Annotated in this window: 58 protein-coding genes and 4 tRNA genes (2 of these 62 running past the window's edge); 36 read left to right on the top strand and 26 right to left on the bottom strand. The window is 49.0% G+C overall.

Features of this window, described 5'->3' with window-relative positions:
* A protein-coding gene (gene uvrA, locus ACTJJJ_RS17830) for an excinuclease ABC subunit UvrA (protein WP_440702555.1) crosses the window boundary here: on the bottom strand, positions 1-165 show its 5' end (the start). 2391 nt of this gene lie to the left of the window's left edge; the window shows 165 of its 2556 coding nt (coding positions 1-165); the start codon lies at positions 163-165; its stop codon lies off the left edge, out of view.
* 685 nt (positions 166-850) lie between these two features.
* Here uvrA and ACTJJJ_RS17825 point away from each other — a divergent pair.
* The 3 genes from ACTJJJ_RS17825 to ACTJJJ_RS17815 all read left to right on the top strand — a co-directional run bounded on the left by ACTJJJ_RS17825 (position 851) and on the right by ACTJJJ_RS17815 (position 3366).
* Positions 851-1441, top strand: a complete 591-nt coding sequence (locus ACTJJJ_RS17825) for a TetR/AcrR family transcriptional regulator (RefSeq protein WP_426293549.1) — start codon at positions 851-853, stop codon at positions 1439-1441.
* A 99-nt stretch (positions 1442-1540) separates the two neighbouring features.
* Positions 1541-2308, top strand: coding sequence for an SDR family oxidoreductase (locus tag ACTJJJ_RS17820; protein WP_188932769.1), 768 nt, complete (start codon positions 1541-1543; stop codon positions 2306-2308).
* 56 nt (positions 2309-2364) lie between these two features.
* Positions 2365-3366, top strand: a complete 1002-nt coding sequence (locus tag ACTJJJ_RS17815; protein WP_440702554.1) for an NADP-dependent oxidoreductase — start codon at positions 2365-2367, stop codon at positions 3364-3366.
* A gap of 89 nt (positions 3367-3455) precedes the next feature.
* On the opposite strand, the gene ACTJJJ_RS17810 is transcribed toward ACTJJJ_RS17815, so the two are convergent.
* The 3 genes from ACTJJJ_RS17810 to ACTJJJ_RS17800 all read right to left on the bottom strand — a co-directional run bounded on the left by ACTJJJ_RS17810 (position 3456) and on the right by ACTJJJ_RS17800 (position 4954).
* Positions 3456-3683 (bottom strand): hypothetical protein, encoded by a 228-nt coding sequence (locus ACTJJJ_RS17810; protein WP_188932773.1) that lies wholly within the window; start codon positions 3681-3683, stop codon positions 3456-3458.
* Between the two features lie 206 nt (positions 3684-3889).
* The gene (locus ACTJJJ_RS17805; protein ID WP_440702553.1) at positions 3890-4258 is read right to left on the bottom strand and encodes a glycosyltransferase family 9 protein; all 369 of its coding nucleotides are present in this window, start codon (positions 4256-4258) and stop codon (positions 3890-3892) included.
* 87 nt (positions 4259-4345) lie between these two features.
* A complete protein-coding gene (locus tag ACTJJJ_RS17800; protein WP_440702552.1) occupies positions 4346-4954 on the bottom strand; it encodes a hypothetical protein in 609 nt (202 codons plus the stop codon).
* Positions 4955-5218: 264 nt separating this feature from the next.
* On the opposite strand from ACTJJJ_RS17800, the gene ACTJJJ_RS17795 reads away from it, so the two are divergent.
* Positions 5219-5656, top strand: a complete 438-nt coding sequence (locus tag ACTJJJ_RS17795) for a hypothetical protein (RefSeq protein WP_188932777.1) — start codon at positions 5219-5221, stop codon at positions 5654-5656.
* 186 nt (positions 5657-5842) lie between these two features.
* Here ACTJJJ_RS17795 and ACTJJJ_RS17790 read toward each other — a convergent pair whose 3' ends face one another.
* Complete coding sequence (locus tag ACTJJJ_RS17790; RefSeq protein ID WP_440702551.1) at positions 5843-6217, bottom strand: hypothetical protein; 375 nt, start codon at positions 6215-6217, stop codon at positions 5843-5845.
* A gap of 114 nt (positions 6218-6331) precedes the next feature.
* On the opposite strand from ACTJJJ_RS17790, the gene ACTJJJ_RS17785 reads away from it, so the two are divergent.
* Both ACTJJJ_RS17785 and ACTJJJ_RS17780 read left to right on the top strand, forming a co-directional pair.
* Positions 6332-6796 (top strand): response regulator, encoded by a 465-nt coding sequence (locus ACTJJJ_RS17785; RefSeq protein WP_440702550.1) that lies wholly within the window; start codon positions 6332-6334, stop codon positions 6794-6796.
* 82 nt (positions 6797-6878) lie between these two features.
* Entirely contained in the window at positions 6879-7349 is a 471-nt protein-coding gene (locus ACTJJJ_RS17780) for a response regulator (protein WP_188932787.1), read from the top strand.
* A gap of 98 nt (positions 7350-7447) precedes the next feature.
* On the opposite strand, the gene ACTJJJ_RS17775 is transcribed toward ACTJJJ_RS17780, so the two are convergent.
* Positions 7448-7885 carry a hypothetical protein gene (locus tag ACTJJJ_RS17775; protein ID WP_440702549.1) on the bottom strand — a complete coding sequence of 146 codons (438 nt, stop codon included), beginning with the start codon at positions 7883-7885 and terminating at the stop codon, positions 7448-7450.
* Between the two features lie 135 nt (positions 7886-8020).
* Between ACTJJJ_RS17775 and ACTJJJ_RS17770 the strand changes: the two genes are divergently transcribed.
* Both ACTJJJ_RS17770 and ACTJJJ_RS17765 read left to right on the top strand, forming a co-directional pair.
* On the top strand, positions 8021-8572 hold the full coding sequence (locus ACTJJJ_RS17770) for a YciE/YciF ferroxidase family protein (RefSeq protein ID WP_188932791.1): 552 nt from the start codon (positions 8021-8023) through the stop codon (positions 8570-8572).
* Positions 8573-8589: 17 nt separating this feature from the next.
* On the top strand, positions 8590-10782 hold the full coding sequence (locus tag ACTJJJ_RS17765; protein ID WP_440702548.1) for a catalase: 2193 nt from the start codon (positions 8590-8592) through the stop codon (positions 10780-10782).
* A 52-nt stretch (positions 10783-10834) separates the two neighbouring features.
* Here ACTJJJ_RS17765 and ACTJJJ_RS17760 read toward each other — a convergent pair whose 3' ends face one another.
* From ACTJJJ_RS17760 to ACTJJJ_RS17745, 4 genes are all read right to left on the bottom strand, one after another.
* The gene (locus ACTJJJ_RS17760) at positions 10835-11305 is read right to left on the bottom strand and encodes an ankyrin repeat domain-containing protein (protein WP_188932795.1); all 471 of its coding nucleotides are present in this window, start codon (positions 11303-11305) and stop codon (positions 10835-10837) included.
* Positions 11306-11489: 184 nt separating this feature from the next.
* Positions 11490-11819 carry a DMT family transporter gene (locus ACTJJJ_RS17755; protein WP_188932797.1) on the bottom strand — a complete coding sequence of 110 codons (330 nt, stop codon included), beginning with the start codon at positions 11817-11819 and terminating at the stop codon, positions 11490-11492.
* A 73-nt stretch (positions 11820-11892) separates the two neighbouring features.
* Entirely contained in the window at positions 11893-12456 is a 564-nt protein-coding gene (locus ACTJJJ_RS17750; protein ID WP_440702547.1) for a Crp/Fnr family transcriptional regulator, read from the bottom strand.
* A 6-nt stretch (positions 12457-12462) separates the two neighbouring features.
* Positions 12463-12822 carry a DUF4180 domain-containing protein gene (locus ACTJJJ_RS17745; protein WP_188932801.1) on the bottom strand — a complete coding sequence of 120 codons (360 nt, stop codon included), beginning with the start codon at positions 12820-12822 and terminating at the stop codon, positions 12463-12465.
* A gap of 443 nt (positions 12823-13265) precedes the next feature.
* Between ACTJJJ_RS17745 and ACTJJJ_RS17740 the strand changes: the two genes are divergently transcribed.
* The 3 genes from ACTJJJ_RS17740 to ACTJJJ_RS17730 all read left to right on the top strand — a co-directional run bounded on the left by ACTJJJ_RS17740 (position 13266) and on the right by ACTJJJ_RS17730 (position 16034).
* A complete protein-coding gene (locus ACTJJJ_RS17740; protein WP_440702546.1) occupies positions 13266-14477 on the top strand; it encodes a sensor histidine kinase in 1212 nt (403 codons plus the stop codon).
* Positions 14470-14883: a response regulator gene (locus tag ACTJJJ_RS17735; protein ID WP_188932805.1), complete on the top strand. Its 414-nt coding sequence runs from the start codon at positions 14470-14472 to the stop codon at positions 14881-14883. Before ACTJJJ_RS17740 ends, ACTJJJ_RS17735 begins: the two co-directional genes overlap by 8 nt.
* Positions 14884-15062: 179 nt before the next feature.
* Positions 15063-16034 (top strand): glycosyltransferase, encoded by a 972-nt coding sequence (locus ACTJJJ_RS17730; protein WP_440702545.1) that lies wholly within the window; start codon positions 15063-15065, stop codon positions 16032-16034.
* A gap of 15 nt (positions 16035-16049) precedes the next feature.
* Here the strand turns inward: ACTJJJ_RS17730 and ACTJJJ_RS17725 are convergent, their stop codons facing one another.
* On the bottom strand, positions 16050-16946 hold the full coding sequence (locus ACTJJJ_RS17725; protein ID WP_440702544.1) for a DMT family transporter: 897 nt from the start codon (positions 16944-16946) through the stop codon (positions 16050-16052).
* 376 nt (positions 16947-17322) lie between these two features.
* On the opposite strand from ACTJJJ_RS17725, the gene ACTJJJ_RS17720 reads away from it, so the two are divergent.
* The gene (locus ACTJJJ_RS17720) at positions 17323-18438 is read left to right on the top strand and encodes a hypothetical protein (protein WP_440702543.1); all 1116 of its coding nucleotides are present in this window, start codon (positions 17323-17325) and stop codon (positions 18436-18438) included.
* A gap of 81 nt (positions 18439-18519) precedes the next feature.
* Here the strand turns inward: ACTJJJ_RS17720 and ACTJJJ_RS17715 are convergent, their stop codons facing one another.
* The 3 genes from ACTJJJ_RS17715 to ACTJJJ_RS17705 form a co-directional block, all read right to left on the bottom strand.
* Positions 18520-19101 carry a DJ-1/PfpI family protein gene (locus tag ACTJJJ_RS17715; RefSeq protein ID WP_440702542.1) on the bottom strand — a complete coding sequence of 194 codons (582 nt, stop codon included), beginning with the start codon at positions 19099-19101 and terminating at the stop codon, positions 18520-18522.
* Positions 19102-19182: 81 nt separating this feature from the next.
* Entirely contained in the window at positions 19183-19818 is a 636-nt protein-coding gene (locus tag ACTJJJ_RS17710) for an SCO family protein (RefSeq protein WP_440702541.1), read from the bottom strand.
* Between the two features lie 123 nt (positions 19819-19941).
* Positions 19942-20334: a hypothetical protein gene (locus ACTJJJ_RS17705; RefSeq protein ID WP_440702540.1), complete on the bottom strand. Its 393-nt coding sequence runs from the start codon at positions 20332-20334 to the stop codon at positions 19942-19944.
* A gap of 204 nt (positions 20335-20538) precedes the next feature.
* On the opposite strand from ACTJJJ_RS17705, the gene ACTJJJ_RS17700 reads away from it, so the two are divergent.
* From ACTJJJ_RS17700 to ACTJJJ_RS17675, 6 genes are all read left to right on the top strand, one after another.
* Positions 20539-21123: a TetR/AcrR family transcriptional regulator gene (locus ACTJJJ_RS17700; RefSeq protein WP_440702539.1), complete on the top strand. Its 585-nt coding sequence runs from the start codon at positions 20539-20541 to the stop codon at positions 21121-21123.
* A 70-nt stretch (positions 21124-21193) separates the two neighbouring features.
* A complete protein-coding gene (locus tag ACTJJJ_RS17695) occupies positions 21194-21604 on the top strand; it encodes an OsmC family protein (RefSeq protein ID WP_426293533.1) in 411 nt (136 codons plus the stop codon).
* 123 nt (positions 21605-21727) lie between these two features.
* The gene (locus ACTJJJ_RS17690; protein WP_440702538.1) at positions 21728-22231 is read left to right on the top strand and encodes a methylated-DNA--[protein]-cysteine S-methyltransferase; all 504 of its coding nucleotides are present in this window, start codon (positions 21728-21730) and stop codon (positions 22229-22231) included.
* A gap of 176 nt (positions 22232-22407) precedes the next feature.
* Complete coding sequence (locus tag ACTJJJ_RS17685; protein WP_440702537.1) at positions 22408-23841, top strand: ATP-binding cassette domain-containing protein; 1434 nt, start codon at positions 22408-22410, stop codon at positions 23839-23841.
* Entirely contained in the window at positions 23838-23996 is a 159-nt protein-coding gene (locus tag ACTJJJ_RS17680; RefSeq protein WP_440702536.1) for a hypothetical protein, read from the top strand. Before ACTJJJ_RS17685 ends, ACTJJJ_RS17680 begins: the two co-directional genes overlap by 4 nt.
* A 31-nt stretch (positions 23997-24027) precedes the next feature.
* Positions 24028-24942: a pirin family protein gene (locus ACTJJJ_RS17675; protein ID WP_440702535.1), complete on the top strand. Its 915-nt coding sequence runs from the start codon at positions 24028-24030 to the stop codon at positions 24940-24942.
* Positions 24943-24947: 5 nt separating this feature from the next.
* On the opposite strand, the gene ACTJJJ_RS17670 is transcribed toward ACTJJJ_RS17675, so the two are convergent.
* From ACTJJJ_RS17670 to ACTJJJ_RS17660, 3 genes are all read right to left on the bottom strand, one after another.
* Complete coding sequence (locus ACTJJJ_RS17670; RefSeq protein WP_440702534.1) at positions 24948-25766, bottom strand: helix-turn-helix domain-containing protein; 819 nt, start codon at positions 25764-25766, stop codon at positions 24948-24950.
* A 15-nt stretch (positions 25767-25781) separates the two neighbouring features.
* Positions 25782-26669: an oxidoreductase gene (locus ACTJJJ_RS17665; protein ID WP_440702533.1), complete on the bottom strand. Its 888-nt coding sequence runs from the start codon at positions 26667-26669 to the stop codon at positions 25782-25784.
* Positions 26670-26758: 89 nt separating this feature from the next.
* Positions 26759-27436 (bottom strand): GNAT family N-acetyltransferase, encoded by a 678-nt coding sequence (locus ACTJJJ_RS17660; protein WP_440702532.1) that lies wholly within the window; start codon positions 27434-27436, stop codon positions 26759-26761.
* A gap of 185 nt (positions 27437-27621) precedes the next feature.
* Here ACTJJJ_RS17660 and ACTJJJ_RS17655 point away from each other — a divergent pair, with 185 nt between their 5' ends.
* Both ACTJJJ_RS17655 and ACTJJJ_RS17650 read left to right on the top strand, forming a co-directional pair.
* Positions 27622-28293 carry a DUF6766 family protein gene (locus tag ACTJJJ_RS17655; protein WP_440702531.1) on the top strand — a complete coding sequence of 224 codons (672 nt, stop codon included), beginning with the start codon at positions 27622-27624 and terminating at the stop codon, positions 28291-28293.
* Between the two features lie 39 nt (positions 28294-28332).
* Positions 28333-29115, top strand: a complete 783-nt coding sequence (locus ACTJJJ_RS17650; RefSeq protein WP_440702530.1) for a DUF72 domain-containing protein — start codon at positions 28333-28335, stop codon at positions 29113-29115.
* On the opposite strand, the gene ACTJJJ_RS17645 is transcribed toward ACTJJJ_RS17650, so the two are convergent.
* The gene (locus tag ACTJJJ_RS17645) at positions 29108-29818 is read right to left on the bottom strand and encodes a hypothetical protein (protein WP_440702529.1); all 711 of its coding nucleotides are present in this window, start codon (positions 29816-29818) and stop codon (positions 29108-29110) included. The two genes, ACTJJJ_RS17650 and ACTJJJ_RS17645, sit on opposite strands and share 8 nt — an antisense overlap.
* A gap of 164 nt (positions 29819-29982) precedes the next feature.
* Here ACTJJJ_RS17645 and ACTJJJ_RS17640 point away from each other — a divergent pair, with 164 nt between their 5' ends.
* Entirely contained in the window at positions 29983-32370 is a 2388-nt protein-coding gene (locus tag ACTJJJ_RS17640) for an ABC transporter permease (RefSeq protein WP_440702528.1), read from the top strand.
* A 192-nt stretch (positions 32371-32562) separates the two neighbouring features.
* Here the strand turns inward: ACTJJJ_RS17640 and ACTJJJ_RS17635 are convergent.
* The 3 genes from ACTJJJ_RS17635 to ACTJJJ_RS17625 all read right to left on the bottom strand — a co-directional run bounded on the left by ACTJJJ_RS17635 (position 32563) and on the right by ACTJJJ_RS17625 (position 32966).
* Positions 32563-32636: transfer RNA gene (locus ACTJJJ_RS17635), tRNA-Arg, on the bottom strand.
* A 113-nt stretch (positions 32637-32749) separates the two neighbouring features.
* Positions 32750-32823, bottom strand: a tRNA-Pro gene (locus ACTJJJ_RS17630).
* Between the two features lie 56 nt (positions 32824-32879).
* Positions 32880-32966 (bottom strand) — tRNA-Ser (locus ACTJJJ_RS17625).
* A gap of 132 nt (positions 32967-33098) precedes the next feature.
* Here ACTJJJ_RS17625 and ACTJJJ_RS17620 point away from each other — a divergent pair.
* The 11 genes from ACTJJJ_RS17620 (at position 33099) to ACTJJJ_RS17570 (ending at position 45933) form a co-directional block, all read left to right on the top strand.
* Positions 33099-34061, top strand: coding sequence for a vWA domain-containing protein (locus tag ACTJJJ_RS17620; protein WP_188932834.1), 963 nt, complete (start codon positions 33099-33101; stop codon positions 34059-34061).
* Positions 34062-34100: 39 nt separating this feature from the next.
* A complete protein-coding gene (locus ACTJJJ_RS17615) occupies positions 34101-34820 on the top strand; it encodes a hypothetical protein (RefSeq protein ID WP_440702527.1) in 720 nt (239 codons plus the stop codon).
* 16 nt (positions 34821-34836) lie between these two features.
* Positions 34837-35772, top strand: coding sequence for a phosphoribosylaminoimidazolesuccinocarboxamide synthase (locus tag ACTJJJ_RS17610; protein WP_440702526.1), 936 nt, complete (start codon positions 34837-34839; stop codon positions 35770-35772).
* Positions 35773-35822: 50 nt separating this feature from the next.
* On the top strand, positions 35823-36245 hold the full coding sequence (locus ACTJJJ_RS17605; RefSeq protein ID WP_188932840.1) for an STAS domain-containing protein: 423 nt from the start codon (positions 35823-35825) through the stop codon (positions 36243-36245).
* A gap of 398 nt (positions 36246-36643) precedes the next feature.
* On the top strand, positions 36644-41224 hold the full coding sequence (gltB, locus tag ACTJJJ_RS17600) for a glutamate synthase large subunit (protein ID WP_426293521.1): 4581 nt from the start codon (positions 36644-36646) through the stop codon (positions 41222-41224).
* Positions 41225-41273: 49 nt separating this feature from the next.
* Positions 41274-42782 carry a glutamate synthase subunit beta gene (locus ACTJJJ_RS17595; protein WP_188932844.1) on the top strand — a complete coding sequence of 503 codons (1509 nt, stop codon included), beginning with the start codon at positions 41274-41276 and terminating at the stop codon, positions 42780-42782.
* A 133-nt stretch (positions 42783-42915) separates the two neighbouring features.
* Entirely contained in the window at positions 42916-43536 is a 621-nt protein-coding gene (locus tag ACTJJJ_RS17590; protein ID WP_440702525.1) for a polysaccharide deacetylase family protein, read from the top strand.
* 1 nt (position 43537) lies between these two features.
* A complete protein-coding gene (locus ACTJJJ_RS17585; protein ID WP_440702524.1) occupies positions 43538-44308 on the top strand; it encodes a TatD family hydrolase in 771 nt (256 codons plus the stop codon).
* Complete coding sequence (locus ACTJJJ_RS17580; protein ID WP_188932850.1) at positions 44305-45378, top strand: asparaginase; 1074 nt, start codon at positions 44305-44307, stop codon at positions 45376-45378. The genes ACTJJJ_RS17585 and ACTJJJ_RS17580 overlap by 4 nt, the downstream gene beginning before the upstream one ends.
* A gap of 62 nt (positions 45379-45440) precedes the next feature.
* Positions 45441-45527, top strand: a tRNA-Ser gene (locus ACTJJJ_RS17575).
* 79 nt (positions 45528-45606) lie between these two features.
* On the top strand, positions 45607-45933 hold the full coding sequence (locus tag ACTJJJ_RS17570; protein WP_188932895.1) for a hypothetical protein: 327 nt from the start codon (positions 45607-45609) through the stop codon (positions 45931-45933).
* Between the two features lie 77 nt (positions 45934-46010).
* Here ACTJJJ_RS17570 and ACTJJJ_RS17565 read toward each other — a convergent pair whose 3' ends face one another.
* Together ACTJJJ_RS17565 and ACTJJJ_RS17560 are read right to left on the bottom strand one after the other, a co-directional pair.
* A complete protein-coding gene (locus ACTJJJ_RS17565) occupies positions 46011-47129 on the bottom strand; it encodes an OmpA family protein (protein WP_440702523.1) in 1119 nt (372 codons plus the stop codon).
* A 453-nt stretch (positions 47130-47582) separates the two neighbouring features.
* The gene (locus ACTJJJ_RS17560) at positions 47583-47759 is read right to left on the bottom strand and encodes a hypothetical protein (RefSeq protein ID WP_440702522.1); all 177 of its coding nucleotides are present in this window, start codon (positions 47757-47759) and stop codon (positions 47583-47585) included.
* 58 nt (positions 47760-47817) lie between these two features.
* Between ACTJJJ_RS17560 and ACTJJJ_RS17555 the strand changes: the two genes are divergently transcribed.
* Positions 47818-48246 carry a hypothetical protein gene (locus tag ACTJJJ_RS17555; protein WP_426293494.1) on the top strand — a complete coding sequence of 143 codons (429 nt, stop codon included), beginning with the start codon at positions 47818-47820 and terminating at the stop codon, positions 48244-48246.
* Positions 48247-48602: 356 nt separating this feature from the next.
* The gene (locus ACTJJJ_RS17550; protein WP_440702521.1) at positions 48603-49298 is read left to right on the top strand and encodes a cytidylyltransferase domain-containing protein; all 696 of its coding nucleotides are present in this window, start codon (positions 48603-48605) and stop codon (positions 49296-49298) included.
* A gap of 210 nt (positions 49299-49508) precedes the next feature.
* On the opposite strand, the gene ACTJJJ_RS17545 is transcribed toward ACTJJJ_RS17550, so the two are convergent.
* Together ACTJJJ_RS17545 and ACTJJJ_RS17540 are read right to left on the bottom strand one after the other, a co-directional pair.
* Positions 49509-52559 carry a sensor histidine kinase gene (locus ACTJJJ_RS17545; RefSeq protein ID WP_440702520.1) on the bottom strand — a complete coding sequence of 1017 codons (3051 nt, stop codon included), beginning with the start codon at positions 52557-52559 and terminating at the stop codon, positions 49509-49511.
* A gap of 47 nt (positions 52560-52606) precedes the next feature.
* Positions 52607-53239 carry a response regulator transcription factor gene (locus tag ACTJJJ_RS17540; protein ID WP_188932908.1) on the bottom strand — a complete coding sequence of 211 codons (633 nt, stop codon included), beginning with the start codon at positions 53237-53239 and terminating at the stop codon, positions 52607-52609.
* 339 nt (positions 53240-53578) lie between these two features.
* Here ACTJJJ_RS17540 and ACTJJJ_RS17535 point away from each other — a divergent pair, with 339 nt between their 5' ends.
* Together ACTJJJ_RS17535 and ACTJJJ_RS17530 are read left to right on the top strand one after the other, a co-directional pair.
* Entirely contained in the window at positions 53579-53968 is a 390-nt protein-coding gene (locus ACTJJJ_RS17535; protein WP_188932910.1) for a response regulator transcription factor, read from the top strand.
* Positions 53969-54052: 84 nt separating this feature from the next.
* Positions 54053-54496: a response regulator gene (locus ACTJJJ_RS17530; RefSeq protein ID WP_440702519.1), complete on the top strand. Its 444-nt coding sequence runs from the start codon at positions 54053-54055 to the stop codon at positions 54494-54496.
* Between the two features lie 263 nt (positions 54497-54759).
* Here the strand turns inward: ACTJJJ_RS17530 and ACTJJJ_RS17525 are convergent, their stop codons facing one another.
* Positions 54760-56347 carry the 3' portion of a beta-galactosidase gene (locus ACTJJJ_RS17525; RefSeq protein ID WP_440702518.1) on the bottom strand. 716 nt of this gene lie beyond the right edge of the window, so only the last 1588 of its 2304 coding nucleotides appear in the window; its start codon lies off the right edge, out of view; it ends in the stop codon at positions 54760-54762.

Here is a 56347-nt window from a genome sequence, read left to right as displayed (position 1 = left end):
CAACGTCCCGAAAGCAAGTGATGATTTACCAGAACCCGAGACACCGGTAAATACTACCAGTGCACCTCTGGGAACTTCCAGATCGACATTCTTAAGATTATTCTCTTTGGCTCCTCGTACTTTAACGAAGTCAGAAGCAGGTAGCGATGGTGATTCTTTTGACATTAGATCTGGGATAAAAATTCACCATAAAAAATAGTCCCAGAGCTTTGGCAATAGTTTTCTGGAAGTTCGTGTTAAGCAAATCTCGTAACTTTATTTGATCCCTCGCAATCAAATCTTAAAGTCGTGAAGGTTGGGCGCAAATTGAAGAATGTGAAAGACCTGAAAAAATTTAGCATAAAGGCGGGAACGAAGTATGGGAATGAGAACCAACTTAAATTGAAAACGGTCATAATGGTTATTGGAATCATACCAATCACCGAGATTGCCCAACGCAATACTTGATAACCGCGAATATCTACCCTACTAATTTCAAATCTCCCGGTACCATTTTCTTCCGCCATATCTTACTTCATGCCAAAATTTTCCGCTCAGGTATTGGGTAATCCTGACCAAACCCCTGGCGTTGCACTCCCCAAGGTAAAGAGAATCCAAGGAATCGGCTCGTTTTGGGATACCTTTTATAAGTCCAAACAACGGAACTTAAATCACTGATAGACAGAAATCAATCACCAAAATTGCCTCCTACCCCTGTTGACATCCTAGGACAATCCGTAAAATATCATAGGCTTGCCAATTCCGACCGGCACCGGTTAGCATTAAAATTTAATGGTGGAAAAAAACAGAAGTTTTGTTAGAAAAATAAACTTTTTGGTATATTTTTGTCAAAATAAATTCTTGCCAAGACATGCTTACCAAAGCGGAAAGGACCAAACAATTCATATTAGAAACAGCAGCACCCCTTTACAATGAAAAAGGCATATCAGGTGTAAATATAGATGACGTGCTGGCAGCGACCCGGTTGACGAAGGGTTGTCTATACGGGCATTTTGAAAACAAGGAAGACCTTTCCGGACAAGTAGTTGATTTGTTATTGAAGAAAATATCTGACAAAATCCACTTGGCAGTAGCGGAAAAGAAAACGTCAAAAGGAAAAATTTTCGCGTTTCTGGACTTCTATAAAGACCCAATTGACACGTATATTTCAGGCGGTTGCCCAATTTTCAATACTGCGGTGGATGCAGACGACAATTACCCGCTTATCAAAAAGAAGATAGCTGGCGTGTTCCGGGCCGGCCAGCAGGATCTTATAAATGTACTTACCGAAGGAATCAGTAACGGAGAATTCTCTTCGAATCTCGATGCCCCGGTGTTTGCTTTTAAATTAATGGCATCCATAGAAGGTGGTATCGTTATGTGCAGAACGATGGATACTGCAAAGCCGATGCAGTCACTAATTAAAAGCCTGAAGGCCGAACTGGAACAATACGAAATCTAATTTTTTTGACACAAAATAGACCAAAAAGTATATTTATACCGAGCGTTAGATGAGAAATTCGTTGGCAGCTCGCACCCACAATCTCAAACTTTTAGTACGATGAATCTGAACAACAAAACAATCCTGATAACCGGCGGTGCATCAGGTATAGGTCTGGAAGCGGCAAAGCAGTTTTTGGACCTCGGGGCCAGGGTGATTATTACGGGCAGAAGCCAGCAGAAACTGGATACAGCAAAAAAATTGTATCCGAAACTAATTGCCATCCGAAGCGATGTGGGCAATGCCGCAGATTCCGCACTTCTCCTCGACAGGGTTAAAGAGCTGGGTGGTATTGATATCCTCTACAATAATGCAGCTGTTCTTGTCCCACCCTCAAATCTGGGGATCGCAAACGACAAGCATGCAGAAGGTGCAGCCTACGAAATGGAAGTTAATTACCTGGGTGTCATAAGGCTGAATAATCTCTTTATAGATATGCTGCAATCGAGAAAAGAAGCTGCGATTATAAATACAACATCGATATTGAGCGAAGCACCTTCCTTAATTGAGGCGACTTATTCGTCGTCCAAAACTGCGCTGGCCTTTTACACGACATCGCTTCGCGAGCACTTGAAGATTATCGGGAGCAACATAAAAATATTTGAACTTATCCCGCCGCTAGTCGCAACGGAGATGACAGCAGACAGAAACGACAAAAAAATATCTGCGGAAGAAATGGTCAAAGGCCTCATCGAAGGTTTACGAAAAGAGCACCGAACCATCCGCGTGGGCGACGCAAAAATCTTCAATCTAGTTAACAGGCTGTTCCCGAAAATTGGTTTTGGGATACTTAATCCGAAGAAAAGCCACCAGCTTTTGAGAAATTAAAGGTCTTACGTAAGACGATTCAAAGAACTTAGTCTCCTGAAAAAACAGAAAAAAACATGAAAGCATTTCAAATCAGAAAATACGATAAAAAAGCAGCGCTTCTACTTGCGGAGGTACCCAGGCCATCTGTGAAAGACAATGAAGTTTTGGTAGAGGTACACGCCAGTGGCTTGAACCTTCTGGACTCGAAGATCAAGTCGGGTGAGCTTAAAACGATACTACCTTACCAGTTTCCATTAATCCTTGGGCATGATGCCGCCGGGACGGTGATCCAGGTTGGTAAAAATGTAAAACACTTCAAAGTCGGTGACCCCGTTTATGCACGTCCGGCCGATTTTCACATCGGAACATTTGCCGAATACATTGCCATCAATGAAAACGACCTGGCTTTAAAACCAAAGAACATTTCAATGGAAGAAGCGGCATCTATCCCACTCGTCGCTTTAACCGCCTGGCAGGCACTGGTTGAAATCGGCAATGTACAGAAAGGTCAGAAAGTCTTTATCCAGGCAGGATCCGGAGGTGTCGGCACGATTGCTATTCAGCTGGCTAAATACCTGGGAGCAACTGTGGCGACAACAGCCAGTGAAAAAAGCTTTGACATACTAAAAAGTCTTGGTGCGGATGTACTGATCGATTATAAGAAACAGGATTTTGAAAATGTATTGCAAGATTATGATCTTGTGCTTAACAGCCAGGACACGGCTACACTTAAAAAATCGCTCCATGTACTCAAACCGGGAGGCAAGCTAATTTCAATATCCGGGCCGCCAACACCTGATTTTGCAAGAGCGATCGGTGCTCCCTGGTACATAAAAATGATTCTCTCCCTAACCAGTTCAAGCGTACGGAAAAAAGCGGAAAAACTCGGTGTACAGTATTCGTTCTTGTTCATGAGCGCAAATGGTAAACAGCTGCACGAGATAACAAAACTGATCGAATCGGGAGATATCAAACCTGTTGTGGACAAGGTCTTTCCGTTCGCCCAAACCAATGAGGCACTTTCCTATGTAGAGAGCGGACGGGCGAAAGGGAAAATTGTGGTTAAGGTCAGGTAGAGGCGTGGCGATACCGCGCGGAACGTTACCCAGCCCTGCTCAACCGAAATGGTGTCATTGAAAGATAAGGTATATGTTTCCCGGCATCTTCACACTCCCAATCCGTATGAATTCAAAATCCATTTCAAAACCTTATCCCGCTCCTTCTCGGTTTCGAACCGCCACCGGCCTATCTCGACCAGTCCTCCCGCGCTTGCATTCGTTGGCAAGCGCTCGAAGATAATTTCAAAGCCGCTTGCATTGTCTTTGTTGATACTATCGATAAAATCCAGGTTTATCGCGCGCTGCTGTTTTTCGTTGTGTATGAAGGTTGGCATAGCTGAATAGTTTGAGTTTGTAATAGTTACCCAACATACCCCAATCCCCACATACATCCAAGCGATTGTCATGGAAGGAAGTTTATCCGGGATGAACCGTTCAAATCCATGATGGTATTAACCCAAAAAATTCACCAGTAACAACGGCGATTCCTGGTATTTAATTCGACCTGGCTGTTATCGGTCAATATCGCAACGCCGTTTTTTCACCGGTTTATGCTAAAAACCCTGGCCGCGACACAAGCTAGAGCCAGGTCGGTATCCGTAAAGTTGAGTAGCTGTTTCACTGCGTCTACCACTCTATCCGGTTCCGGGAAAGGTATTTCCTCATGATAAAGGCGGTCGGCGACGTGCCGGATAATGGGGTTTTTACTTCGTAGTTCACGAGTCACCGAGAAAGGAAGCAATACGTAAGGAGATTTCCAGGGCGTGTGCTGGGGATTGGTTTGGGCATACAACACGACGGCCGGCGTCTGTATTGCCGCCGCAATGTGGATTGTCGCCGTATTGACCGACACGACACAAGCTGCTCTTCCAGCGTTCGGCTGGGTATTCCCGTTTCGCTTCCGATACACCCGGATGCAAGATAATGAATGCGCTGCCTACGGGAGGTATTGCTGGAAGAGCAATGCCGTGCGACGGATCGCACGGCGCCCGGTACTTCACTTTAACAGCCCGTCGACCAGCGCTTGCCATTGAATTTCGGAAAACACTTTTTCACCAAACAGCCCTGTGATGGCATTTCTAACCTTGTCGATCAACGAGTCTGATTCGGTGTTAGGATTGATATTGCGGTCGTAAATGGCCGCTGTTACGAGCGTGTCCTCCCGTGTAATAGTGAATGTGCTGGTCGAATTTTCGTCGTAGAAATGGGTAGGCTTATCCTCCCCCGACCCGGGCGCTGCAATCGGGCGTACCCGCAGCGCTGTGCTTTGTACCTCTGTAGAATTAACCCTTTTGATTTCCTCAATTTTCACCCAGTCGTACCCCTCGCCCGATTTTGAGCCGGGACCGGGGATATCGATTTTAATCAGTAATCCCTGCTGCGCCATATCGTCGACAGGGTTCCCGGCAGAATCGGCCAAGATGAAGCGGGCAAGTGCCTCTGCGGCCTGATCATGCCATTGATTGACGTTGAGCAACCTTCCTTCGGCTTGAAAAAAGAAGGCCTTCGCTGTGGTAATATCATCAAAATCGCGGCTTCCCTCGGCTGTTACCGATTCGCCGTGATGCTGTCCGGGTACAGTGCCCGTATAATTTTTGTCCTCCATGATTGTGTACGATTAAAGTCGATTGGCATTGAAATTTAAAAGACGTAACAACAGCCAGGCAGCGTCGCCATTCGAAAACATGCGCGTCAAAACAAATAAACATGCCAGACCACATCTGCCGCGAAATTTTAACCGAGCGCATTTGTGGAAAAACCTCAACTAGGCGCGTGTTTTGATGCTGGTTCGGTTTTTTCGTGTCAATAGCTCATCACAAGCAGCCTGCAAGGCTGCTGATATATTTCTTCATCCAAACCATAAACATCTATGAAACCAGAGATCAGAAACATGCTGGGAGGGATCACAGGGGCTGTCGTGCTTAACCTGGTCCATGAAGTGGCCAAACGCGTTTCCCATAAAGCCCCGCGGGTTGACCTGCTCGGGGAAGAGGCCGTTACCAAAACCGTCGAGGCGATGGGCCTGGAAGCCCCCACCGGCGAGGTCCTGACCGCCTCCACATTTGTGGCCGACCTTGCCAGTAATGCGGGTTATTATGCCATGATCGGTAAAGGTGATGACGACACCATCCTGCTCCGCGGCGCTGGGTATGGCCTTATTGCCGGACTGGGCGCAATAGGTCTTGCCAAACCGCTGGGTCTCAATGAAAGCACGGTCGCCAGAACCGGTGAAACCAAGTTGCTCACAGTAACCTTCTATCTGCTGGGCGGGCTGGCGGCGGCGCTGGCGATGAAGAGCCTTCGGTAAGGAACACCATCGCGCATTGCCATTGGGGCAATTTCATTGAGGCAGTCCCATTGCAATATGGCGGCCCATCAGATGAATAAGCAGCAAAAACCTTTTCGCCAGGTTTCGTAGCAAAAAACTGGTGAAAAGGCGGTGCGCTCCACTAATCGCTTAGCGGAAATAATTACAAATAGCACATAGAACAACCTAGGAGAAATTGGGGAGCGAGAGTATTTCTTTCCGCGAACGCTGCCGCGAAAAATACACACATCCTAATGCGATCACAGCCACACTGCTCACCAATGCCCAAACGGAGCCCTGCTTTTTCGGGACCATGGGTAGCGACACTACACCATCGCGGTTGGTCACTGCCGGTTCGGCTACATACCGGCCGTAGCGCGGCACAGCGCGGTCAGCAAAATTGAGGGCCAGGTCCATCAGTTGCTGGCGCATTTCCCGCCCCTCCATCGGTTTCCCATGCCCTGTGGCGACGATTTCAGGAGAAAGGTCGGCAAGTGCATTGACCGATTTATCGGCCTGATACCAGTTGTAAGTGAAATATTTAGACGGCCCGGAAATCACCGTTCGTTTTTGATTTTGAGTTTCTGGCGTTAAAAATTATGCCGTCCGCCTTCCCTGGCATGGATTTGTTTGCCTTTTAATATCTACGATTTCTATTAGCCATTAGCAGACAAAATGAAGACTATTTATCTTGCCGATGACGACGAAGACGACCGCATGCTGATCCGTCTTGCGGTGCAGGAGGTCATCGCCCCGGTGCGGATCGTCGAGCTGGACTCGGGCGACGACCTCATCAAACTTATCGGGAATCAAGGCATATCGGATGACCCCACGGTGATCATCATGGACATGAACATGCCCCGATTGAGTGGGCTCGAAACGCTCGGCATCCTGAAACTGAGCAATGCTTCCCGCCATATTCCGGTCGTTATGCTATCGACAACTTCAAACCGCGCGCTGGTGCGCGATGCTTATGAGCGCGGGGTCAACGCGTTTCTTGAAAAACCGGTGCACGAAGCGGATTTTGTGAAGCTGGCTAAGGCGGTCGATACCTGTTTTATGAATGCGAGCCACGTCACCGATAAAACGCCTGCCCACGCTGGATTTGCTGGTGAATATCCATCAGCTCCTGGTGGGTAAAATTTGCCGACATTTTCTCTACTGCCCATGACACGACCGGCGAGGAGATGCACGGAAAACAACACACATTCTAACAATTACCATGAGCAAAAAAGAAATTTACCTTGTCGAAGATTCAAGCGACTTTCGCCAACTCCTAAGGGGGATTTTCACCAAATTCCTGCCTGAATACCACGTCAGATTTTTCCAAGGTGGCCAGGAACTTTACCAGTATATGGTATTCCAATCGGCCGAGCAGTTCCAGGGCCGACGCCCCGCACTGATTATTCTCGACCTGCAATTGCCTAATATCAATGGGGTTGAACTCCTGAAACTCATCCGGCAGACGCCGGGTAATAGCGAAACAGAGTGGAAAACGATCCCGGCTGTGATCCTCAGCGGCAGCACCAGTCAGGACGACATCAACCATTGTTACCAGGCCGGAGCCAATTCATATTTTGTTAAACCCATTGATTTTGAAGAGCTTCAAACCTTGCTGAAAACGCTGTGCCGCTACTGGATCGACTATAACCGTCTTGCTAAGGCTGGTGTTCCCAAGCAGATCCTGCGTTAATTATGTAAGCTTCGGTTCATTTGTTCGGGGTCTGTACAAAAAAATCCACAGTGCCCAAAACGGCACTATGCAGCCTATACCAACAACCTTGCCGCTTCTTACTCCTCAATTCCTTCTCCCGCGGGTGCCTGATCTGCAAAGTCCTGCAATACTACTTCCCGGTCGGCCAGGTCACGCCGCATTGTCTCGTCGACTACGAAGCTTATTTTATTTCCAAACAGGCGCTCTCCCGTGTAGAAACGGCTGTCCTGGTAAACATTCTGATCCGAAGGCAGATAGCCGTACGCCAGGTTGTAGCGCTCTATAAATGAAACGAGCGCATGGAACATTCGCTCCCACCAGGCAATGTCCTCTTGGGTACTTCCCATTCCGGGGACGTGTGTACCCGTATATTTTTGCTTGGTAATGTGAACCCGGTACACATAGAGCCGGCCCGACTCTATGTGAAGCATTTTAAAGCGTCCCGAAAAACCTGCGGGCACGCCGTCCAATGCAACTTTCGTTGAAAAAACCAAAGTTTTAATCGTCTCTGACATCGCATTATTGTGGTAGTTGGTGAGGTTGTGCAACAACGCCGCCCTCTGAAACCGATGCGACAGCAACTTGTATACCAGTCTTAAATGCGCTGGAACATGTTTTGCTGAAATGCTCCGATTTTAAACCATGTAACTATGAAAGAGCAAACAAACTCAGAACCTAAATTCAAGACAAAAACCTCGACTACCGCTGAACCGGCCCTATATGAATTATTTCTGGACTGCCTCCGCGATATTTACTGGGCTGAAAACCACCTGGTGAAAACCCTACCCAAAATGAGCCAGGCCGCCAGCTCGAAACAGCTGGTGGGTGCGATTGAACAGCACCTTGCCGAAACAGTGGGACACGTGTCGCGTATTGAGCAGATTTTCGGGCTTTTGGAACAGAAAACCATTGCCAAAAAATGCGACGCGATGGAAGGGCTTACCAAAGAAGGGGAAGGGGTGATCGAAGGTACCGATGCCGGTACTGCCACGCGGGATGTGGGCATAATCCTTTCATCACAAAAAGTCGAGCATTATGAAATTGCCTCCTACCTGGGCCTGATACAGCTCGCAACCACCCTCGGATTAGAAGAAGTGGCTGATATCCTGGCACAAACCCTTGCAGAAGAGCAGGCTAGCGACGAGCTGCTGGCTTCGATCGCGGAAAATGACATTGCATACCAGGCTTCGCAGGAAGCTTAATTTAACCATCAACAACTATGGCGAAAAGAAAAGCGCAACAAAATCCGGAAGTTGACCAGCCGGAAAACGACAAGGTCAGGAGCCTTGCCCAGCATATGGAAGATTCCACAGGCGAGCTGATGAATACCAATACGGGCGTCCGTGTCAACGACGACCAGAATTCCCTTAAAGCAGGCGATCGTGGCGCTTCCCTGCTCGAAGATTTCATTCTCCGCGAAAAAATAACCCATTTCGACCACGAGCGGATACCCGAGCGGGTAGTACACGCACGTGGCTCGGGCGCGCACGGGGTTTTCAAACTCTATGAACCGCTCGCGCAATATACCAAAGCGCAATTTCTCAACGATGCCTCCATCGAAACACCGGTTTTTGTCCGGTTTTCAACCGTTGCGGGGTCGAGGGGCTCTACTGACCTCGCCCGCGATGTGCGGGGGTTCGCTGTTAAATTTTATACACAGGAAGGCAATTTCGACCTCGTCGGGAACAATATGCCAGTGTTCTTCATCCAGGATGCCATCAAGTTCCCCGACCTTGTACATGCCGTAAAGCCCGAACCCGACAACGAGATCCCGCAGGCCGCCTCCGCGCACGACACTTTCTGGGATTTCATATCGGTTATGCCCGAGTCGGCTCACATGATCATGTGGTTAATGAGTGACCGAGCCATTCCGCGCAGCTACCGCATGATGGAGGGTTTCGGTGTTCACACATTCAGGCTCGTTAATGCGGAGGGGGTGAGTCATTTTGTAAAATTCCATTGGAAACCGTTACTGGGAGTCCACTCAGTGGCATGGGACGAGGCTCAGAATATTTCGGGTAAAGACCCCGACTTCCACCGCCGCGACCTTTGGGACGCGATCGAGAGTGGTAACTTTCCTGAATGGGAGCTGGGCTTGCAGATTGTGCCGGAAGAAGATGAATTCAAATTTGAATTCGATCTGCTTGATCCCACGAAAATCATCCCCGAAGAGCTCGTACCGGTTGTCAGGATCGGAAAAATGACGCTCAACCGCAATCCCGAGAACTTCTTCGCCGAAACCGAACAGTCGGCCTTCCATATCGGACATGTGGTACCGGGTATCGATTTTACCAATGACCCATTGCTGCAAGGCAGGCTGTTTTCCTACACCGATACCCAACTGATCCGCCTCGGTGGGCCCAACTTTCAGGAAATCCCTATTAACCGGCCTATTGTTCCCGTTCACAACAACCAGCGCGACGGCTATATGCGCCAGACGATCAACCGCGGCAAGGTCAGCTACGGGCCCAACTCCCTGGGTGATAACTATCCGTTGCAGGCCAAAGCGTCGGAAGGCGGGTTTACTTCCTACCCCGAAAGGATCGATGCGAGGAAAATAAGGGCACGGAGCAAAAGCTTCCTGGATCATTTCAGTCAGGCAAAACTGTTCTTCAACAGCCAGTCTGACCCGGAAAAGAACCATATAATTGAAGCATTCAGCTTTGAATTAGGTAAAGTGCAGTCTAACGATGTACGCCGCCGGATGCTCGGTATTCTTTCAATGGTTGACAAAAGCCTGGCAGCGGCAGTAGCATTTGCACTTCGGCTTTCCGTTCCCGAAGATCCAGAGCTGCCTATGAACCGCAGCATTCCCGCCGACGCCGACCCGGCCGATTACGACCCTATTATTGTCGAAGGCTCGCTCACTGCCTCATCCGCGTTGAGTATGGCTAACAGCCCGAAAGACAGCATTAAAACACGGAAAATAGCATTTCTGGCGGCTGATGGCGTGGATAGCAATTCCCTTAATTCAGTAAAAACGGCCTTGGAAGCAGAAGGCGCTATTGTGGAAGTGATCGCGCCAAGGCTGAATTACATCTTGTCCACAACCGATGAGGAAATCCATGTGCACCACAGCTTCCTCACGGCCGCGTCCGTGCTTTATGACGCAGTGTATGTGCCGGGAGGCACCAATAGTGTGGCAACCGTAGAGGCCGATGCGGACGCCGTCCATTTCCTGAACGAGGCATTCAAGCATTGCAAGGCCATTGCGGCGGATGCCGGCGCAATGCAGGTAATCGAATCGACCTACTTCGCCAGAAAAATTCCGGCGGATTTCTCGGACGATTCGGTGCTGTTGGACGGCATCGTCATCAGCGATGATACGGCCAAACTCGCAAAGCAATTTATCACCGCTATTGCTCAACACAGGTTCTGGGAGCGGGAGAAACCCAGAAAAATCCCTGCATAAAGGAGCTTGGAATCAAATCAGTTTGCCGTCGGTTTGAACCGACGGCATTTTTTTATGCAAGTAAGGTGATGGCTTCCTGGTTGCCTTGTTGCATCGCCAGGTCGAATGCGGATTGGCCCCTGACATCCAGAACACCGGCATCCGCGCCGCTTTCGAGAAGCAATTTCACCAATTCATTACGGCCAAACATCGTAGCGAACATCAGTGCCGTGCCGCCGTTACCGTGCTGGCTGTTCAGGTTTGCGCCATGGCGGATCAACAGGGACGCCACGTCCGGAAGTCCTTTGAATGCGGCGCCCATCAATGCGGTGTTTCCGCCATTATCTCCCGCGTTCACATCCGCACCCGATTCCAGCAGGAGCTCCGCGGCTTCCGGGCGGTTGTTATAACATGCTATCAGTAATGGCGTAAAGCCCTTTTCATCCCGCACATTTACGTCGACACCCCGGCTAAGCAGCTCACGGATCACTTCCAGGTTCCCTACCCGCGCCGCATGTATCAATACATTTGTGTAGTCTTCCATTATCAACTGGTTTTGGTTTCAATGCGCTTGCTACGGATCTAAATCTATACCAGGGATGAAGTCAGGATATTTCGAAGCGCGGGCTCTGCCGTTTTTTCGCTGGATGGGGGCGTAAATTCCACAAGCATTTTCAGGATAAGGGAAATGAACGGGAAACAGAAAAAGCAAGCCTCCCGTAAGATTGTCAATGTTCCGAAACCATTTTCAACCCGGCGATGGAGAGGATTAATGAGGAAATAAAAAATATCCGCCAGAAGCTGACCGGATCTTTAAATACCAATATACCCACAAGCACAGTTCCCACGGCGCCGATACCCGTCCAAACCGCATAAGCAGTACCGATCGGAAGCGTTTGGGTCGCTTTGAGCAGCAACGCCATGCTCACAGTCATGGAAATGAGAAATCCTGTAAACCATAAATACATTTCGTTTCCGCTTGTTTCACGGACTTTTCCTAAACAAGAGGCGAATACGACCTCGAACAGGCCTGCAACGATCAAAATAATCCAGTTCATAACACTTTGTTTTTTTAACAAAGGTCCCGCTCCGGATCGACAAAAAATTTTACAAATGATAAAAAACAAACCTTTACCTGATATCCGCACGGATCCGGCTAAGGCTGACCTGCGTGATCCCCAGGAAGGAGGCGATATGGCACAATTGCACGCGGTGAAGCAAATCGGGGGTGGCCGACATTAAATCGAGATACCTTTCCTGTGCTGTTTTGAACTGCATGGAAATGAGCCGCTCCTCGGTTTTGATCAGCTCCTGCCCTATCAGCTTGCGGCCCCAGTTGGCAATGTGAATATCGTTCGCGAAAAGTTCTTCCAGGTCCTGCGCTCTCATCTGGTAGAGCTCGCAGGCTTCCAGCGTTTCGATGTGCTCGTAACCCGGCTGTCCCGAAACGTAGCTTTTCATCGAAACCACCACATCGCCTTCTTTTCCAAACCAGAACGTGACATCGCCACGGTCCGCGTCCGAGTATGCGCGAACAATGCCGCTGCGGATGAAATAGAGCATCTTTTCGACCCTGCCTGTGCGCATGAGCATATGACCTTTGGGATACCGGACTTCGGAGATGCGTGCTTTCAAAGCCTCTCTCGACTGCGGCGGCAGCGGGTGGAAGTGTTCCAGGATTTCATCTAATTCCATCGCGCATCATATTGATAGTTTCGCGACAGCTTCCTCTACCGAAGACAAAAAGTTAATTTGCCTTCCTTTATTGCTTTCAAAAATGAAATCGCGGAGGCTTTTGCTTTCATAGCGGGCAAAATCCCCTACAATGGCGAGCCGGACGCGGTATGTGGCAAATTTTTGTAAAATTTCGCCTGCCATACCGGTTTTGAGATCGAAGAAGTCCGGCGTGATGTTGGGTTCGTGCAGGATCATCTCACCGTAGCCCTGGTAATACAAGTCTACCATTAGTTGCAGGCTGTCGTCGGGTGTGCGGATGAGAACTTTTTCAGAAGTGACCTCTGCAATCGTAGTTCCGTTCTGTTGATGGAGTTGAATATTCATAACAAAAATATAGCCATACGGTTTATACGTGGCGGTGTGCTAAGATAGTCAAAAAGCACTCCGTGAGGCATATTTAGCAATTGAACTTTTTCTACATTGAAAAATATTTATTCTATTCTTCGTTTTGTCTTAAAGCGATGAATAATACAAGTAGCGCTTACAATCAGCATTGGCTCGCTGCTCTGTATCTGATGCACCGAAGGCATTATTACCATGCAATCGGCCATTAATTGCGGCCTCAATCTCAGGACAACCCACAGCCCCAAATCCACACCGCGGGGGCTTCGCGACAACCTCTCCGATACATTAAAACTATTTTTACAAACTGGACCGAATAGTATTTTTACGGCACTGGCCGGGCTAATTTGCAAAACAAATCAGCGGTTGTTTAGCACGAAATTTATCATTAATATTCGAATTACACCCCCCGCTAATAATGATTCATGACCCTCGAAGATGCAAACCTGCAAGCAATTTCAAATGACCGTATTCCGCTTTGCCGTACGGGCACGGGACCGCTGAAAGCAAACCAGGCAGGGCTGGCCGAGCAGGTGCAGGAGTTTTTCCGGGGACTATTCAACAAATCTGAATGGCCTGCCCGCTGGTACTGCGGTTCCTGGTCGGATTTTCATGGCTGGCTTTACATTATCTCGGACATTCTCATCTGGACAGCCTATTTCCTGATACCCATTTTCCTTATCCGGTTCATTCAGAGCCGAAAAGATTTCCCTTTCCCAAAAACGATCTGGCTTTTCGTCGCATTCATCCTCTTGTGCGGCACCACGCATTTGATCGACGCACTCATATTCTGGCTGCCCGTGTACCGTGTCAGCGCGTTGGTCAGGTTCGGCACGGCCATCATATCGCTGATAACCGTTTATTATTTATTCAAAATATTTCCCAATGTGCTGTTACTAAGGTCTGTGTCTGATCTGCAACGGGAAATAGACGAGCGGACTTCGGTGGAAGAAAAGATGGCACAGAAGAATAGTCAACTGCAAAGTTTTACCCACATTTTGTCCCATAATCTGCGCAACCATTCAAGCAATATTGCGCTGCTCGCGGATTTTGTCGATGAATCCACGCTTACCAAAGACAATGAGGAGCTGTTCCAGAAGATCAAAACCGTGTCGAAACACCTGAATGGAACGCTCGACGATCTTTCGCAGGTGATCAAAATCCGCGATAACCATCTGGAAGGCGAGCTATTGAATATCAGAGAGGTTACCCAGCAGGTGCTGGGTGTGCTCGACGAGAGCCTTCACGCGAGTCAGGCGCAGGTCGAGATCGACTTTCAGGAAACGGAGATTACATTCCCGCACATTTACCTGGAAAGCATTCTGATGAACCTGATATCCAACGGTATTAAATACAAGAAAGATGGTGAGCACCCGGTAATCAAACTTCGGTTCTACCGCAATGAAATGGGTTTTAAAACACTGGAATATAGCGATGAGGGTAAGGGTATTGACCTGACCCTGCATGCCGACAAGGTTTTCGGCTTATACAAAACTTTCCATAAACACGAAGATGCTCATGGAGTTGGCTTGTTTTTAATTAAAAATCAAATAGAAGCCCAGGGCGGAGACATTCAGGTTTTCAGTGAGGTCGACGCGGGAATTACATTTAAAATTACTTTCAACGAAAATGCTTGAAATCCTCTGCGTAATTGATGACGACAAAATCTTCACTTACCTGCTAAAACGAATTATTGAAAAAGCCAAAATAGCCCGGGAGATCATTTTTTTCGAGAATGGCCGTGATGCCCTCGATTACATTTCCCTCAACCGCGAAAACACGCTGAAACTCCCGCAATTGATATTGCTCGACATTAATATGCCTATTCTCGACGGTTGGCAATTTCTGAACGAATATGGAAAACTGAAACCGGACGTGCCTCAGCCAATATCGATTTGCATGATGAGTTCTTCGGTCGAGGTGGACGATTACAACCGGGCGATGGGTTCGGGACATGTGATGGATTACCTGCAAAAGCCTGTCCAGATACCTTCGCTGAAACAAGTTACCGATCGCGTACTGTTATTCCTTGGCCCGAAATAGCGGCAGACTTGCTACTTTTGCCTTATTACTAAAAATCAACCGAACTGCCATTCCGTATCCTTATAGCGCCGCTGGACTGGGGACTGGGACATGCCACGCGCTGCATCCCTGTCATCAGGTACCTTATTGACGAAGGATGCGAGGTCACCATTGCCGCTTCGGGTGCTACGGCGGCATTATTGCAAAGCAATTTTCCCGATCTGCCGCAGTTGCCCCTTGCCGGTTACAACATCACGTACAGTCGTAGCGGCGGCACTTTCGTTGCGAAAATATTAGCTCAAATCCCCAAAATCCTGGGAGCGATCGGGCGCGAGCGCCGGTGGCTTCGCGAAATGCAAGCCAGGCACCGGTTCGATCTGGTCATCTCCGACAACCGGTACGGATTGAAAATAAAAGGGTTGAGATCGATTATCATGACCCATCAGCTGAATATTATTACCGGTTTAGGGATGGGCGCCAACTGGCTGATGCGGAAACTGCATTACCGCATCCTCGAAAAATTCGACGCATGCTGGATCGTTGATGTACAGGAAAACGGCGGACTGGCCGGCAAGCTATCGCACCCGCCTCGCATTCCCTCGAATGCACGTTATATTGGCCTGCTATCGCAATTGCGGTCTTCGGCTACGCCCCCGCCAGTTCAAAATAACAGCATACTGATCTTGCTATCAGGGCCGGAACCCATGCGGGAGATGTTGGAAGAAAAGTTGTTTCGGCAAGCCGCGTCTGCCACCGATTACCATTTTCACATCGTGGCCGGCAACCCCTCGGGCGCGGCACGAACCAGGCTGCCTGCGCACATTACGTACGTTACGCACGCCAACGCGGAGGAACTTGCGACAACACTCGCTGACGCCCAACTTGTCATTTGCCGAAGCGGTTATTCCACGTTGATGGATCTGGCGATGCTCGGAAAAAAGGCATTGCTGATCCCTACGCCCGGGCAGTCGGAGCAGGAATATCTGGCTCGGCATTTACAGTCGCAGGGAATCGCTTTGAGCAGGCAGCAAGCCGCTCTCGATCTAAAACAGGATATTCCGGAAGCATTGGGTTACAATGGTTTCAGACTGCAAGGCTATCAGAGCCAACCCAATGAGCTGCGAGAGGCGATCGATAGCATGCTCAGGCAGCCGGGACACCAGTCGGCCTAATGCCCCGGCTTTCTGTTAACGGGTACCAGCCACTGCAGAACCGGCTCTGTGCGCCCGCATTACGTGCAGCATTTGCAATATCACCGATAATATGATCAGGGCCAGGCCGAGGTAAAACGACCAGCGGAGTTCCTTGTTCTCATGATAGATGAGTATGGCCAGTATAATCGTGTAAACGGGTTCCAGGTTCAGGCTAAGGTTGACTGTGAATGCCGAAATGCGGCGCAGCACCTGGGTTTGCAACATATACAACACCACCGTGCAGAAAAAAGCCAGCAATAGCAGGTAACCCAGGTCCGACCAAGAAGGTATGAGTGTTTCGACCGGAAAAAAATAGCCATACAGCGGCATTAGCGGAGTCAGCGCAATGCCTCCGCCGAGCATCGCATACATGGTGGCAGTCTCGCTTTTGAAAGAATGCGCCAGCCGCTCGTTGGAGATCATATAGAGTGATCCGAGCGCCGAAGAAATCACGCCGAGTGTGATACCGATGCGGTACCGGGCATCGAAACTAAAAATCAAAGCAATGCCCAGAAGCGTGAGCAGGCTAAGCAGCAACTCGGAAAGCACGAAGGCCCTACGGTTGATCAGCGGCGAAAAAATAGCCGTGAAAAAACCAGCCAGCGAGAAGCAAACCACACCTACCGAAATATTGGAATACTTGATACTACCGTAAAAGAAGATCCAGTGCATTCCGAGAAAAAGCCCCGTCAATGAAATGCGGGCAAAGTCGCGGAATGCTATGCGTTCGAGTTTTTTGGTTGCGGCGAGGATCAGCAGCATCAGAATTCCCGCGAGCCAAATGCGGTACCACGACAGCAGGCCTTCATTGACGGTGATCAGTTTTCCGAAAATACCGGTAAATCCGGCGAGCACGATGGCTATATGCAGCTTGATGAAAGCTTGTTTCATTGTAATGTTTGTTCAAAAGGTATAAAATGGACATCGGACGCTGCGAAAACAGCGCAAACCGGTTAAGCGTAACCCACAACGGGGTTAAGGCTCAACAACCCTCATGAACAATGGTAATAGCAACATTGCCTCCCGAAGAAACGGGAAGTACCAAAATAGATTCCGGTCATTAAGCCGTTCAGGCTACCGGAGGAGGCGAAATGCAGAAAAGAAGTCTGTTCTCGGACATAATATCTGGAATTATCCTGCAAAAATAGGGCAATTTAAATGAAGACCAACCCCGAGCTTCATTTTCCTTTTCAACCGGGAAATATTGTACGATATTCTCATTTTTTTACACTTATTTTACCATTCAGGAAAATTCACCAAATCACTTATGAAAAGACAATTACAACTATCAATCGCATTGTTATTGGCACTTTGCGTTGCTCAACGTACATTTTCACAAGGCTGCGTGGCCATTCGTGGCACGGGTAACGCCTGCATGATCGCCCATGCCGACAGCAACGACCACGCACAATGGGTAGTCACGACGAGCGGACGCTATTTCAAGTCGTTCCGCCATTTTTCAGGTAAAACTGAGAATAAGGAGCGCCTCGTACAGCACACCGAGGTGATTAACCACACGGCTTCGATCGACATTAACATCATGCGCGTTCTCAACGATCGCTGGTCATTAATGGTCGACCTCCCGATCATTTCAAATGCGCGTTCGTCGCTCTACGAGCACGGCCTGGTCGCTGGTACCAATAAATTCAACGAGCGGCACAGCATGCATTCTTTCGGCATCGGCGACCTGCGTATTGCAGCCTACCGCTGGCTTTTAGATCCCAAGAAGAGCACTCGCGGGAATATTCAACTGGGTCTGGGCATTAAATTACCGACCGGGGACTATGACTACCAGGATTATTGGTACAATGTCGGCCCGAATGGTGCGAAAGAGCTTCGTACCGTCGACCAGTCGATTCAGCTCGGCGACGGCGGAACCGGCGTTACAGTGGAATTGAATACATTTTATAACATATTCCACAATTTCGGCGTGTACGGCAATTTCTATTACCTCGTCAACCCACGCGAGCAGAATGGTGTACGTACCTACCGTGAAACCTTGTCGCCCCGCCTGGCCAACGAGGCCATCATGAGCGTTCCCGACCAGTACATGGCACGCGGCGGTTTCAGTTATTCCCTTAACCCGGTGTTGAAAGGCTGGGCTGTTGCGGTGGGAGCGCGTCTGGAAGGTATTCCGGTACACGACCTCGTAGGCGGCAGCGGCGATTTCCGCCGACCTGGCTACGTGTGGGCCGCAGAGCCTGGCATCACTTATTCCGGCGAGAAATTCAGTTTCTTCGCGACGGTACCGGTTGCATTCGTCAGAAACCGCACACAAAGCGTGACCGACAAGGAGTATTCCGACAAATCGGGCACATTTGTACGTGGCGATGCCGCATTTGCAGATTACTCGGTCAATGCGGGCGTTTCGTTTAAATTCTAATTCGTTTTTGAATACAAAATAAAATGGCCAGACCTATGCGATTCGCAGGTCTGGCCATTTTATTTTTAAATACAACCTTTCTTAAAGGCCGCTGATCTGAACGCCCAGCAACTTGTAAAACTCTTTCAGAATTGCCGGGTGGCCCGGCCATGCGGGCGAGGTGACGAGGTTACCATCCACAACGGCCTGATCGGCCGGGATATTCTTCCAAGTACCACCAGCCAGCTCGATGTCCGGCCCTATCGCGACATAGGCCGTCAGTGTACGGCCCTGCAATACCCTCGCGGCGGTCAATATCTGGATTCCATGGCAGATCGCGGCTACCGGTTTGTTTGCTTCAAAGAAATACCGGGTGATTTCGAGCACCCGCTTGTTGAGGCGCGTGTACTCGGGCGCACGGCCGCCCGCGATGTACAATCCGTCGTATTCTGCCGGGTTAATACCTTCAAAATCAGCAGTAATTACGAAACGGTGACCTGGGGTTTCCTTGTACGTCTGATCGCCAACGAAATCATGGACGGCCGTTGGCACGGTGTCGCCTTTCTTGCGGTCAGGCGCCAGGGTATCGACCTCAAATCCAACGGAAAGCAAAGCCTGGTATGGCACCATAGCTTCATAATCTTCGACATAATCCCCTGCCAGCAACAGAATTTTCTTTGACATAACGGTTTAAGTTTAGTGATTTAAGAATTGCTTAAAGCTACGCGAAAAAAGGCCTTCTGGTTCCTGCCAAGAGCCATTTCTCTATTCATATTCTTTGAGCAAAGTCCGGATATCGCGGATGAGCTCGTAGGTCCCTTCGTCGGTGGTGCCGTCGTACATACCGCGGATGTGGCGATCCTTGTCGAGCAGCACGAAATGTCCGCTGTGGAGAAATCCGCCGGGCGATTTGGCATCTTCGGCCGCGGTAATGAGGTAATGCTTTTGTCCAATTTCGTAAATCTTCCCGCGGTCGCCTGTTACAAACTGCCATGTTGCATTGCGCACGCCAAGGTCGTTTGAATAGGTTTTGAGCACTGCGGGCGTGTCGTGTTCCGGGTCAATGGTATGGGATAGAATGCGTACGGTCGGATTGTCCTTCACTTCGTCGTACACTTTGAGCATGTTCTTTTTCATAACGGGACAAATCGTCGGGCAGGTGGTAAAAAAGAAATCGGCGATGTAGATTTTGTCTTTAAAATCCAGCTCGGTTACCGGCCGGTTATCCTGGTTGGTAAACGAAAAGGCGGGGATCGAAGGGTAGCTCTTTTCTCTGATGGATTTTCCCGCAACCGTCCTGGTAATGGTTTCGGGCTCGCCCAGGTAGGGCAGTTTACGGTCTTCGCAGGCAAGCAGCAATGCCGCTGCCAGCAGACCGGCGATCAATCGTCGGGTATGCATGGTAATTGTGATATTAGAATAAAGGAAATAGAATTGAAGGCGCTGCAACAGAGAGCGCATTGAGATTGACCCGGCTCCAAAACCCCGCATTAAGCCGGAATTCGAGCCTGAAAACGTCGCTAATTAGCCCAAAGGTGGATGAAATATCTCCGAAGCAACGGAGGGCGGAAGGAACGGCGAAATATAGCTGAATGTGACCGCCAAATTCGTTCCAAAGTACTCAGGCGATTGGAAAATGAACGGCTTGCCCGTATCCATTACCTGGAAGAGCAGGTTAGCCATATAGCTTTGCTCCGCCCGGCGCTCTTCCTGTTTTTTAGCCTCGACCACCTTTTCGGCAAGGTAGCATTTGCCCTCGCAGACCACGATAGGATTGTCGCGGTTTATGCAGAGGTTGGCAATAATATATTCCTTCCGCAGCTCGTAGTCGAGGTAAACCAAAGGAATAACCCACGCTTTGACAAGCATAAGGAGCACAAAGCCCAGGGTGATCCATTGTTTAACAGAGGCCTTCAAGTGTAAGGAAAGCGATTTTGATACAAACTAACTGCCCGGCAAAGCTAACGCCCAATCACTGAGATAACAAATCCGAGCGTATTCATTCCCCTTCCTCCCCTTCGTTCACCTCATTCCTTCAAAAAAAATTCTCAAAAAAAATCACTTTTATTTTGTACTAATCAGTAAAGTATTATACATTTGTAACATCAAACAAAAAGAGCAATGGCAGGCAGACCCAAAATATATGACGAAACAGCGATCCTCGACAAGGCGGTGGAAGTCTTTTGGGAGAAAGGGTACACCAACGCCACTGCCGACGACCTGCTCCTGGCTATGGGCATCGGCAAAGGAAGTTTCTATTTCGCATTCAAAGGCGGGAAAGAAGAATTGTTCCGGAAGTCGATGGAACGGGTTGTCGAACTGAATTTTAATGCGATCCGCGAGTCGCTGGCGACTTGTGAAAATCCGGTCCAATTCATTAGGGATTTCTTTTTGTCGCTTGCTGGCAACGATTCGCCGGCCGGCAATAAGGGTTGCTACTTTGGTAACGCATTGATACAGGTATCCGCCGACGATTCAGGCTTGAAAATGATTGCAGCAAAGTACCTGCATGTGCTCGAAGAAATATTTACCGAAGCCATTCAGAAAAGCAAGGATCTGGGATTGCTTCAAACAAATGAACCAGCCGGGGCACTCGGTACTTACCTTGTAAATCTTTGGAACGGCCTCAACGTAACGCGCAGAATGGAACCCGACCAGCGAAAACTTGCCGAACTGGTGCGGATGAATCTCAATATCCTTAACTAATTTTTTTGACCAATTTTGTACTATTTAGTACAGTTTATTTAAATCATTTTCAATTTCAAACTCCAAGATCATGAAACGCAAAGCAACAGCAGTATGGAATGGTGACATCAAAACAGGCGCAGGACATATCACAACCGGAAGCACCGTCCTAAACAAAACACAATATTCGTTCAACAGCCGCTTCGCCGACGGCATCGGCACTAATCCTGAGGAGCTGCTTGCCGCGGCTCACGCAGGCTGTTTCACCATGAAACTCGACCTCGACCTGACCCAGGCCGGCTACACCGTCGAATCACTCGAAACGCAATCCGTTGTTACACTGGATAATGGTAAAATCACGAAATCGGAACTGACGCTAGTAGCCAAAGTGCCTAACATTTCGGACGAAGAATTTCAGGTCATCGCCAAAGGTGCCGAAGAAACATGTCCCGTGAGCCAGGCATTTAGTTTTGAAATCGTTTTGACTGCGACTTTGGTGTAGCCCGAAGCGACACAAACGAACGGCATCCTGGCCTCAGTCCGGATGCCGTTCGTTACGTAGCATCAATAGTCAGAACCAATAAAATCCATTTTTTTGTTGCTAGGTGACAACATGCAGCGAATTATGGATATTTTCTTTAAAAGAATGGCTTCGCCGACAGGCACACTGACGCTGATTGCCTCAGACAATGGTCTAAGAGCTGTGCTTTGGGATTATGACGATACGGGAAAGTCGAGCATCGACAGTGGCATCGAAAATCCGGATCATCCGTTACTGCTCGAAGCCGAGAAACAATTAAACGAGTATTTTGCCAGGAAACGCAAAACTTTTTCCCTGCCACTCGATTTTATCGGCAGCGACTTTCAAAAACAGGTCTGGGAAGCTTTACTAACCATTCCATTTGGTGAAACGAGGTCGTATGGCCAGATAGCCCGCCAGATTGGCAACCCCGATTCCGTGAGGGCCGTGGGCGGGGCAGCTAACAAGAATCCGATCCCTATTATCGCTCCCTGCCATCGCATGGTAGGAGCCAATGGCAAGCTCGTGGGCTTTGGGGGCGGATTGGCAAACAAAGCACTGCTGCTGGAACTAGAAGCGCCATTCCGTCAGACCACGCTCTTCAAGTGAGGCGGCGAAAACAGGTAACCGAAAGTTAACCTATTTCACTTTCGGGATTTATTCTTACCTTTGCAACATTAATCACCAACCGGAACACCAGGTGTAAGAAACCATTTCTTTCAGGAAAATAGACGCACGCGGCCGTTATGGCGGCTGCTATTATTCATTCTTAAAAGAAAGTTTCTATGCTTTTTCTTCAAGGTGTTACCTATGCACACCCCAACCGGGATGTGCTGTTCTCCGATATTAATTTAACTGTAAACAAGCAGGACAAAATCGCGCTCGTCGGCAATAATGGCGCGGGGAAATCTACATTGCTGGCGATCCTCGCCGGAAAGCTGAAACCAGCATCCGGAGCGGCCGGGGCAGATTCCAGACCCTATTTCGTACCGCAGCACTTCGGACAATATAACGGGCGAACCGTTGCGGAAGCGTTGGGTATCCACGACAAGTTACTGGCCCTGAAAGAGATCCTGGAAGGGCATTTGACGGACATTAACCTCGAATTGCTCGACGATGACTGGGGTATCGAAGAACGTTGCCAGGAGGCTTTCGCGCATTGGCAACTGAATGGGATAGCCCTCTCCCAGCCTATGGCTGCGCTGAGCGGCGGGCAAAAGACGAAGGTTTTCCTCGCAGGAATCCTCATCCATGAACCACAAATTGTGTTGCTTGACGAGCCCAGCAACCACCTGGATGCGGCCGGCAGGGCATTGCTGTACGACTACATCCGGTCGACGGGCAATACGCTGGTTATCGTAAGCCACGACAGGGCGCTGCTAAACCTCCTCGATACCGTCTGCGAGCTGGGTAAGCGCGGAATAACCATCTACGGCGGTAACTATGACTTTTACGCCGAACAAAAAGCGATTGAAAATGAGGCATTGAACCTCGATGTGAAAGCGAAGGAAAAAGCGCTTCGCAAGGCCAGAGAAATCGAGCGGGAATCGGTGGAGCGGCAACATAAACTGGATGCGCGTGGGAAAAAGAAGCAGGAAAAGGCGGGGCTTCCGGCGATCGTCCAGCATGCGTTCAGAAACAATGCGGAACGAAGCACGGCTCGAATGAAGGGAGTGCATGCCGAGAAAGTGGGGGGTATTGCACAGGAACTGAGTCATTTGCGCAGCGAATTACCTTCGTTAGGCAAAATGAAAGTCGATTTCGACAATTCATTGCTTCACAAAGGGAAGATCCTCGTAACCGCCTCCCGGGCTAACTTTGCTTACAGTGACCAACAGCTCTGGAGTGAAACCCTCGATTTTCAGATCACGAGCGGAGAACGCATTGCGATCAAGGGCACCAATGGATCGGGCAAGACGACGTTGATACGCATGATCCTGGGAGATTTGCAACCCAGCGCGGGATCCATCGAGCGAGCCGATTTCAAGTCTATTTACATCGATCAGGATTATTCCCTGATCGATAACAGTTCCACCGTCTATTCCCAGGCCTGGAAATACAACTCCGGCGGGTTGCCGGAGCATGATATCAAGACCCGCCTGAACCGTTTTCTGTTTACCCGGGAATATTGGGACAAACCGTGCATTAACCTCAGCGGGGGTGAAAAAATGCGGCTGGCGCTGTGCTCATTGGCGATAGCTACCAGGCGCCCGACATGATCATACTCGACGAACCTACCAACAACCTCGATATCCAGAACATCGGCATACTTACTGCAGCGATCAACGAATACCGGGGAACATTGCTGGTCATCTCGCACGACTTGCATTTTTTACAGGAGATTGGTGTCGACAGGGAGTTGGCGCTGGGATGATTGCCTATATTTAACCAAAAAAATTTGCTCCATGCTGGATATCGTAATCGAAGCCCGGAAGGCTGCTATCAGTGAATCGGTGATGGTGAAGCGGATTCTTCCTTTCCGTCTCAGAAGAATGGTCGGCCCGTTCATATTTATGGATCACGCCGGACCGCTGGGCACTGTGCCGGTCAACCCGTCGGCGATGGATGTTTTGCCGCACCCGCATATCGGGCTTTCTACGGTCAGTTATCTGTTTGATGGCCAGGTTACGCACCGCGATAGCACAGGTGTGCAGCAGATCATCCGTCCCGGAGAAGTGAATTGGATGACGGCCGGCAGCGGGATTGCGCATTCGGAGCGTTTCGAAGATCCTGCCGCCTTGGCAGGTGGCCTAGAAATGATCCAGACCTGGGTTGCTCTTCCCGAAAAGGACGAAGAAGCCACGCCTTCTTTCAGAAATTACGCTAAAAATGAACTGCCGGTGTTTACCGACAAGGGGGTATGGATGCGGCTCATAGCTGGCGATGCGTTTGGGTTATCCAACGGCGTCGAAACTCTTTCTCCCCTGTTTTATCTGCACGCGGTCGTCGAAGCCGGAGCGACGTTCAGGATTCCCGATGGCTATTCCGAACGCGCCGTTTACCTGGTGAAAGGATCTGTTGAAACAGGCGGTCATTTCTACCAGCCTGGCCAGATGCTTGTTTTTAACAAAAATGCAGAGCCAACTATCAAAGCCACGGAAAACACGACATTAATGCTCCTGGGTGGCGAACCGCTGAGTGAACGATTTATCTGGTGGAACTTCGTGTCGTCGAGGAAAGAACGTATCGAACAGGCGAAAAAAGATTGGAAACAAGGCCGCATTCAGCTCCCGCCTGCTGATGATCATGAGTTTATCCCATTGCCCGAGGACTACTCACGGCCAGCCGGAACCCCTCCCCGGCCGGAACCGCTGTCCTGAGCCGCTTAGCCGGCGAGCCTGGACGGCGGTATGCCAAATGCTTTTTTAAATGCGAATGAGAAATGTGAAAGGTCTTCGAAGCCGATTTCCAGATACACATCTGAAGGTGCCCGGCCTTTTTCCTTAATCAGGTAATGCGCCTCCTGCAAGCGCCTCTGCTGCAACCAGCGGCTGGGCGATGTGTGGAATATGTGTTCAAAATCACGTTTGAATGTCGCCAGGCTGCGTCCGGTCAGGTAAGCGAAACGGTTTATCTGCACATTGAAATGAAAGTTCTCATTCATAAATGCTTCCAGATCGATCTTCCCCGGCTCGCTAAAATCGAACAATATGTCTTTCATCACCGATGACGAGCGCAGCAGGATCATAATGGCCTCCCGCACTTTCAATGCCTGTAAATTAGCATCTATCATTTGGTCCTCCTCACTATATGGCATCAACGAATCCATAAAGCCCTTTACCAGACTTCCGCCTTTCAATGCGATAATGGACCCGGCATCCTTACTTTGCGAATGATCTGCATGATAACCATGCTCCATCGCGAAACTTCTCAGGGTTCCCTGGTCCAGGTAAACCGAAATGGATTTAAAAACACCATTTACCGGCGGCTGCTTGATGAATTTGAGCAGCTGATTGCGCCGGGTAAACCGGAAATCCCCTTCCTTGAAAACATACTCTTTTTCCCCATTGTTGATCGTGAGCGTCCCGGAGATCTGGTAACTGAACACGTGCTCGGGTGCAAACTGCTCCCCCTCGCGGTTCCGCGTGAAATAGCACGAATACGCGATGGGAGATGCTTGCTTCTTGGATTTCAGATCAGCCATGAACAAAGTTAGAAATTATGCGTCCTTTTTGCCGCGTGTGTACCATTTGCCCATTGATGTTTCGAGAAAATCTTCCGATTCGTGATGGTCGGTAGAGATGCTCACATGCTCCCATTCCTCCATTTCCGCCTTGCGGGCTTGGTCGGCATTTTTGAGTATGCCAATAGCCTCGCTGCCGAGCACGAGATGTACCGGCGGTGCGGGATGAGCGGCCAATGCCACCATCACATCCGCAGCTTTTTCAGGATCACCCACAGGCACGAATTTGCCGGATTTGAAATAATCGGTACGCTGATTGACCATCTCGTAACCCTCGATATCACGGGCGTAGGTCATCGAAGCACCGGCCCAGTCGGTGCGAAAACCACCCGGTTCAACGCTGGTAACGTAAATACCCAGCGACGCTACTTCTTTGGCTAACGCCTCGGTGAAACCGGCCAGACCGAACTTGGCTGCCTGGTACATTGTCAACCCGGCATTGCCAACGCGGCCGCCAATCGAGCTGATCTGCAAAATGCGGCCACTACCCTGCTTGCGCATATAAGGCAATACGGCGCGGGTAATTTCGATCGGGGCGTAAAGGTTTGTATCCAACTGGCTGCGTACCTGCTCTTCGGTGTATGCCTCCGCCGCGCCGATGATGCCAAAACCTGCATTATTGACCAGCACATCGATACTTCCGAAATGCGCTACGGCGTCGGCTACCACATAATAGACCTGTTCGTAATTGGTGACGTCCAGCGCTACCGGGTAAATCTGCTCCCCAAATTCGTTGACCAGATCTTCCAGCTGACCAATATTCCGGGCGGTTGCGACTACCTTATCTCCACTTTTTAAAACCGCTTCTGTAAGGCTGCGTCCTAATCCGCGGGCACTGCCTGTAATAAACCATACTTTTGTCATTGTCTTTGTGTTTTAAGTACAATACAAAAGTACCCGCTCCCAGTCTGCCCAGCTTTGTTGAAAAGCTCAAAGTTAATTTGTTGAAAAGCTCATTTCTTCAATACATAAAAGAAAATCTGGGTGCGGATCTTAAAACCCAGCGACTCATACACGCCTATTGCACGCGCATTATCCGCTTTCACGTGCAGGAAAGGCTGTTCACCGTTCTGCTGAATGCGATTTACCTGACGAAGCAGCAAATGCCGCGCATAGCCCTTGCCCAGATGATCGGGATGGGTACAAACAGCGCTGATTTCGGCGTAATCACCGGGATGCATGCGCTGGCCAGCCATGGCGACGAGCTTGTTATTGTCAAAAATCCCTTCATAATGACCGAAACGGATCGTTTCAGTCGAAAACGGCCCGGGAACGGTTAGGCTCGTCAATGCGATCATTTCAGGAACGTGCTCCGTTGTAAGCGGGGTGATTACCGGGCCATCCGACCCTGGGTGCACGGGGCCGTTGTAAATCATCTGGTAGCCGGGTATTGCCGCTAAAAGTTGCCAGGGACGAGGGATTTCAACGTTTTCGTTGCTTACAAATATGACGTTATGGTCGAATGGTATAGCTTCATGCAATGCCGGCAGGCCCGCGAGCGCTTCGCCTTCCACTGCTGCAAAGGGCGAAACTTCCGGCAGAAAATACGCACATTCTCCCTGCACGGTCCCGAGCGCGCGGTTGTGCGTGCGTAACGCATGCCAGGCGGGGTTGTCAAGGATTTCTTTCATCTCAGATAGTCAGTGTTTCTGCTTGTTATGTCAACGCGCCGGGAGATCCCCATGCACATTGCGCAAATCTACATACGAGAAACTGCTCCGCCACTTTTTGACCATTACTTTATAGCCCATTATGGCATATTTGCATGGCATGGTTTTCGTAATAGTGATTGGCGATTTTAACACCTGTATAAGCCATGTCAAAAAATAAAACTGATCGCTTTTTCTACCGCAACAGTCTCTCAATCGTCTTCATATCGTTGTTTGTAGTGGCGTTGATCGCTCAGATCGTTTTCGGTTTGAAAAAGCACAACCAAGAGCTTGAAGAGCTGGGCGGTCCGCCACTCGCATTGGGCGAGTACCTTACCAGCGGTCACTTTTTCTCTGCAACATTCGAAAACTTCCAAAGCGAGTTTCTCCAAATGGCGCTCTACGTCGTGTTGACTATTTCACTGCGGCAAATCGGGTCAGCGGAATCCAAAGATCTGATCAAACCGGAGGAAGTGGACCGCGAACCGGACCCTGGCAAGAAGGATGCGCCGAGCCCGGTGAAGCGCGGCGGGTGGTGGCTGCGGCTTTACCAGCATTCGCTTTCTATCGCATTCGTGATGTTATTCCTGCTAAGCTGGATTGGCCACCTCTATGGCAGTTTCACAGACTTCAACGACCAGCAAATGCTCCACGGACAACCGCAAAAAGATCTGGCCGCATTTCTTACGGAGCCCGACTTTTGGTTCGAAACCTTTCAAAACTGGCAGAGTGAATTTTTGTCCGTCGCTTCGATAGTGGTTCTTTCTATTTTCCTAAGACAAAAAGGCTCTCCCGAATCGAAACCCGTGGATGCACCGCATATGGAAACCGGCAAGTAGGTTTATCACTATCATCTTACTTCTGATCGAACTTTTGATATGACTGATCAACGACTATACCTTGGAACCAGCGGCCTGGTCCTGCCCTACAAAAACAGCCAGGCCTATCCCGCGGCATTTGAAGGATGGAGCCGGCTGCGCATTTACGGCACACTTTTTAACTCCATCGAGATCAATTCTACTTTTTACAAGCTTCCAAAGGCCTCTACCATCACCCAATGGAGCAGTTCTGTGGGCGACCATTTCCAGTTCACATTCAAGCTCTGGAAACAAATCACGCACAACAAGTCGCTCCAATTTGAACAACCCGATCTTGAAAAATTTTTCGAGGTTATCGACGGAGCCAACGACAAACAGGGATGCATTCTCGTGCAGTTTCCGGCGTCTGTCAAGCAGATATTATTCGGGAAGGTCGAATCGCTGCTGTACGGTATACAGGAAGTTAACCAACGCAATTGGCCGATAGCTGTCGAATTCAGGGATCATTCCTGGTACAACGAGCAGACATATGAACTATTGAATGCATACAGCGCTACGATCGTGTATCATGATAAGGCCGGTAGCACGTCGCCACAGCCCACGCTGGATGCGGGACACATATATTTGCGTTTTCACGGACCCGGGGGCAACTACAAGGGGAGCTACGATCAAGGTCTGCTGTTCGAATATGCCGGTTATATATCTGAATGGCTAAATGAGGGAAAAACTGTTTATGTATATTTCAATAATACAATGGGAGCTGCGCTGGAAAATTTGAGGACACTGGAAAAATTCCTGAAAGAGGAGTTGCTCACTGATCAACTTACTGTTTCCACTAATTAAGGTTCAGGCCGACCGTCAAACCTATATAAGGCTTACCCTGGTAAATCCAGTATTGTCTGTTGTGATCAAGCAAATGGTCTATACCCAGCGCCAGTCCGAAATTCAGTTTCTCGATGGCCATCAGAATGCAAGCGGCCTTCGACCAGATAAAGCCATCGTATTCTACACTGATATTGTCGTCCGTTACCCAAGGGTTCATCGGTGTGACGCCTATGCCTGTTGCCAAACCAGCTGAAAATCCCAGATGCGTCACCCTTTGACTGACTTTCCCGATCGGGTTCCTTTTGTAAGACAACTCGTAGGTATCATTTCGATAACCTACGTACACTGCTCCGTTGAGGTGATTGCTCAACTGGGGTGTGAACGAGTTGGTGGAAGGACGGTATTTGAAGGGCACTGTAAGTATGTCCAGATCGAACGTGTTCTTCCAGTATTTGCTCGCAGCGATTTCCTTCTCAACAGCACCCGACGGATATACTTTGGGTTTGAGGTCCTTTCGGTCCGGCTTGGCCGTTTTCCAGCCGGCTTGTAGGCGGTACACAAGCACTGAATCTTCCGCATTCTCGATATAGACCAAGGCGCTCCGGTCGCCCTCCTTCGTTTTGTAAATGCCGTCGGTGAGCTTGTATTTGGGACTATCTTTCAACGCATGACAGGAAGATAGCATCACCAATGCGAGTAAGTACGGTAGCGTTTTGTTCATGCGATGGGTTCCGGATGAAAATTGTTCAGTTAAATTCGGACAAACGTGTCCGAAAGTGTACACCAAAAAACGGATTTCCTTCGAGTAACGAGCCAAACGGATATGTTTTTAAACTGGCATATTAATTTGGCAATAGCGATTGATCACGCAAATAGCGTCACTCTATGCTCCAAAACTACTTCAAAATTGCCTGGCGGAATCTTATTCGCAATAAAACTTACAGCCTGCTGATACTATCCGGCCTCGCCACTGGCATGACCTGCGCGCTCGCGTTATGGCTCTACGTGCACGATGAGCTGAGCTTTGACCGCTATCATCGTTATACCGACCGCATTTACCGGCTCAACCTTCATATTAAATGGAGCGAAAACGAATACAAGCTTAGCATGGCTTCGGCACCATTCGGACCCGTTTTGCGTGATGAATATCCTGAGATTGAAAAGACTTTGCGAGTAAAAAAAGGCGCTCAATTATTCAGGGTGGGCGAAAAGTCATTAAATGTGAAGGAGCTTATCTGTGCAGATTCTACGTTATTCACGTTTTTTGACTACGAGTTTGTTGAAGGTAGTGCGCAAAATGCGCTGAAAGGCAAAAACAGTGTGGTACTCACCGAGAAACTGGCCATGAACCTATTTGGCCGTACTACCGGCATCATCGGGAACTTCGTAACTGTAAAGGACAGCATTCCTTTTAGCGTTACCGGTGTAATCAGGGAAGCCCCTACGAATCATCATCTGAAATTTGAAGCCATCCTGCCTTACACCAACGAGGCCGTGAGCCGGGTACAGCTCGATAAATGGGACGGCTTCAATACGTTCACGTACCTTCTTCTAAACGATGCAAAGGCAGCAGCGAAACTGGAAGATAAACTACCGGCATTTTATAAAAAATACATTGCAGAGCGAATCGGCGACACAGACGGGACCAAAGTGAAGTTTGCGATCAGCTTGCAGCCACTTGGCGACATCCACCTGCATTCATCCCATCTGATGGGAGAAGAAAATGGTAGCACCATGGCCTACGTGTACACATTTTCAATCATCGGGCTTTTCATTCTGCTTATAGCGATCGTCAACTACATCAACCTCGCGACGGCCAGATCGGCTGGCAGGGCGAAGGAAATCGGTATCAGGAAAGCCGTCGGCTCACAGTGGTCGCAACTCATTGGTCAGTTTTTGTCAGAGTCGTTGCTCATGGCATTTTTAGCTCTGTTGACGAGCATACTGCTTTTGAATTTACTCCTTCCATTCTTTAACGACATCTCCGGAAAATCGCTGACGATCAAGTTTTTCGACTTTAAGACATGGACTTTTTGCTTAGGCTTCACATTGTTGACCGGGCTGGCGAGCGGTGTGTATCCGGCATTTATTTTGTCGCGCTTCCGTCCGGAGCAAGTGTTAAAAGGTACACCCGGCCGCAATTCCTCGGGTGTGATATTCAGGCAGTCTCTGGTTGTTTTACAGTTTTTTATTTCAATGGTGATGATCGCCGGAACCATTACCGTGTATCGGCAGCTGAATTTTATGCGTACAACACAGCTGGGTTTTAACCAACGGCTAGTAATTAGAATGCCATTGCAAAGTCCATTGCTGCAAGAAAATGCAAATGTGCTGAAAGAAAGGATTTTACAAAATCCACTTGTCGAGAATGCGGCATTGACCAACGGCTCCATTGGCGATCAGCTCAATAATAAAACGACTTTCAGCTTTTACAAAAATGGCTCCGAGGAGTCTGTTAGTGCTGAATATTTTAATGTGGACGCCGACTTCACCGACGTGCTGCAAATCCCCATCGCCGACGGCAGGAGCTTTTCCGACAGACTGGACCACGACAGTTCCAATGCCGTCCTGATCAACCAGGCAATGCTGGAACGCCTGGGATGGAAAAGCTACCGTGATGGCCTTATCGAGCTTAATACCAGAAAAGTCCCGGTCACGGGCGTGATAAGTGATTTTCACCTGCGCTCGCTTCACAATCAGATTGAACCATTGGTACTTGTTCTGAAAAAAGAAAAAACAGACAATTTGCTAGTAAAGGTTTCGGGCGCCGATCTCCCGAAGACAATAGCTGCACTCAGAAAAACATTTAACGATGTGAATGGCAACCAGCCGTTCGAATACCACTTTCTCGATCAGGCATTTGCAAAGCAGTACCGCACCGACGAACAAAAAGGACAGCTATTCCTGGCGTTTTCAACGATTGCCATCATCATCGCCTGTCTGGGACTCTTTGGACTTGCTACTTTTATGGCTGAACAGCGTAAAAAAGAAATCGGTGTAAGAAAGGTGTTAGGTGCATCTATCACGAGCATCGTCTCCATGCTTTCAGGCGATTTCCTGAAACTCGTGCTGGTTGCTATGGTTATCGCATTTCCTGTCGGGTTGTATTTAATGGAGAAATGGCTGGGAAACTTCGCCTACAAAATAACGCCTGATTGGTGGATCTTTCCTTTGGCAGCCGGCCTCTCCATTCTCATTGCCATCATCACGGTCAGCTTTCAAAGCGTCAGAGCAGCACTGACAAACCCTGTAAAAAGTTTGCGTTCTGAATAACGGCCCGGCAAAGACCTACTTCTTAGAAGGCCGCTCAACAAAAAAGCACTTACGAATATTCGCAAGTGCTTGGCATTTCACGTGATCCCGTTTGGATTCGAACCGCCCGGCGGCCCGGCAAAGACCTACTGCTTAGAAGGCCGCTCAACAAAAAAGCACTTACGAATATTCGCAAGTGCTTGGCATTTCACGTGATCCCGTTTGGATTCGAACCAAAGACCTACTGCTTAGAAGGCAGTTGCTCTATCCAACTGAGCTACGGGACCGGATATTGGAGACCTACTGCCTTCTAAGCAGTTGGTCGATTAACTTCAAAAAAAACAGGCAGTCAGCAGTGCAGTGAAACTGCATACGGCTTACTGCCTGTTTTTGCTTTTCGTCGGGGAGACAGGATTCGAACCTGCGACCCTCTGGTCCCAAACCAGATGCGCTACCGGGCTGCGCCACTCCCCGAATTTTTCTCTTTCTACTTTTAAAAGAGCCTTACTTTCAGACGTTCAGAAAAGGTGTAGAGGAAGCGGGATTCGAACCCGCGGTACCCTTGCGAGTACGGCAGTTTAGCAAACTACTGGTTTCAGCCACTCACCCATCCCTCCTTCTTCCGTCGTTCCGGGATGCAAATATAGCGGGTTCGTTTTCAGAAAAGCAAACATTTCAAGAAAAAAAACTTCACCAGAAGCCTGAAATCCCTATTTTTGGCAAAGTTTAAATTACACAATACGTTCATTATGAACTGGAATTACCCCTTTGAGAGCACTGAATATTTTTTTATATTTTTTTTTATTTTCGCTTATACAGCCTACATCATACGCACCGTTCGCATCGCCCGGCAGCTTCAAACCACGGCGCGGACGCTTATCATCAAACTCTTTTTACGCAGCATCACCTTCTCGCTTTTGATCATTAGCCTCCTCGGGCCATCGTTCGGCGAGGCCGAGCGTGATATTCAGGCGAAAGGAAAGGACATATTCATGGTGGTCGATCTATCGAAGTCGATGGACGCGGCGGATGTTACGCCTTCGCGCCTGGAAAAGGTGAAATTTGAATTGAACCGGTTTGTGGAGAATGAGCGGGCGAACCGGATCGGCATTATCATTTTCTCAAACGACGCGTACATCCACGTCCCGCTTACGTACGACGCGGCCGCGCTCGAACTTTTCATCCAGTCGCTGCAAACAGACCTGCTGCCTACGAACGGTACGAACGTCTGCGGCGCAATGGAAATGGCTTACAACAAACTCATGAATACTGCCGACCCGACGAGCCGCTCGAAAGTAATGGTGCTTTTTACCGATGGTGAGAACGGTTCGGGTTGCAGTAATGCGCTCTTCAACAATCTCAGGCGGTTCGGCATCGGGGTGTACGCAGTGGCGGTGGGCACAAAGGTCGGCATCAGCATCCAGGAAAACGGGAAGCCGCTGATGGACAAAAACGACAAGCTGGTCATCAGCAAACTGGACGAGAACTTCCTGCGCGGGGTCACCAATTCATCGCGCGGGACGTATTATGAGCTCAACAATTCGAAGAATGATATTCAGAAGCTGATCAGCGACGTAAACCAGGCCGAAGGCGCGCTGGTGGATTCGCGGACGATTACGGTCGTTAGTAACAAGTATTACTATTTTCTGGGGGCAGCACTCGTACTGATCCTGCTCGACGTACTAATTACCATTGGAACGTTTCGACTGTAAGCAGCAATTCCCTATTTTTGCACCCAAATGTGAACCGATATGACGTCTCTGATCCTTTATGTCCTGCTTTGGCTTTGGGATAACCGTACGTTCGATTCCATTACCAAGGCGAACCAGAGAAAGCTGGATGCCGAGCGAGCTTTTCAGAAAAAAGAGTTTACGAAATCGGCCGAGCTGTACCGGCAAATCACCTATGGCTCGCTCTTTTCCGACCCTGCCGCAAGGTTGAATTTAGCCCATTCACTATACAAAACGGGCGACTACAAACAGGCTTTGAAACATTACAGGCTACTAGGTGACATTGAAAATAACAGTATTGCATCGGTAGCCAATGCACAAATCGCATTGATTCTCGTAAACAAAAAAGACACAGCCAGCGCGCTGACGCACCTTAGAACCGCATTACGTCTAGAACCGGGCAATGCACTTGCGAGGGTTAACTATATTATCCTTAAAAAGAGCTTCTCGGGCGTGGAGCAGCCGTCGGACCTCACTACGAAAAAAAGAAGGTCGAACCAGCAACAAACCGCCCAGAACCAGCCACAAACGCCGCCCGAACCGCCGCAAGAATCACGGGAGGCTACTGAGGACTTAAAAAAAGAGGAACTTCTGAAAAGTCTTAAAGCGATGAACATGTCGGAAGAGCAGGCCACGGCCATTCTTGATGCCATGAAATCGAACGAATCCCAATATATTTACCAGCTCCGACGCAAACAGTACAACCAAAAGCCCGGACAAAAGAGCGAAATCGAATGGTAATTTTACCAATAATCTAATGAACAGTATACCAGCAACCAACTTCCAGTTCCCCGGCCAGACAGGCTTTTACAAAGGGAAAGTCCGTGACGTTTATTCGTTTGAAAAACGTCTGGTGATGATCGCCACCGACCGTATTTCGGCATTTGACGTGATCCTGCCCCGCGCTATCCCTTATAAAGGCCAGGTTTTGAACCAGATCGCCGCCCACTTCCTGAACGCCACTTCCGATATCGTGCCTAACTGGCTCGAAGAAGTGCCGGATCCGAACGTGAGCATCGGTATCAAATGCCAGGCCTACCCGGTGGAAATGGTAGTAAGAGGTTATCTGGCCGGTCATGCGTGGCGTGAATACAAGTCAGGAAAACGCGAAGTATGCGGCGTGGCATTGCCCGAGGGTTTGAAAGAGAACGACAAGCTCCCTCAGCCCATCATTACGCCTACTACCAAGGCCCACGAAGGCCACGACGAGGACATTTCAAGGGAACAAATCCTCGCGCAGGGGCTCGCGAGCGAAGACGAGTACGAGCATTTGGAACGTTACACGCTCGCATTGTTTGCAAAAGGAACCGAAATGGCCGCCGATCAGGGATTGATATTGGTGGATACCAAATATGAATTCGGACAATTGGATGGCACGATTTATTTGATCGACGAAATCCACACTCCCGATTCATCAAGGTACTTTTATAAAGATACTTATGAGGAAAATCAGCGCGCCGGAGTGTCCCAAAAGCAGCTTAGCAAGGAATTTGTAAGAGAATGGCTCATCGAGAACGGCTTCCAGGGTAAAGACGGCCAGACCGTACCTGAAATGACCGACGAAAAAGTACTGTCGATCTCCGAACGCTACATCGAGCTTTTCGAAAAGGTTACCGGCATGAAGTTCCAGAAAAACAACCTGGGCCACCCGTTGGAAAGAATTGAAAAAGCCATTCTGCGTGCAATGGCCTGAGGCGAACTACTCACTTAACAAAATAATTGTTCGACAAAACGACAACCGAAATGGATTTTAAACTGGAAAAGAAAGAACAATACGTCTATATCGAAACGGATGCAGCCGCTTTCGCCGGTGATGTACCAGCGTCTTTCGAAGAAACAGCCCGCTCGCTTTTCAGGGAGGGCTATCACAGCCTGATCGTGAATATGCAAACGGTGAAATCACTTGACGCGACGGGAATCGCCACATTAAAAAAAGTAAACCGCCTGTGTGCGAACGATCTGGGCATGCTCGCGATCGTCACACGCGACGACGATTTCATGGATACTTTGGAAGACCTGCATATTCCCGATCTCACGGTTTTGCCTACCAAAGAGGAGGCAATCGACGCCGTTTTCATGCACAGTCTTGAAAATGAGTTCGGTGCGGGCGATGACGATTACGACGATGAAGATTACGAAGGCGTAAGTGAATCGAAAGAGCCTTGATATTTGAATAATATAATTTCCAGCCATTTACGACAACGTCCCGCCAAGCCCCGGCGGGACGTTTTTTGATGTCTTTGCCACACTTTTTATATTTTCCTTAGGCACTTTTTGTAATCCTCCAAGGAAGCAAAAATGGCGTTTCCAGCTTAGCAAAATGGTAACCAATACGGGTATTCGTTACACGATTATCAATATTTCGATAATAATTGTAATTAATCGGCCAAATGTATATTGGTGATATAAAATTTTGCCATTCCCATTATAAGCCAAATATTTTTTATGATTATCTTGCGTGGCTTTACCCAAATCATCACACACTGGCGTTTTCGCTTTCCTTTTAAAGTGCTTATTTAAACAGATTCTAATTACGAATTTGTTAATTACCTACAATTCGATAAATGTCGCAAATGTCTGAACAAATGGTAGAAAATCAGGGACTGTACCGCCCGGAATTTGAGCATGATGCATGTGGAATCGGTTTCCGGGCTAACATCAAGGGTCGTAAGTCGCACCAGATCGTGGCTGATGCCATTCATATGCTCGAAAGGATGGAGCATAGGGGTGCTACTGGTTTTGACCCTAACACCGGTGACGGTGCTGGTATTTTAATTCAGATCCCTCACGAGTTCTTTGTAGAAGAATCTACCAAGTTGGGCTTCCATCTGCCGCCGGCAGGTGAGTATGGTGTAGGGATGATCTTTTTCCCAGGCGACGAGCTTGCCAGGGAGGAAAGCAGGGATATCCTGAACCGAAAGATCAAGAAGCTGGGCCTGCAACTGCTCGGCTACCGCGAGGTGCCTACCCTGAACAACACCCTCGGTGAAGGCTCTCTCTCTGTTGAACCATCAGTAGAGCAGGTTTTCATTAAACGTCCGGACGACATTACGGACGATATGGCGTTTGAACGCAAGCTGTTCATTCTCCGCCAGGTATCGGCAAGACTGATTAAAGACACGGTAAAAGGCGCGAAGAATTTCTATTACTCGTCGCTTTCATGCCGCACGATCTCATATAAAGGACAGCTTACCACTGCCCAGTTAAAATATTACTTCCCGGATCTGGAAAACGAATCGGTTGTATCTGCATTGGCAGTCGTACACTCGCGTTTCTCGACCAACACATTCCCTTCATGGGAACTGGCCCAGCCATTCCGCTACATCGCGCACAATGGTGAGATCAACACCGTGAAAGGTAACGTGAACTGGATCCGCGCCGGGGAAAAATCATTCGAGTCCAAATTCTTCTCGAAAGAAGAAATGGATATGCTCCTGCCGATTTGCGACAGGAACCAGTCCGACTCCGCCAACCTCGACAATGCGATCGAATTGCTGCACCTCTCGGGCCGCTCATTGCCACACGTGATGATGATGCTGATCCCCGAAGCATGGGACGGCAACGAACAAATGGATCCTGAGCGCAAGGCATTCTACGAATACCATGCAGCCATTATGGAGCCATGGGACGGTCCTGCGTCGATCTCGTTCACCGACGGTAAAATGGTAGGCGCTACGCTCGACCGTAACGGTCTGCGCCCTTCACGCTACTGGGTACTCGACGACGATACCATTATCATGGGATCGGAAGCGGGTGTGTTGGAGGTGGATCAATCAAGAGTAGTTACCAAAGGCCGCCTGCAACCGGGACGTATGTTCGTGGTGGATATGGAGCAAGGACGCATTGTTCCCGACGAAGAAATCAAATCTCAAATCTGCTCGGCGCAGCCTTACCAGCAATGGCTGGATGATAACAAACTGCACGTGGACGCGCTCGATCACCCGATCCGCACGTACCGCGCGTATGACGAGAACGCATTGCTGAAACGCCAGGTAGCATTCGGTTATACTTCGGAAGACCTGCGCATGATCCTCGGGCCAATGGCTCAGACGGGCATGGAAGCGATCGGTTCAATGGGTACCGACTCCCCGCTTGCCGTTCTTTCGGAGCAGAGCCAGCATTTGTCTACCTATTTCAAACAGCTTTTCGCACAGGTTACCAACCCGCCGATCGACTCGATCCGCGAACGTGCGATCATGTCCCTGATCTCTTTCGTAGGCAGCACCGAGAACATTCTGACAGAAACCCCGAAACACTGCCGCCAGATCGCATTACCGCACCCGATCCTTTCGGTGCAGGAATTCGACAAGTTGCGTTTTGTAGATAAAGACGGCTTCCAGGCCAAAACAATCAATACCTACTTCCGCGCCGACGAAGGTGGAAAAGCACTGGAAAGAGCATTGGAAAGAATCTGCCGTTACGCGGTAGACGCTATCGACGACGGTTTCGAGATCCTGATCCTCTCCGACCGCGCCATCGACTCCGACCATGCGCCGATCCCTTCATTGCTCGCAACGGCAACCATCCACCACCACCTGATCCGCGAAGGATTGAGAGGACGTGTAGGATTGCTCGTTGAAGCGGGAGACGTTTGGGAAACCCACCACGTAGCGACATTGATCGGCTACGGTGCGGCGGGTATCTGCCCTTACATGGCGTTCGAAACGCTTTCGTACATGAACCGCAAAGGCATGATCGAAGGCGAGTTCACCGATGAAAAACTGCATTACAACTATATCAAGGCCGTTAACAAGGAGCTTTTGAAGATATTCTCGAAAATGGGAATCTCTACCCTGCAATCCTACCAGGGTGCGCAGATCTTCGAATGCGTGGGCTTGAACAAGGATGTAATCGACAAATATTTCACAGGAACCATCTCGCGAATCAGCGGTATGGGTATTCCTGAGATTGCCCGCGAAATCCTGGTGCGCCACAAAGTGGCTTACCACGAAAGCGCGGAGCAAAAGCCAAGACTCGAAGTGGGTGGTGTTTACCAGTGGAAACAACGTGGTGAAGCACACATCTTTAACCCGCAGTCGGTGCATTTGCTGCAACAATCAACCCGCAATGCGAGCTACGAGCAGTTTAAGAAATACTCTAAACTGATCGACGACCAGAGCCACAAAGCGCTGACGCTCCGCGGATTATTGCGTTTTAAGAAAGGCAATGCGATTCCTCTGGAAGAAGTGGAGCCTGTTGAAAATATCTTCAAACGCTTCGCTACCGGTGCAATGTCCTTCGGATCGATTTCGTGGGAAGCGCACACTACCCTGGCGATTGCGATGAACCGCATTGGCGGCAAATCCAACTCCGGTGAAGGTGGCGAAGACGAACTGCGTTACAACCGCCTGCCAAACGGTGACAGCATGAATTCGCAGATCAAACAAGTTGCCTCGGGACGTTTTGGTGTAACAAGCCATTACCTGAGCAATGCGGGCGAGCTGCAAATCAAAACAGCACAAGGTGCAAAACCGGGCGAAGGCGGTCAGCTTCCGGGCTTCAAAGTGGACGACTGGATCGGACGTACCCGTCACTCGACGCCGGGTGTAGGGCTTATCTCCCCTCCTCCTCACCACGATATTTATTCGATCGAGGATTTGGCGCAGCTGATCTTCGACCTTAAAAACGCCAACCGTGCCGCACGTATCAGCGTGAAGCTGGTATCCGAAGCCGGTGTAGGAACCGTAGCATCCGGTGTAGCGAAAGCACACGCCGACCACATCCTGATCTCGGGTTACGACGGTGGTACGGGCGCCTCTCCATTGAGCTCGATCCGCCACGCGGGTCTGCCCTGGGAGCTTGGCCTCGCAGAGACGCACCAGACATTGGTAAGAAACAAATTGCGCGGACGGGTAACCGTTCAGGCCGACGGACAGCTCCGTACCGGCCGCGACCTCGCGATCGCCGCATTGCTCGGTGCCGAAGAATGGGGTGTAGCAACCGCCGCGCTGGTAGCAGCCGGCTGTATCATGATGCGTAAATGCCACCTGAACACCTGCCCTGTGGGTGTGGCTACTCAGCGCAAAGAACTCCGCGCATTGTTCTCGGGCAAGCCTGAGCATGTTGTGAATATGTTCACCTACATGGCGGAAGAGCTGCGCGAGATCATGGCACAATTGGGTTTCAGAACTGTTAATGAAATGGTTGGTCAGGCTCAATACCTCGAACTGCGCAATGATATCAAACATTGGAAATACAAAAACCTGAACTTCGACGCGATCCTGTACAAAGAAGGCGACCTTTCGGTAGCCCAGTTCAAGCAGGAAGAGCAAGATCACGGTATCGACGCCATTCTCGACCTCGACCTGATCCGTTCGGCTAAACCGGCGCTCGACAGCAAGGATGAGATTTACGCGGAATTTCCGATCAACAACCTGAACCGGTCGGTGGGAACGATGCTTTCGAATGAAATCTCGAAGAAATACGGCGGTGTGGGCTTGCCAAACGGCAATATCCACTTCAAATTCCGCGGTACTGCGGGCCAGAGCTTCGGTGCATTCAACACATTGGGTGTGCGCCTCGAGCTGGAAGGTGACGCGAACGACTACTTCGGAAAAGGCCTCTGCGGCGCCGAACTGATCGTGTACCCCGACCGCGACGCGAAGTTTAAGCCGGAAGAGAACATTATCATCGGTAATGTGGCATTCTACGGTGCTACTTCGGGTGACGCCTACATCCGCGGAACAGCGGGCGAACGCTTCTGCGTACGTAACTCGGGCGCGAAAGTGGTTGTGGAAGGTGTCGGCGACCACGGTCTGGAATACATGACGGGCGGTCTGGCGATCATCCTCGGCGAAACAGGACGCAACTTCGCGGCGGGTATGTCCGGCGGTGTGGCTTATGTCCTCGACAAGAACGGAACCTTCGAAGAGAAAGTAAATAAAGAAATGGTGACGCTGGAACCATTGAACGAAGAGGATAAAAGCATCCTGCGCGAGTATCTGGACAAGCACTTCCAATACACAACCAGCAATATTGCTTTCCAATTGATCCAGAACTGGGAAGAATCTGTGAAGAAGTTTGTGAAAGTAATGCCATCCGATTTCCGCAAAGCGTTGGAAGGACGTGGTATCACACTTGCACAACAGATTGCAGACAAAAATGTGGTGTACAAAGACATCGTCGTAGACGTAGTACACCAGTAATTTTCAGTTTCAAGATCAACTATCAGAATTTTTTAAATCAGTAATAAGAATGGGAAAACCAACCGGATTTTTAGAGTTTGAAAGGGAGTTGCCGAAAAAGAGAAGCATTGACGAGCGTCTGAAAGACTACCGTGAGATCGAAACCGCACCGACCGACTCTAATTCCAAACAGCAGGCAGCCCGTTGTATGGACTGCGGAATTCCTTTTTGCCATAATGGTTGTCCGCTAGGCAACATCATCCCGGAGTTCAACGACGCGGTGTATGATGAAAACTGGGGACTGGCCTACGAAATATTAGCGTCTACCAACAACTTCCCTGAATTCACAGGCCGTATTTGCCCCGCTCCTTGCGAAGCATCCTGCGTACTGGGGATCAACAAGCCGCCGGTAGCGATCGAGTACATCGAGAAATCGATCATCGAAAAAGCATTTGAATTAGGTTTGGTTAAACCGCGTATTCCTAAAACCCGCACCGGCAAAAAAGTGGCGGTGGTAGGTTCGGGACCCGCAGGTATGGCAGCTGCTTACCAGCTCAACCAGGCCGGTCACTCGGTAGTGTTGCTGGAAAGAGCGGATAAAATCGGTGGTCTGGTACGTTACGGTATCCCCGATTTCAAACTTGACAAAGGCATTATCGACCGCCGCATGGCTGTAATGGAAGCGGAAGGCGTGGAGTTCCGTACCGGCGTGAATGTGGGTGTGGATATCAAAGCCGAAGAGCTTCAAAATGAATTCGACGCGGTGTTGCTGACCGTTGGATCGACTGTTCCCCGTGACGTAAAAATCCAGGGCCGTCAGTTCAAAGGCGTACACTTCGCGATGGAATTCCTCAGCCAGCAAAACAAGCGCGTGGCCGGTATCGACCGTGTGGTAGATCACCGTGGCGCGACTTACACCAATGGCGAAATCCTCGCTACCGACAAGCACGTGGTGGTAATCGGTGGTGGTGATACGGGTTCCGACTGTGTGGGCACTTCGGGCCGTCACGGTGCGAAATCCGTAACGCAGATCGAGCTGATGCCTATCCCTCCGAAAGAGCGCGATGCGAGCACCCCATGGCCGAACTGGCCGATGATGCTCCGCACGTCGACTTCGCACGAGGAAGGCTGCGACAGACACTGGTCTATCAACACCAAAGAATTCGTCGGTGATGAAAACGGCAACCTGACCGCATTGAAGATCGTCGACCTCGATTGGCAGAAAGACCCTGAAACGGGCCGTATGCAAATGAGAGAAGTAGAAGGCAGCGAACGCACTATTCCCTGCGACCTGGCGTTCCTGGCAGCCGGCTTCCTGCACCCGCAGCAAGAAGGCCTGCTGAGCGACCTCGACCTGGAATTCGACGAGCGCGGTAATATCAAAACCAACGGGTACCAATCGACTTCTAACGAGAAAGTATTTGCAGCAGGTGACTGCCGCCGCGGACAATCACTCGTGGTATGGGCGATCAGCGAAGGCCGTGAAGCAGCACGTTCGGTGGACGAGTACCTGATGGGCGAGTCATTCCTCGAAGCGAAGGCTGTATCGATGCTGAATCCTGTATTTGCGCACGCATAAGCGGTATAGGTTTAAGCCAGCCTCTATATAATGTATTGCAAGAAAGCTGCCCCACCCGGCAGCTTTCTTGTTATATGATTCATATATAAACATCCATAAAGGTTATATTTGAATCATATCTGTTATTGACAGCATGTTCTTGCACCATTCTCCATTCTGGCTGAAAGCATTTTTTCCCGGTTTTACCTGGCATATTCCCACGAAGGAAAAAATCATTTTCCTCACTTTCGACGACGGACCTATTCCGGATATTACTGAAAATGTGCTCGATATCCTGACCAGATTCAATGCCAAAGCCACCTTTTTCAGCATTGGCAACAACGTACAGAAACATCCCGACGTATATGAAATGGTAAAAACAGACGGACATTCCATTGGTAATCACACATTCAACCATATGAACGGTTGGAAAACCGAGGACGCTGTTTACCTGGAAAACATTCAGCAATGCACAGCGCAACTGAACCTCGAAACCAAACTCTTCCGTCCGCCCTATGGACGTATTAAGAAGAGCCAGTCGAGGCTCGTTCTCCGCGACAAGCAGATCATCATGTGGGACGTTCTCAGCGGCGATTTTTCCGCCGAGATTACCCCCGAAATTTGTTTAAAAAAATCCCTTCAACATACCCGGCCCGGCTCCATCGTGCTTTTTCACGACAGCATCAAAGCCGCCAAAAACATGCTTCACACTCTCCCCCGCTACCTCGAACATTTCAGCGAGAAGGGCTACCGCTTTGAAGCATTACCCATGTAATATGATTGAAACCCACGCCCACATATATAGCGACGATTTCGCCGAAGACCGTACCGCAATGCTCGACCGCGCCTGGAATGCCGGAATTGAGCAGATATGGATGCCCAACTGCGACCACGAAACGATTCACGGCATGCTCGAACTCGCCGAAAAATATCCCGGCAAATGCCTTCCGATGATCGGCCTCCACCCCACTTATGTGAAGAAGGATTTTGAAAAGGAGCTGCAGATCATGGAAGAATGGCTGGCCAAATACGAGTTTATAGCAATTGGGGAAATCGGAATGGATTTATTCTGGGACGTTACCTTCAAAGAGCAGCAGGAAAAAGCATTTCTATACCAATGCGGCCTCGCGCGCAAGCATAACCTCTGGATCGACATTCACAGCCGGAGCGCGTTTTGGGAAACCGTAAAGCTCATTGAAGATTTCGCCGATCCCGCATTAACCGGCATTTTCCATTGCTTCACCGGCACGTTGGAAGAAGCGCAGAAGGCCATTGAACTAGGTTTCAAACTCGGCATTGGCGGCGTGGCTACATTTAAGAATGGTGGTTTGGACAAAGTAATCCCGCACGTCGGCCTGGAACACCTGGTACTCGAAACCGACGCGCCCTACCTGGCACCTGTCCCCTACCGCGGCAAACGCAATGAAGTCGCTTATATTGACCTCGTAGCTCAGCGCGTGGCCGACCTCAAAGAAATGGCCAAAGCCGACGTGATCGCCGCCACCACCGCCAATGCGAAAAGCATGCTCAACAAAGTAGCACAATGAGTTATACCAAAATACACATCAACCCCATTTCGCCCGAACCGACCGTTGGTTCTGTGCTAGTGATCTACACCGGAGGCACGCTTGGAATGGTATACGAAACCAAAGGCAAACAACTCGTCCCATTCGATTTCCAGCAGATCATTGAAAAGGTCCCCGAGATAAGCCGCTTGGACTTCGATATTACCTTCCTCTCACTGCCGGAGCCGATCGATTCATCCAACATGAACCCGTCGATCTGGACCGAATTGGCTGAAATCATCGAAGAGCATTATGAGCAGTTCGACAGCTTTGTGATTTTGCACGGGACGGATACGATGGCCTACACCGCCTCCGCATTGAGTTACCTGCTCGAAAACCTGAATAAGCCCGTCATCCTTACGGGCGCGCAGCTACCCATAGGCGTGGCGCGCTCGGATGCGCGCGAGAACGTAATTACGGCATTGGAACTCGCGGCCGCCAAGAACGCGGAAGGCCATCCTATTATCACCGAGGTTTGCATTTACTTTAATTCTAACCTGCTGCGCGGTAACCGCTCCAAAAAGCAGGAAAGCTCCGATTTCAATGCATTTCATTCAGAAAACTATCCAGCGCTCGCGAACGCAGGCGTGAATATCGAATACAATTTTCCTTATATCAGGTCTTACCAACCCGGTTTGAAGCTGAAAGTCCACAAAAGCTTTGATCGTAATGTTGCATTCCTGAAAATGTTCCCCGGCATCAGCCAGCCAGTGGTGGAATCCATTTTAAATATTGAAGGATTAAGAGGCATTGTCCTGGAAACCTACGGCGCAGGCAACGCCACCACCGAGCCTTGGTTCCTGAATGCGATTAGCAATGCCATCGAGCGAGGCATCGTCATTTTCAACGTCTCCCAATGCGACGGAGGCCGCGTCTCCCAAGGCCAGTACCAAACCAGCAAATTCCTGCAACAGACCGGCGTCATCAGCGGCTCGGACATCACAGCCGAAGCGGCCATCACCAAAATGATGTACGTTTTCGCCTGCGAACAGCCTGGCGGCGCCTGCATAGACATGCTCGGCAAGCCGCTGCGAGGAGAAATGAGCATTTGATTTCACCGTGGATTTGGAAACAACAATCTCTTCACTATCTTTGCACCCCATAACCACGAAATAGAGAGGTGCCCGAGTGGTTGAAGGGGCTACCCTGGAAAGGTAGTATGTGGGTAACTGCATCGAGAGTTCGAATCTCTTCCTCTCTGCAAAATGCCTCTGCTGGTAACAGCAGGGGCATTTTTCGTTTTCGGGACAATTAGCGGGACAATTTTATTTTCCGAGCTCGTGAAAGACCACACACACCCTCCCTTCAAATTGGCGGTTCTACGCGACCGCAAAGGCGACCTAACAAAAGAATGGTATGTTGAATTTTATACGATGGACGACTGCAAGGGCGAGCTTGTTCGGAAACGAATCGTAATTTCCCCGCACTTCCGGGACAAGCGGAGCCGGACGGAAACCGGATCGTGGCCCTTGCAAATGACCTCATATCAAAACAGCTTTCATCTGACCATATTCTCCGAAGCAAAGTTTGCGACGGAGGGAAGGCATGAGAAAACCGACCGCGCTGACCATCAGCGAAGGTCGGAAGAAGGCAGATATGATCATTAAAAAGAAGGTTATTTTCAGCTTGGAAGTCAGCGGTGTTGGTGATGAGATCCATAGGCGACTGGATTGTATACAAACGCTTACAACTCTACAACTCTCATTTCAACACGTCGATTCTTCTTCCGATTTTCTTCACTACTATTTTCGGCTATCGGCTTCCTCCCTCCCATCGAACGACAATAAATTCTATGAGCACTAATCTTGTTGCCGACTAAGTAACCTTTGATAGCATTCACTCTGTCACCAGATAGACGAAAGTTCTTTACAGGATCTCCAACATTATCGGTGTGACCTATAAGCTCGACTTTTGCTGAAGGATGTTCAATTAGGAACCGTAGAACTTTCTCCAATTCAGGTTCGCTGTCCGGCAAAAGAACTGCACTGCTCTGCTCAAAATGTAGCAATAGTTGCAATGTATCGCCGGCTTTGAGCTCAGTGGCGCCTACGGGAGACATTTGTTTGGCGCGCTTTTTAAGACTTGGGATTATGAGGATTTGCTTTGACATACGTGCTTTATCGACTTTCACAACTTCATTGAAAGATTCATAACCAAGCCCGTAAACGGTTATCTGTACAGTTTCCCCGGTAGTTGTTTCGAAAATGTAGTGGCCCCCGACACGTTTCAACGGCATACGCATTCTTCCTTTTGAAACCGAAATATTCAAGTCGGAATTGATTGGTTGCAAAGTGTTTTTGTCCAACACCCGAAGCGTGAGGAACGCATTTTTCCTCTTTTTGGGGGCTTCAACACGTTTGGCTAATGATATCTGGAACGTTCCACCTGAATATCTTGCAGGAACATAGGCGTTAAATTGATATGCTTGTTGACTATTCCACGTACCATAGATAATCATCTTATTAGCATCCACTGCAAGTCGTCCCCTCAATCGCTTCAAATACCAATCTAGGTTACCCACCTCTTTCAATACTTTTCTTTCGTTTATAAGAATTTCGCCATTTATCCTAGAACCAGTAAATTCTTGAACGATGAAGTTGTTCTTTACGATAGTTTTAATCTCTCCTGAAATCGCGTTACCATTTTGCAGCATCTTAATCTGAATTAAAATATTTCCATACCTACTTCCAGTCTGGGTTATCTGTCCGGACCACTCACCTGATAAACTTTGGCATACACCTGGAAAATAGATGCAGAGACAAATACCTGAAATGCAGTAAAAGTCTTTCAAAAGTTTATTCACGGTAGAAAATTTTGTATTTAAAACAACCAAGGCATGAGAATTTGATAGAATATGGACAAATTCCTTTTCTACTTTTGACCAAATTAAGCAACTCGCCAGTCTTTCTAGGCCATCCTTTATTCGAAACCAAAAATATCATTGGGACAAAATCACTTCTACAATGTATTTCGCGGTAGTTATCCGAGAGTCGATCACCAGGTGCTCTAAATTATTCCCGCAATTTCCAACGGCTAGGTGCCCGATTGTGTCCAAGAAATATTCACTACACCAAACAGCAGCATGGATACTAGAATCTCCATCGTATGCCTTATATCATTTTTAGTAATATCGCTATCCGGCTGCGAGAACGGGCAACCCTATCAAGGTGTGATTTGTACGGAGGAATTTCGATCCACGACACTTTACGTGCCGGGAACCCCGTTAACAGAATCGTTCACAATTCGGTTGTCAAATTCAGATACGATTCGCATTAAAGGAAATGCCGATTTCCGCCAGGGATACTACGTCGTCCTGGATGACAACTACCAGGCCAAGCTGGAAAATCAACAAGATAATTTTCGGTTTATTGGCAAACGCGGCCATGAAGTGGTCGTCCGGGAGGACTATATTTTCAAAGCTAATCAATGCCATATAACCCAGGTTAGCGGCAAGAACAAGCTTTAATGTACTTTTCAACCAGATCGCAAATATGATCGCCCGATTCACCTTGATGTCTGTGATTGTATGTTTCTTTAACTTTCAGTGTAAGGATCCTGACAAACAGGCGGGTCCATGCGATTGCCATAATAAAACAGCTAAAAAAGAAATGAAAAACATAGAGGCTGTTGTGGTTTATCGTATCGGCAACCAACCTCCTGGTGGTAACCAAGGTCCTGATCAATATATATTAAGTACTGAACCAAAGGATTTTGACGGAGCATCATACAGTATTGGTGAGAATTTATTAGCTCCTTGCCAGGAGTCAATGTCTGTACCAGTTGATTTCCGGAAACCGGGTTTAAGGGTCATGGTGTCTTATAAGCGTAAGGAATGTTACGGTGCCCTAACCTCACCAGACATGCACGGAGCCTATGGCTACTATATCGATTTGACTGCGATTCGGGTGAAAACTCCATAGATAAAGCCCTTTCAACAGTGGCCCTCTATTGGCGAAAAGGATACGGAATAAGTGCACGAACGTGCTGGCGGCTATATTTTAGGTATCTTCAACAATAGAAAATGCCGCCATTATAGAGGCTGAAATTCCCCCCGCCTTGAGCTTGATCCCTTTAGGCATTATCGGCAATTCACGGCTTGAAGGAGCAGTTTTCCAGAAATGTAGTCATCGGCGCCTGAATTTCGAACGTTACATACCGGTAACGCTTTCGAAGATTTTTGAAGCTACAACGGACGGCCCGTTCTTTTATCTAACTTGTCGGCAATAGTGCAAAGCGATTTGTACATTAGCCCTGAAAACCAACAACTATTTGAACGATGAGCAATTACTCGTTAACGGCGCTCCTTTCAATTCCGCAGGACGCGGGCTATTTTTTTCCAAACCGACACTTCGAATACATCTCCGGCAAGCCTCTCTACAACTTAATGATCGATAAACTCGAAGCAATTCCCCAGATTGGTAAAATCATTATCAACACCGATTCCAAAGGGATCAGGAATTACTACGACCGCTCTGGCAAGATAAAAGTGGTCAATGCCTACCAGGCAAGCCTGGACGAGATAGAGTTGGAGCTCACTTCCGACAAGGTAACCGCTGCATTGCTCGACCATACCGAAGGCGATCATTTCCTTCAACTCGGACCGATTTTCCCGTTTCTGAAACATCAGACCATCGAATATGTAATCGAAACCTACGACAAGTATGTGGTCAATCCCGAAGGCCGAAGCTATGATTCCGCTTTTACCATCAGAACGTTGAACCGCAGATATTACGACAGCGACACGGATTTCATACGCGAAGACCGGCCCAATACGTTTGTCGAAGACGGTATATTACATGTATTTAACCGCACAGGATTCCGTAGCGCCGGGAAACGAAAGGTAGGTCAAAAGCCGTTTCCGTGCGGCGTCGACGAGATCGAAAACCTGGCGATCGATTCCGAGGAAAATTACCGGATAGCTGTTTTTATCGACGAAAACCGTTATCGCTTTCCTCGTGTTTTCGGCAGGTGACTCACGTTTTGTCTCCTGTCTAGGAAACCGACATGACACCTACCTTCTTTTGTGCATCAACCTCTGCCGGCAACCTTAATAATTACAGCAGCATCACGATCTTTGAATATCCAAGTCTGAAAGTCATGATTCCCGGCGACAATGAATTCGCATCACGGGCGTCGCTAATGCTACGACAGGCCTTCCGAACCCATTAGGAATACCTTGGTCTTATTTCTCGACTGTATGAAAGGCCAGTATGATCGTTGTGCAGTGCTCCTCCTGGACAATCACCTTGATGCTGATGCCCAGCAACACACACAAATCCTTGACGATCACCAGGCCCATCCCTTTCTGATCGGGACGTTGGGAGGCGCGAAGCCAGTCTTCGTAGGACCGGTAATCCCTGTTTAGCCAGTTGGCCTGATCCTGCGGTATCCCACCGCCGTCATCTGCGACTATGATACGCGTTTGCCCATTTTCAATATCGGCGGACACCGTTATTTCCGACTGACTTGCCTTCAATGCGTTGTCGATCAGGTTGTGTACAATGATGGAAACCAGGTTGCGGTCGCTATGAATGGTAAGATCCGGATCGATTGTGTTCCTGATAGTTATGCCCCTGAATGTTGCGATCGCGGCAAAGAGTCCTGAAATATTACCGACCAGCTCCGAGACGGGGAAAATACTCGTTTCGGTCCGCGATGATGCGGTTTTACTTTGCAGTTTGATATAGTCCAGAAAGTTTTTGGTAAGCGCACCAAGCCTTTCGGACGTGTTGAGGGATTCCTCGCTCATACGGGTAATGAGTGGATCGGTTGCGCTTTGTTTATGCAGGTAGGCATTAATTTGTTTGAGTGAATAACCGATATAATGCAATGGCGTCTGAATATCATGGTTCACAGCGGCGATGATCTGGCTGATGACCCGGTAGTGGCGTATCAGATTAGCCTCCCGCTCTTTCCTGACAAGACTTTCTGTCCTCAATCTCACGGAAATAAAGAACAGCCCCGCCATGGCCGCAACCAGCAGCGACTGAAACCACCAGGTTTCGTACCAGGCACGCGGAATATGGAGTTTTATCGTCTTATAAGTGTAATCATTAACCCCGAACCCGCTAACCTTGCGAATTTTCAACACGTAGTTACCATACGGGATCTTCAATATGGGAATTATAAAATCCGGATTGACCGGCGTCCATCTCTCGGTGCGCCCTTGCCCGGATAGTGAATAGTACATTTGAATGTTCCGGCTGTTGCCCATATAAGGCGTGGCAACCGTCAGGCGTAACTGCTCGAAGTCGCGGGAGATTTCCAGGCTGTCCCGTACAGGCAGTTCTTTTCCATCTTCAAGAATTGCATTGATAAAAATACCTTTATCGGGAAGTACAGGAGTAATTGTTTCCGGCTTGTACCAAACCAGCCCGTCCATCGAAGGAAGTGAGACGGTTCCATCAGCCAGTGTAAGGGCACAGGGCTTGCAGCCGCCGTTGAACTCATTGGTTTCAAACCCGCTTTGCTTGTCGTAATACAAGTAAAATACCTGATTCCGGTTATCAGCTGCGTAATCCAGTAGCCTCTTTTTAGCAACCTGAAAAAGACCGCGATTGGTAGTAATCCAGAAAAAACCATTCTTGTCTTCAATGATGCAATGGGAGGTCGCCAAAAACCGGTCTTTGTCAAGTGGGAACCGAACAAGTTTGTTTTTATTAAGAAGGTAAAAACCATTACCATAGGTCGTAATCCAGGTACCTTCCGGGGTTGCATAAAAGCTGCGGATGGCGACGTTTTCAAGTGGTATGACGAGTTGGGAAATACCTGTGCGGGTGTCGAGCCTGTAAATACCCGCCAAAGTCCCCAGCAACATGGTGTTGGCATTTTCCATGTCAATGATCATCACCCCTTTTGAAGCCAGCGTGAACTTCCGTCGCGGCGTATATTTACCTTGCGACTCTTCGAGAATATATAAAACATCGCTATCGCAGCCGATCCACAATTTGCCGGTTGGGTCGACGTAAAGTGAACTCGCCGAATCGGGCATTTTTACATGAGCGAGGATTTTTTGTCCGGTCTGGTCGAGTTTGTACAAATTTGATCCGATGCCAAACCAGAACGAACTATCCCGGTTCTGGGCCATGGCGAATTTGTAGCCGAACTTCTCCATAAACGGGGAGACTTTTTTTGCAGTGACATGCGAGCCGTCAGGTTTGGCGCTAAATAAGTATCCTTGTGCCGTTAACACCGCTCTGTTTCGGGCGGGCAGCTGCGCATAATAGACATTGTCGGCATTATCGGAAGGTAATTTGTGTGTTTGAAAAATCTCCCTCTTAAGTAAGAACAGTCCTTTTGTTATACTTCCAAGAAAAAGGAAACGATTGTTTTCGTCAAAATAGATCGCGGCTATGCTAAGGTTATCAAAATCGAAATCGCTCAAAATCAGCCTCGTTTCAAGGTTTCCATTTCCGGTTGGATTGAGCAGGTACAGGCTGTTATTCAGGTAAAGAAATGCCTGCCGGGAGATATTATTCCAGAACAGCCGGGAATGGTTTGCGCTGGTACGGTAATGGGGGTTCGAAGTGATGTCCCCGGTGATGACAGCTTCGCGGGTAACCCGCTCGATCACTTTGAAATTGCCACTGCTGTCGATTCCGTATGGCTTGTTGCCGATCAAAATAAGGTGCCGTAACGATGCATGCGTGGTAAAGACATGTTTACCAAGTTGAAAATACGCGACCTGGCCGTTTTGCCAGATGTAATGTGTTTGATCGTCCACCGCCAGAAAGTGGTGTTTCGCGAACGGATCAGGAAGGGGTGGAACGGGAATGCTGGCGACTATGGTGTTGGGCCCGTTGTCCCCGCGCGCAAGAGGATTGTGATCTAGATAATCCCGGTAAAAGGTTGTATCGACAGACACCAGGCCGTTCGCAAGCACACCAACATAATCGTTCCTTTCGGACAGCGCATAAAATTCATGTTGCCCGTGCCCACTGACGACGGACGGAATGAACCCACGGAGACGGTTTGTCGAAATAGGGATTACGGATCTGTCAAATGTGACAAAACGATGGCCGTCGAATCGTACCACGCCAGCTTCGGTAGTCAGCCAGATAAACCCGTTTTTGTCTTGGGCGATGCCTTTGACGCTATTTTGGGGAAGGCCATTCTCGTCGGTAAAATGCTGTAACCAGTATCCCGCCGGAGCCTGTTGCTGACTTATCGCGCGTTCAGTGGTCAATAACCCGGTTAAACACGCCAGAATAAGGTGGAACAACAGAGCTCTCATGGTCAGGCTTAAAACATTTAAATCGGGAAGCTATTTGCGAACGGCTACTAACCATTCAGTTCGAAATAGGTTGTCAACTGGATTACATTCTCTACGCCGAGCTTTTCGAATATCTTGGATTTATAAATGCTGACCGATGAAGGCGAGAGATTTAACTGCTCGCCGATAGACTTGGCCGGTACGCCCTTTACCAGGAGCTGCGCTACTTCGAGCTCTCTCTCCGAAAGTTTGTCGGTAGCCGATTCTTCCGAGCCTTTTGCGTTGAATAGCTGTCGGAATGCGTTTTGCATGACTTCCGCGCTCGCATAGGTTTGCCCGCTCAGCACCTTATCGACCGCCTGGGTGAAGTCGTCATTGATGGCAGTTTTGGAAATATAGCCGTTTGCGCCTGCTTTCAGGAACGGTAATGCATATAGCTGCTCGTCGTAGCTGGAACAGACCAGGATCGGAATATCAGGCTGTTTTAACCTGACCGAATGCACCATCCCCACCTTATCGCCGCCCGGTAGGTTGATGTCCATGATCAGCAGGTCAAACTTTTGCTTTTCGAGCATTGCTATTGTTTTCCGAAAGTCTGTGGTGCTGGTGATGACCGCGTCCGGCTTATGATCCATCAACAGAAACTGAATTCCCGCTAAAACTAACGGATGGTCCTCAGCGATGATAATCTGAATGCTCATTATGATGGAGTCTGAAAAAAGTGCCGGGGAGGTATTCCTGACATTAATATAGAAAAATCATTCATAGTACTACTTCTATCTAGCATTAAATTTCTTTAATAAGTTATTCAATTTCTTAAATCAACGATTCAATTTATTGTAATGCCGGGTCCGCCTATACGAAATACATTTGTTCATGCCGAATCCGTGATACATACCATGGATTCCGGCAAGTGGACCATGCGAAGGGGACTGCGAAGATAAATTTCATGACGTTGAGTGGATCAATCATCTCCCGGCGCTGTCGGGAGAAATGATTTAAACGCAACCCCTCCCATCTAAAAATTAACTACCGAAATTATGAACGTAGCACTCATTGACAGGCACCCGATCTTCCGTACAGGCATCCGCGTGATGTTAAATAGTCAGCTTAACAACATCAATACCCTCGAAACCGGCTCAATGAATAGCCTTGCCAAGGTGAACAAGCTGGGGGACATCGACATCGTGATCATCGGACTGTCCGAAGAGCAACCCGAAATAGACAAGGCCGTCCTAAAAAGGGTGATGCGAAAAAATCCCCTTGCATCATTCATCGTGTGTGCCGCAATACCATGCTATGAGTCGGTGGGATCGCTGATGCGCATGGGGGTGAAGGGTTACCTCAATAAAAATAGTAGCCCTGACGATCTGATGACGTGCGTAAATGCGGTTATCGCGGGGGAGCCATTTGTTTGTCATCAGGTTTAGGAGGGGGTTTTGCAGATGAAAAAAGTACTTCTACGGGCATTAAATTTATTCAGGCCACAGACCAATTTGTTCAATCAACAAGACATGAACGTAGCACTCGTCGACGAGCATCCGGTATTTCGAACAGGCATCCGCGGTATGCTAAAAAGCCAATTCGAAAAACTTGGTACCCTGGAAGCCGGGTCTATGGAAGATCTAGAAAAGATTATTCAGCTAGACATTTTTGATGTTATCATCATCGGTCTGTCTGAGGAGCATCCCGAGATAGATTATGCCCTCTTGAAAAGGGTTATGAAAAAAAATCCGCTCACCTCGTTCATCGTCTACGCCAGCGCGCCCGACCATAAACTGGCACGCTCTCTGGTTCGCATGGGCGTGAGAGGGATACTTACGAAACACGCCTGCGCCGACGAACTTGTGACCTGTGTACGTTCGGTGCTCTCAGGCAATCCCTACCTCAGTCCCCAGATGCTGGCGGGCCTTCATAAGAAAGCAAAACGCACTGTTAACGAAGCTAACGCGACGTAGGTTGAAACCGGTCATAGATATGAGTTGAACAGTTATTTCTAACATTCGCCGGGCGTTTGGCGATAACGCTCAGGCAGGTATCCACACAATAACTATCCTGGGTCCAGCCTCAACCACGGGAAATTTAGTTCAGACGACAAGCAACGGCTGGGGCGAATACTCCGGAACATGGACCAACACAACGGGTAGTGCGCAAGTTTGGAGGAAAACAGTGACCATTTTGATGTAGAAAATAGCCTGGATGCTCGAAAGCCCCCTCTACCCTACCTGCCAATTGCCACCTGCCTGCTTGTTGCATTGCCGTCTCGCCTGGTGATCTGCAGAATATACATGCCGGCACGCAAATGACCAATGCTAATGACCGGAGACGGCTTGGAACTTTTGAAAACCGCCCTACCCGATTGATCCAGCAACTCCACTGATATTGCATTTTTCAGAATAGCTTCGCTTAGCTGCAAATGGTCGGCAGCGGGGTTGGGATAGAATGAAAACAATTCGGGGTTTTCGAAAACCACACGCGCTATTTTGCTGTACGCGAATGTACTATCACGGTCCACCATTTTTAGCCGGTAAAGATTGGTGCCGGCGAGGGGTGCTTTGTCAATGGCGTCGTATTCCATGGTCGCCTGGCTGTTATTTGCGGCTTTTGTGGTTCCAATGACACCCCAGTTGCGTCCATTTTCGCTGCGTTGTATCTCGAAATGGCTGGAATTGGCTTCATCGGCAGTTGACCAGTCGAGATACACATGGTTCTCCCGGACAGCAGCATTAAAGTCGATAAGCGTCACCGGCAGCACATCCGTGACGTTTACAACCATTTCATATGTTTTCGCACAGCCGGTCTGGCCTGCGGTTACCGAATAGGTGTATGCTCCCGGAACCGAAGGAACGGTTATTTCGGTCAGATTAGCCGTCGTCCCGATTGTATTTCCGTTTAGCTCCCAGCGATAGCTAAGTCCGGAGCAATCTCCTGCGCAGGCGGAAGACAGGTTGATGACGGTTCCTATCCGCGGGTTATTGACGCTCGCCGAACCTGTCAGTGTGAGCTCGCAGTCTATTTTCAGGTCGTTTTTAATAAAGATATTGACCGGTTCGCCGGCAGCGGCATTGCGCGCGGCCATCCACGTTTTATAAGCGTCACAATCGTCGGAGTAGCTGTTGCGATTGGTCACGCAGCCATTTTGCTGGATAATACCCGACAGGGTAAAATTGTCCTGATTTGCCGGCGCGGGTGTCGCAACGGGCTGACTGACCCAGGTTTGGGCCAGTTGCTGAATGGCGGGGCCTCCGCCGGCACTCAATAAATTTTCGAAAAACATACAACTCACCATCTGTGCGCCATGGAGGTAGCTCTCGGTAGCGTAGGAGACAAAATTAGAAATCCCAAAATTCGCATTGTAGGCCGCCTCGTTGATGTACAGTTTACCGGGAAGGTTGCTACGCAGAAGGTCAATGGCGAACCGGTGGTCGTAATAGTTATCGTCATTGATTTTGATCCCATCCAGTTCCTCTGCGATCTCGTTAAATGCAAATGTGGTTCTTCCCAACGATAATTTATCATAGGATGAGCCATGATGCGATATGACTTTGATACGACTGTCCACGGCCTTTACCGTGTTCTTGAAGATGTTATTAACTTCCTTCAACACCTGCGTCCGGTAGAGATACCAATCGGTACCGTCGGGCTGCGTAAACATTGTCCCTGATGGCCTTTTGGGGGTTATCTCACTGAAAGAATTGTAATCTGTTCCCCATACGAAATTGAGTGACTGGATCTTTTCATATTTACTCGCAAGCCACGCCCTGTAACCGCTTCTCATCGGTTGCGAGTAATCCGTGAGACTGTTGTTG

It is taken from the genome of Dyadobacter sp. 22481 (assembly GCF_052044875.1).
GTDB classification, from domain to species: Bacteria; Bacteroidota; Bacteroidia; order Cytophagales; family Spirosomataceae; genus Dyadobacter; species Dyadobacter endophyticus.
The sequence above is the reverse complement of the archived record's forward strand: the minus strand, read 5'-3'. Positions and strand labels throughout refer to the sequence as shown.

Coding starts and splice junctions, on each gene's coding strand:
- ACTJJJ_RS17825 (WP_426293549.1), top strand. CDS start 851: ATGCTTACCAAAGCGGAAAGGACCAAACAATTCATATTAGAAACAGCA.
- ACTJJJ_RS17820 (WP_188932769.1), top strand. CDS start 1,541: ATGAATCTGAACAACAAAACAATCCTGATAACCGGCGGTGCATCAGGT.
- ACTJJJ_RS17815 (WP_440702554.1), top strand. CDS start 2,365: ATGAAAGCATTTCAAATCAGAAAATACGATAAAAAAGCAGCGCTTCTA.
- ACTJJJ_RS17810 (WP_188932773.1), bottom strand. CDS start 3,683: ATGCCAACCTTCATACACAACGAAAAACAGCAGCGCGCGATAAACCTG.
- ACTJJJ_RS17800 (WP_440702552.1), bottom strand. CDS start 4,954: ATGGAGGACAAAAATTATACGGGCACTGTACCCGGACAGCATCACGGC.
- ACTJJJ_RS17795 (WP_188932777.1), top strand. CDS start 5,219: ATGAAACCAGAGATCAGAAACATGCTGGGAGGGATCACAGGGGCTGTC.
- ACTJJJ_RS17785 (WP_440702550.1), top strand. CDS start 6,332: ATGAAGACTATTTATCTTGCCGATGACGACGAAGACGACCGCATGCTG.
- ACTJJJ_RS17780 (WP_188932787.1), top strand. CDS start 6,879: ATGAGCAAAAAAGAAATTTACCTTGTCGAAGATTCAAGCGACTTTCGC.
- ACTJJJ_RS17775 (WP_440702549.1), bottom strand. CDS start 7,885: ATGTCAGAGACGATTAAAACTTTGGTTTTTTCAACGAAAGTTGCATTG.
- ACTJJJ_RS17770 (WP_188932791.1), top strand. CDS start 8,021: ATGAAAGAGCAAACAAACTCAGAACCTAAATTCAAGACAAAAACCTCG.
- ACTJJJ_RS17765 (WP_440702548.1), top strand. CDS start 8,590: ATGGCGAAAAGAAAAGCGCAACAAAATCCGGAAGTTGACCAGCCGGAA.
- ACTJJJ_RS17760 (WP_188932795.1), bottom strand. CDS start 11,305: ATGGAAGACTACACAAATGTATTGATACATGCGGCGCGGGTAGGGAAC.
- ACTJJJ_RS17755 (WP_188932797.1), bottom strand. CDS start 11,819: ATGAACTGGATTATTTTGATCGTTGCAGGCCTGTTCGAGGTCGTATTC.
- ACTJJJ_RS17750 (WP_440702547.1), bottom strand. CDS start 12,456: ATGGAATTAGATGAAATCCTGGAACACTTCCACCCGCTGCCGCCGCAG.
- ACTJJJ_RS17745 (WP_188932801.1), bottom strand. CDS start 12,822: ATGAATATTCAACTCCATCAACAGAACGGAACTACGATTGCAGAGGTC.
- ACTJJJ_RS17740 (WP_440702546.1), top strand. CDS start 13,266: ATGACCCTCGAAGATGCAAACCTGCAAGCAATTTCAAATGACCGTATT.
- ACTJJJ_RS17735 (WP_188932805.1), top strand. CDS start 14,470: ATGCTTGAAATCCTCTGCGTAATTGATGACGACAAAATCTTCACTTAC.
- ACTJJJ_RS17725 (WP_440702544.1), bottom strand. CDS start 16,946: ATGAAACAAGCTTTCATCAAGCTGCATATAGCCATCGTGCTCGCCGGA.
- ACTJJJ_RS17720 (WP_440702543.1), top strand. CDS start 17,323: ATGAAAAGACAATTACAACTATCAATCGCATTGTTATTGGCACTTTGC.
- ACTJJJ_RS17715 (WP_440702542.1), bottom strand. CDS start 19,101: ATGTCAAAGAAAATTCTGTTGCTGGCAGGGGATTATGTCGAAGATTAT.
- ACTJJJ_RS17710 (WP_440702541.1), bottom strand. CDS start 19,818: ATGCATACCCGACGATTGATCGCCGGTCTGCTGGCAGCGGCATTGCTG.
- ACTJJJ_RS17700 (WP_440702539.1), top strand. CDS start 20,539: ATGGCAGGCAGACCCAAAATATATGACGAAACAGCGATCCTCGACAAG.
- ACTJJJ_RS17695 (WP_426293533.1), top strand. CDS start 21,194: ATGAAACGCAAAGCAACAGCAGTATGGAATGGTGACATCAAAACAGGC.
- ACTJJJ_RS17690 (WP_440702538.1), top strand. CDS start 21,728: ATGGATATTTTCTTTAAAAGAATGGCTTCGCCGACAGGCACACTGACG.
- ACTJJJ_RS17685 (WP_440702537.1), top strand. CDS start 22,408: ATGCTTTTTCTTCAAGGTGTTACCTATGCACACCCCAACCGGGATGTG.
- ACTJJJ_RS17680 (WP_440702536.1), top strand. CDS start 23,838: ATGATCATACTCGACGAACCTACCAACAACCTCGATATCCAGAACATC.
- ACTJJJ_RS17675 (WP_440702535.1), top strand. CDS start 24,028: ATGCTGGATATCGTAATCGAAGCCCGGAAGGCTGCTATCAGTGAATCG.
- ACTJJJ_RS17670 (WP_440702534.1), bottom strand. CDS start 25,766: ATGGCTGATCTGAAATCCAAGAAGCAAGCATCTCCCATCGCGTATTCG.
- ACTJJJ_RS17665 (WP_440702533.1), bottom strand. CDS start 26,669: ATGACAAAAGTATGGTTTATTACAGGCAGTGCCCGCGGATTAGGACGC.
- ACTJJJ_RS17660 (WP_440702532.1), bottom strand. CDS start 27,436: ATGAAAGAAATCCTTGACAACCCCGCCTGGCATGCGTTACGCACGCAC.
- ACTJJJ_RS17655 (WP_440702531.1), top strand. CDS start 27,622: ATGTCAAAAAATAAAACTGATCGCTTTTTCTACCGCAACAGTCTCTCA.
- ACTJJJ_RS17650 (WP_440702530.1), top strand. CDS start 28,333: ATGACTGATCAACGACTATACCTTGGAACCAGCGGCCTGGTCCTGCCC.
- ACTJJJ_RS17645 (WP_440702529.1), bottom strand. CDS start 29,818: ATGAACAAAACGCTACCGTACTTACTCGCATTGGTGATGCTATCTTCC.
- ACTJJJ_RS17640 (WP_440702528.1), top strand. CDS start 29,983: ATGCTCCAAAACTACTTCAAAATTGCCTGGCGGAATCTTATTCGCAAT.
- ACTJJJ_RS17620 (WP_188932834.1), top strand. CDS start 33,099: ATGAACTGGAATTACCCCTTTGAGAGCACTGAATATTTTTTTATATTT.
- ACTJJJ_RS17615 (WP_440702527.1), top strand. CDS start 34,101: ATGACGTCTCTGATCCTTTATGTCCTGCTTTGGCTTTGGGATAACCGT.
- ACTJJJ_RS17610 (WP_440702526.1), top strand. CDS start 34,837: ATGAACAGTATACCAGCAACCAACTTCCAGTTCCCCGGCCAGACAGGC.
- ACTJJJ_RS17605 (WP_188932840.1), top strand. CDS start 35,823: ATGGATTTTAAACTGGAAAAGAAAGAACAATACGTCTATATCGAAACG.
- gltB (WP_426293521.1), top strand. CDS start 36,644: ATGTCGCAAATGTCTGAACAAATGGTAGAAAATCAGGGACTGTACCGC.
- ACTJJJ_RS17595 (WP_188932844.1), top strand. CDS start 41,274: ATGGGAAAACCAACCGGATTTTTAGAGTTTGAAAGGGAGTTGCCGAAA.
- ACTJJJ_RS17590 (WP_440702525.1), top strand. CDS start 42,916: ATGTTCTTGCACCATTCTCCATTCTGGCTGAAAGCATTTTTTCCCGGT.
- ACTJJJ_RS17585 (WP_440702524.1), top strand. CDS start 43,538: ATGATTGAAACCCACGCCCACATATATAGCGACGATTTCGCCGAAGAC.
- ACTJJJ_RS17580 (WP_188932850.1), top strand. CDS start 44,305: ATGAGTTATACCAAAATACACATCAACCCCATTTCGCCCGAACCGACC.
- ACTJJJ_RS17560 (WP_440702522.1), bottom strand. CDS start 47,759: ATGGCATTGATTAGCTTTGAAAATATAGTCCTCCCGGACGACCACTTC.
- ACTJJJ_RS17555 (WP_426293494.1), top strand. CDS start 47,818: ATGATCGCCCGATTCACCTTGATGTCTGTGATTGTATGTTTCTTTAAC.
- ACTJJJ_RS17550 (WP_440702521.1), top strand. CDS start 48,603: ATGAGCAATTACTCGTTAACGGCGCTCCTTTCAATTCCGCAGGACGCG.
- ACTJJJ_RS17545 (WP_440702520.1), bottom strand. CDS start 52,559: ATGAGAGCTCTGTTGTTCCACCTTATTCTGGCGTGTTTAACCGGGTTA.
- ACTJJJ_RS17540 (WP_188932908.1), bottom strand. CDS start 53,239: ATGAGCATTCAGATTATCATCGCTGAGGACCATCCGTTAGTTTTAGCG.
- ACTJJJ_RS17535 (WP_188932910.1), top strand. CDS start 53,579: ATGAACGTAGCACTCATTGACAGGCACCCGATCTTCCGTACAGGCATC.
- ACTJJJ_RS17530 (WP_440702519.1), top strand. CDS start 54,053: ATGAACGTAGCACTCGTCGACGAGCATCCGGTATTTCGAACAGGCATC.